The organism is Ralstonia sp. 25C (assembly GCF_051904805.1).
Lineage (GTDB): Bacteria > Pseudomonadota > Gammaproteobacteria > Burkholderiales > Burkholderiaceae > Ralstonia.
Genome location: NZ_CP196738.1, coordinates 1093383 through 1149248, shown reverse-complemented (window position 1 = coordinate 1149248; position 55866 = coordinate 1093383). Strand labels below are relative to the sequence as shown.

55 protein-coding genes (2 of these 55 running past the window's edge) are annotated in these 55866 nt (G+C 65.3%); 28 read left to right on the top strand and 27 right to left on the bottom strand.

Annotated elements, in window-relative coordinates; all coding sequences use genetic code 11:
• A protein-coding gene (gene treA, locus ACS7SF_RS23625; RefSeq protein ID WP_439892920.1) for an alpha,alpha-trehalase TreA crosses the window boundary here: on the bottom strand, positions 1-617 show its beginning. It extends 997 nt beyond the left edge of the window; the window shows 617 of its 1614 coding nt (coding positions 1-617); it begins with the start codon at positions 615-617; its stop codon lies beyond the left edge, outside the window.
• A gap of 217 nt (positions 618-834) precedes the next feature.
• Here treA and ACS7SF_RS23620 point away from each other — a divergent pair, with 217 nt between their 5' ends.
• Positions 835-1218: a VOC family protein gene (locus tag ACS7SF_RS23620; RefSeq protein WP_439892919.1), complete on the top strand. Its 384-nt coding sequence runs from the start codon at positions 835-837 to the stop codon at positions 1216-1218.
• A gap of 42 nt (positions 1219-1260) precedes the next feature.
• On the opposite strand, the gene ACS7SF_RS23615 is transcribed toward ACS7SF_RS23620, so the two are convergent.
• The gene (locus ACS7SF_RS23615; protein ID WP_439892918.1) at positions 1261-1746 is read right to left on the bottom strand and encodes a DUF2059 domain-containing protein; all 486 of its coding nucleotides are present in this window, start codon (positions 1744-1746) and stop codon (positions 1261-1263) included.
• An 87-nt stretch (positions 1747-1833) separates the two neighbouring features.
• A complete protein-coding gene (locus ACS7SF_RS23610; protein WP_439892917.1) occupies positions 1834-2391 on the bottom strand; it encodes a dihydrofolate reductase family protein in 558 nt (185 codons plus the stop codon).
• A 177-nt stretch (positions 2392-2568) separates the two neighbouring features.
• On the opposite strand from ACS7SF_RS23610, the gene ACS7SF_RS23605 reads away from it, so the two are divergent.
• Positions 2569-3186, top strand: coding sequence for an HAD-IA family hydrolase (locus ACS7SF_RS23605; protein ID WP_439892916.1), 618 nt, complete (start codon positions 2569-2571; stop codon positions 3184-3186).
• A 3-nt stretch (positions 3187-3189) separates the two neighbouring features.
• Here the strand turns inward: ACS7SF_RS23605 and ACS7SF_RS23600 are convergent, their stop codons facing one another.
• The 6 genes from ACS7SF_RS23600 to ACS7SF_RS23575 form a co-directional block, all read right to left on the bottom strand.
• A complete protein-coding gene (locus ACS7SF_RS23600; RefSeq protein ID WP_439892915.1) occupies positions 3190-4350 on the bottom strand; it encodes a GGDEF domain-containing protein in 1161 nt (386 codons plus the stop codon).
• Positions 4351-4442: 92 nt separating this feature from the next.
• Positions 4443-4934 (bottom strand): hypothetical protein, encoded by a 492-nt coding sequence (locus ACS7SF_RS23595; protein WP_439892914.1) that lies wholly within the window; start codon positions 4932-4934, stop codon positions 4443-4445.
• A 19-nt stretch (positions 4935-4953) separates the two neighbouring features.
• A complete protein-coding gene (locus tag ACS7SF_RS23590) occupies positions 4954-5736 on the bottom strand; it encodes an ABC transporter substrate-binding protein (RefSeq protein ID WP_439892913.1) in 783 nt (260 codons plus the stop codon).
• A 61-nt stretch (positions 5737-5797) separates the two neighbouring features.
• Positions 5798-6124, bottom strand: a complete 327-nt coding sequence (locus tag ACS7SF_RS23585; protein ID WP_439892912.1) for a hypothetical protein — start codon at positions 6122-6124, stop codon at positions 5798-5800.
• A gap of 62 nt (positions 6125-6186) precedes the next feature.
• Positions 6187-6627 carry a GFA family protein gene (locus ACS7SF_RS23580; protein ID WP_439892911.1) on the bottom strand — a complete coding sequence of 147 codons (441 nt, stop codon included), beginning with the start codon at positions 6625-6627 and terminating at the stop codon, positions 6187-6189.
• Between the two features lie 69 nt (positions 6628-6696).
• Complete coding sequence (locus ACS7SF_RS23575; RefSeq protein WP_439892910.1) at positions 6697-7047, bottom strand: hypothetical protein; 351 nt, start codon at positions 7045-7047, stop codon at positions 6697-6699.
• Between the two features lie 190 nt (positions 7048-7237).
• Between ACS7SF_RS23575 and ACS7SF_RS23570 the strand changes: the two genes are divergently transcribed.
• Positions 7238-7825 (top strand): chorismate mutase, encoded by a 588-nt coding sequence (locus ACS7SF_RS23570; protein ID WP_439892909.1) that lies wholly within the window; start codon positions 7238-7240, stop codon positions 7823-7825.
• Between the two features lie 31 nt (positions 7826-7856).
• Here the strand turns inward: ACS7SF_RS23570 and ACS7SF_RS23565 are convergent, their stop codons facing one another.
• A complete protein-coding gene (locus ACS7SF_RS23565) occupies positions 7857-8771 on the bottom strand; it encodes a LysR family transcriptional regulator (RefSeq protein WP_439892908.1) in 915 nt (304 codons plus the stop codon).
• 110 nt (positions 8772-8881) lie between these two features.
• Here ACS7SF_RS23565 and ACS7SF_RS23560 point away from each other — a divergent pair, with 110 nt between their 5' ends.
• Both ACS7SF_RS23560 and ACS7SF_RS23555 read left to right on the top strand, forming a co-directional pair.
• A complete protein-coding gene (locus ACS7SF_RS23560; protein WP_439892907.1) occupies positions 8882-9592 on the top strand; it encodes a type 1 glutamine amidotransferase domain-containing protein in 711 nt (236 codons plus the stop codon).
• Between the two features lie 87 nt (positions 9593-9679).
• Positions 9680-10912 carry an L-dopachrome tautomerase-related protein gene (locus ACS7SF_RS23555; RefSeq protein WP_439894465.1) on the top strand — a complete coding sequence of 411 codons (1233 nt, stop codon included), beginning with the start codon at positions 9680-9682 and terminating at the stop codon, positions 10910-10912.
• A gap of 17 nt (positions 10913-10929) precedes the next feature.
• Here the strand turns inward: ACS7SF_RS23555 and ACS7SF_RS23550 are convergent, their stop codons facing one another.
• The 4 genes from ACS7SF_RS23550 to ACS7SF_RS23535 all read right to left on the bottom strand — a co-directional run bounded on the left by ACS7SF_RS23550 (position 10930) and on the right by ACS7SF_RS23535 (position 16455).
• Positions 10930-12414 carry a DegQ family serine endoprotease gene (locus ACS7SF_RS23550; protein WP_439892906.1) on the bottom strand — a complete coding sequence of 495 codons (1485 nt, stop codon included), beginning with the start codon at positions 12412-12414 and terminating at the stop codon, positions 10930-10932.
• 155 nt (positions 12415-12569) lie between these two features.
• Positions 12570-13886, bottom strand: a complete 1317-nt coding sequence (locus ACS7SF_RS23545; protein ID WP_439892905.1) for an ATP-binding protein — start codon at positions 13884-13886, stop codon at positions 12570-12572.
• Between the two features lie 3 nt (positions 13887-13889).
• Entirely contained in the window at positions 13890-14636 is a 747-nt protein-coding gene (locus tag ACS7SF_RS23540) for a response regulator transcription factor (RefSeq protein WP_439892904.1), read from the bottom strand.
• A gap of 94 nt (positions 14637-14730) precedes the next feature.
• On the bottom strand, positions 14731-16455 hold the full coding sequence (locus tag ACS7SF_RS23535; RefSeq protein WP_439892903.1) for a S53 family peptidase: 1725 nt from the start codon (positions 16453-16455) through the stop codon (positions 14731-14733).
• A 216-nt stretch (positions 16456-16671) separates the two neighbouring features.
• Between ACS7SF_RS23535 and ACS7SF_RS23530 the strand changes: the two genes are divergently transcribed.
• On the top strand, positions 16672-17520 hold the full coding sequence (locus ACS7SF_RS23530; RefSeq protein ID WP_439892902.1) for an SIS domain-containing protein: 849 nt from the start codon (positions 16672-16674) through the stop codon (positions 17518-17520).
• Positions 17521-17545: 25 nt separating this feature from the next.
• Here the strand turns inward: ACS7SF_RS23530 and ACS7SF_RS23525 are convergent, their stop codons facing one another.
• The 3 genes from ACS7SF_RS23525 to zwf are packed head-to-tail and all read right to left on the bottom strand — an operon-like array spanning position 17546 to position 20767.
• Positions 17546-18613: a glucokinase gene (locus ACS7SF_RS23525; protein ID WP_439892901.1), complete on the bottom strand. Its 1068-nt coding sequence runs from the start codon at positions 18611-18613 to the stop codon at positions 17546-17548.
• On the bottom strand, positions 18594-19298 hold the full coding sequence (gene pgl, locus ACS7SF_RS23520; RefSeq protein ID WP_439892900.1) for a 6-phosphogluconolactonase: 705 nt from the start codon (positions 19296-19298) through the stop codon (positions 18594-18596). The genes ACS7SF_RS23525 and pgl overlap by 20 nt, the downstream gene beginning before the upstream one ends.
• Complete coding sequence (zwf, locus tag ACS7SF_RS23515; protein WP_439892899.1) at positions 19298-20767, bottom strand: glucose-6-phosphate dehydrogenase; 1470 nt, start codon at positions 20765-20767, stop codon at positions 19298-19300. Before zwf ends, pgl begins: the two co-directional genes overlap by 1 nt.
• 324 nt (positions 20768-21091) lie before the next feature.
• Here zwf and edd point away from each other — a divergent pair, with 324 nt between their 5' ends.
• The gene (edd, locus tag ACS7SF_RS23510) at positions 21092-22930 is read left to right on the top strand and encodes a phosphogluconate dehydratase (protein WP_439892898.1); all 1839 of its coding nucleotides are present in this window, start codon (positions 21092-21094) and stop codon (positions 22928-22930) included.
• A 49-nt stretch (positions 22931-22979) separates the two neighbouring features.
• Here edd and ACS7SF_RS23505 read toward each other — a convergent pair whose 3' ends face one another.
• Positions 22980-23687, bottom strand: a complete 708-nt coding sequence (locus ACS7SF_RS23505; RefSeq protein ID WP_439892897.1) for a YceH family protein — start codon at positions 23685-23687, stop codon at positions 22980-22982.
• Between the two features lie 127 nt (positions 23688-23814).
• Positions 23815-24270: a universal stress protein gene (locus ACS7SF_RS23500; protein WP_439892896.1), complete on the bottom strand. Its 456-nt coding sequence runs from the start codon at positions 24268-24270 to the stop codon at positions 23815-23817.
• A 130-nt stretch (positions 24271-24400) separates the two neighbouring features.
• Here ACS7SF_RS23500 and ACS7SF_RS23495 point away from each other — a divergent pair, with 130 nt between their 5' ends.
• From ACS7SF_RS23495 to ACS7SF_RS23465, 7 genes are all read left to right on the top strand, one after another.
• Positions 24401-24880: a DUF3293 domain-containing protein gene (locus ACS7SF_RS23495; RefSeq protein WP_439892895.1), complete on the top strand. Its 480-nt coding sequence runs from the start codon at positions 24401-24403 to the stop codon at positions 24878-24880.
• A gap of 81 nt (positions 24881-24961) precedes the next feature.
• Positions 24962-25471: a hypothetical protein gene (locus tag ACS7SF_RS23490; RefSeq protein WP_439892894.1), complete on the top strand. Its 510-nt coding sequence runs from the start codon at positions 24962-24964 to the stop codon at positions 25469-25471.
• A 242-nt stretch (positions 25472-25713) separates the two neighbouring features.
• Positions 25714-26871 (top strand): c-type cytochrome, encoded by a 1158-nt coding sequence (locus ACS7SF_RS23485; protein WP_439892893.1) that lies wholly within the window; start codon positions 25714-25716, stop codon positions 26869-26871.
• Between the two features lie 12 nt (positions 26872-26883).
• Entirely contained in the window at positions 26884-28644 is a 1761-nt protein-coding gene (ctaD, locus tag ACS7SF_RS23480; RefSeq protein WP_439892892.1) for a cytochrome c oxidase subunit I, read from the top strand.
• The gene (locus ACS7SF_RS23475) at positions 28641-29249 is read left to right on the top strand and encodes a cytochrome c oxidase subunit 3 (RefSeq protein WP_439892891.1); all 609 of its coding nucleotides are present in this window, start codon (positions 28641-28643) and stop codon (positions 29247-29249) included. Before ctaD ends, ACS7SF_RS23475 begins: the two co-directional genes overlap by 4 nt.
• Positions 29246-29938, top strand: coding sequence for a heme-copper oxidase subunit III family protein (locus ACS7SF_RS23470; protein WP_439892890.1), 693 nt, complete (start codon positions 29246-29248; stop codon positions 29936-29938). Before ACS7SF_RS23475 ends, ACS7SF_RS23470 begins: the two co-directional genes overlap by 4 nt.
• Before the next feature lie 8 nt (positions 29939-29946).
• Positions 29947-30294 carry a cytochrome C oxidase subunit IV family protein gene (locus ACS7SF_RS23465; RefSeq protein WP_439892889.1) on the top strand — a complete coding sequence of 116 codons (348 nt, stop codon included), beginning with the start codon at positions 29947-29949 and terminating at the stop codon, positions 30292-30294.
• A gap of 55 nt (positions 30295-30349) precedes the next feature.
• Here ACS7SF_RS23465 and ACS7SF_RS23460 read toward each other — a convergent pair whose 3' ends face one another.
• Both ACS7SF_RS23460 and ACS7SF_RS23455 read right to left on the bottom strand, forming a co-directional pair.
• Positions 30350-31894 (bottom strand): catalase, encoded by a 1545-nt coding sequence (locus ACS7SF_RS23460; protein WP_439892888.1) that lies wholly within the window; start codon positions 31892-31894, stop codon positions 30350-30352.
• Between the two features lie 124 nt (positions 31895-32018).
• Complete coding sequence (locus ACS7SF_RS23455; protein WP_439892887.1) at positions 32019-33305, bottom strand: cystathionine gamma-synthase family protein; 1287 nt, start codon at positions 33303-33305, stop codon at positions 32019-32021.
• 113 nt (positions 33306-33418) lie between these two features.
• Here ACS7SF_RS23455 and ACS7SF_RS23450 point away from each other — a divergent pair, with 113 nt between their 5' ends.
• The 11 genes from ACS7SF_RS23450 (at position 33419) to ACS7SF_RS23400 (ending at position 47357) form a co-directional block, all read left to right on the top strand.
• Positions 33419-36436, top strand: a complete 3018-nt coding sequence (locus ACS7SF_RS23450) for an ATP-binding cassette domain-containing protein (RefSeq protein WP_439892886.1) — start codon at positions 33419-33421, stop codon at positions 36434-36436.
• Entirely contained in the window at positions 36433-36981 is a 549-nt protein-coding gene (locus ACS7SF_RS23445; RefSeq protein ID WP_439892885.1) for a hypothetical protein, read from the top strand. Before ACS7SF_RS23450 ends, ACS7SF_RS23445 begins: the two co-directional genes overlap by 4 nt.
• Positions 36982-37348: 367 nt before the next feature.
• Positions 37349-38671, top strand: coding sequence for a glycosyltransferase (locus tag ACS7SF_RS23440; protein ID WP_439892884.1), 1323 nt, complete (start codon positions 37349-37351; stop codon positions 38669-38671).
• A gap of 46 nt (positions 38672-38717) precedes the next feature.
• Positions 38718-39479, top strand: coding sequence for an SDR family oxidoreductase (locus tag ACS7SF_RS23435; RefSeq protein WP_439892883.1), 762 nt, complete (start codon positions 38718-38720; stop codon positions 39477-39479).
• Positions 39470-40099, top strand: coding sequence for a D-glycero-alpha-D-manno-heptose-1,7-bisphosphate 7-phosphatase (locus tag ACS7SF_RS23430; protein ID WP_439892882.1), 630 nt, complete (start codon positions 39470-39472; stop codon positions 40097-40099). Before ACS7SF_RS23435 ends, ACS7SF_RS23430 begins: the two co-directional genes overlap by 10 nt.
• Complete coding sequence (gene waaF / locus ACS7SF_RS23425; protein ID WP_439892881.1) at positions 40096-41289, top strand: lipopolysaccharide heptosyltransferase II; 1194 nt, start codon at positions 40096-40098, stop codon at positions 41287-41289. The genes ACS7SF_RS23430 and waaF overlap by 4 nt, the downstream gene beginning before the upstream one ends.
• 43 nt (positions 41290-41332) lie before the next feature.
• Complete coding sequence (locus tag ACS7SF_RS23420; RefSeq protein ID WP_439892880.1) at positions 41333-43141, top strand: carbamoyltransferase family protein; 1809 nt, start codon at positions 41333-41335, stop codon at positions 43139-43141.
• Positions 43138-44175, top strand: a complete 1038-nt coding sequence (locus tag ACS7SF_RS23415; RefSeq protein ID WP_439892879.1) for a glycosyltransferase family 2 protein — start codon at positions 43138-43140, stop codon at positions 44173-44175. The genes ACS7SF_RS23420 and ACS7SF_RS23415 overlap by 4 nt, the downstream gene beginning before the upstream one ends.
• Entirely contained in the window at positions 44172-45302 is a 1131-nt protein-coding gene (locus ACS7SF_RS23410) for a glycosyltransferase family 9 protein (protein ID WP_439892878.1), read from the top strand. The genes ACS7SF_RS23415 and ACS7SF_RS23410 overlap by 4 nt, the downstream gene beginning before the upstream one ends.
• Positions 45299-46291, top strand: coding sequence for a glycosyltransferase (locus tag ACS7SF_RS23405; protein ID WP_439892877.1), 993 nt, complete (start codon positions 45299-45301; stop codon positions 46289-46291). Before ACS7SF_RS23410 ends, ACS7SF_RS23405 begins: the two co-directional genes overlap by 4 nt.
• A 43-nt stretch (positions 46292-46334) precedes the next feature.
• Entirely contained in the window at positions 46335-47357 is a 1023-nt protein-coding gene (locus ACS7SF_RS23400; RefSeq protein ID WP_439892876.1) for a UDP-glucuronic acid decarboxylase family protein, read from the top strand.
• Between the two features lie 6 nt (positions 47358-47363).
• On the opposite strand, the gene ACS7SF_RS23395 is transcribed toward ACS7SF_RS23400, so the two are convergent.
• The 6 genes from ACS7SF_RS23395 to ACS7SF_RS23370 all read right to left on the bottom strand — a co-directional run bounded on the left by ACS7SF_RS23395 (position 47364) and on the right by ACS7SF_RS23370 (position 52437).
• Positions 47364-48293 carry a glycosyltransferase family 2 protein gene (locus ACS7SF_RS23395; RefSeq protein ID WP_439892875.1) on the bottom strand — a complete coding sequence of 310 codons (930 nt, stop codon included), beginning with the start codon at positions 48291-48293 and terminating at the stop codon, positions 47364-47366.
• Positions 48274-48999, bottom strand: coding sequence for a PIG-L deacetylase family protein (locus ACS7SF_RS23390; RefSeq protein WP_439892874.1), 726 nt, complete (start codon positions 48997-48999; stop codon positions 48274-48276). The genes ACS7SF_RS23395 and ACS7SF_RS23390 overlap by 20 nt, the downstream gene beginning before the upstream one ends.
• On the bottom strand, positions 48996-50258 hold the full coding sequence (locus tag ACS7SF_RS23385; protein ID WP_439892873.1) for a zinc-dependent alcohol dehydrogenase: 1263 nt from the start codon (positions 50256-50258) through the stop codon (positions 48996-48998). The genes ACS7SF_RS23390 and ACS7SF_RS23385 overlap by 4 nt, the downstream gene beginning before the upstream one ends.
• 91 nt (positions 50259-50349) lie before the next feature.
• Positions 50350-51642 (bottom strand): Nramp family divalent metal transporter, encoded by a 1293-nt coding sequence (locus tag ACS7SF_RS23380; protein ID WP_439892872.1) that lies wholly within the window; start codon positions 51640-51642, stop codon positions 50350-50352.
• 8 nt (positions 51643-51650) lie between these two features.
• Positions 51651-51917, bottom strand: a complete 267-nt coding sequence (locus tag ACS7SF_RS23375) for a hypothetical protein (RefSeq protein WP_439892871.1) — start codon at positions 51915-51917, stop codon at positions 51651-51653.
• Positions 51918-51945: 28 nt separating this feature from the next.
• The gene (locus tag ACS7SF_RS23370; protein ID WP_439892870.1) at positions 51946-52437 is read right to left on the bottom strand and encodes a DUF421 domain-containing protein; all 492 of its coding nucleotides are present in this window, start codon (positions 52435-52437) and stop codon (positions 51946-51948) included.
• 136 nt (positions 52438-52573) lie between these two features.
• Between ACS7SF_RS23370 and ACS7SF_RS23365 the strand changes: the two genes are divergently transcribed.
• The 3 genes from ACS7SF_RS23365 to ACS7SF_RS23355 form a co-directional block, all read left to right on the top strand.
• Positions 52574-53434 carry an SDR family oxidoreductase gene (locus ACS7SF_RS23365; protein WP_439892869.1) on the top strand — a complete coding sequence of 287 codons (861 nt, stop codon included), beginning with the start codon at positions 52574-52576 and terminating at the stop codon, positions 53432-53434.
• A gap of 528 nt (positions 53435-53962) precedes the next feature.
• Positions 53963-55012 carry a PAAR domain-containing protein gene (locus ACS7SF_RS23360; RefSeq protein WP_439892868.1) on the top strand — a complete coding sequence of 350 codons (1050 nt, stop codon included), beginning with the start codon at positions 53963-53965 and terminating at the stop codon, positions 55010-55012.
• Positions 55013-55645: 633 nt separating this feature from the next.
• On the top strand, positions 55646-55866 hold the 5' portion of the coding sequence (locus tag ACS7SF_RS23355) for a hypothetical protein (protein WP_439892867.1). Its footprint extends 73 nt past the window's final position; 221 of the gene's 294 nt are visible here — the first part of the coding sequence; it begins with the start codon at positions 55646-55648; its stop codon lies off the right edge, out of view.

Here is a 55866-nt window from a genome sequence, read left to right as displayed (position 1 = left end):
CTCAGGTAGTACGTGCGATTGCCGTTGGGGATATGCCCAAACTGGTCGATGGCATAGGCGAAGTTGTCGAGCATGTTGTCGACCAGGTCTTCGCGGCCGGCCTCCTGCAGGCCGAGCATGGTGAAATAGGTGTCCCAGTAGTAGCCCTCGCGAAAGCGCCCGCCGGGCACCACGTACGGCTTCGGCAATGGAACGAGTGAGCTGTTGTTGGGTGCTGTCGTCGTGGTGCGCGTGAGCGCCGGCCACAGCCAGTCGATATGCGCACGCAACGTCTGCCCCGCAGGCGGCGTGACAGGCGTATCGACCGGCGGCGTGAAGTATTGGTCGACAAACGCCTTGAGCGAGAAGCCCGGCACGTTTTTCTGTGCCTGGTACGCCTGCACGATGACAGCGGGCGTGGCCTTGGGCACCGCATCGACAAAGGTCTTCTGATCCGGATACACCTGCGCGGTCTGCACGGCGACAAACAGGTCGCCGTAAAGCTTGTCGGGCGATGGCGGCAATGCAGCACCGACACCGACATCCGCCAGCGCGGAAGAAGCCGCGAACCCCAGTGTCAACCATGCCGCCAAGTGTGCCGCGCGGCGCCGAATGAAAAAGTGAGTCTGTCGATGCATCGTTGTCTCCTGCCTGGTGGACCGAAAGCCAGTCCAGAAAAGGAGACGCCGACAGCGTTGTCAAGCCGACAGGTTTTGCGCAAAACCACACCGTGCCGCCGCGCCAGAACCGGCGCCCTATCAGGCTTTGCAGGCAGGTAACTTGCTGGCGCGACGCACCTTGCGCGCGCCCGGGCGTGGTCTATCGTTGAAGCAACACCGCCGTGGAGGCACGCCCATGCCCATCGAGTTGAACCACACCATCGTCTGGTGCCGCGACAAGCAGAAGTCCACACGCTTCCTGCGCGACATCCTTGACCTGCCCGAGCCGATTCCATTCGGCCAGATGCTGGTTGTGCCGCTCTCGAACAGCGTGTCGCTCGATTTCTTTGACAGCGACAAACCGATCGCCAAGCAGCACTACGCCTTCCTCATCAGCGATGCTGAATTTGACCGTGCGTTCGCACGCATCCAGGCGAAAGGGCTGACCTACTGGGCCGACCCTGCAAAGAGACGCGAGGGAGAAACCTACGCGCACAACGGCGGGCGCGGGCTGTACTTCGATGATCCGGATGGGCATTTTCTGGAGATCATGACGCGGCCGTATGACCTCGGGGCGTGAGAGCCGCTGCGAAGAATCAGAGGCAGCGGCTCGCACCTGACGCTAGCGATCGCAGCGACATTCCTGCGCAATCAATTTCGCGCGGTCAATAAATTTCGAGATTGCCCGTTCCTGAATCGGCTTATAGCGATCTTGGAAAAGCCTAGAAAACACAGGCATGGCATCGCGCGACGCCGCCACCTCCTTCTGGCCGAGCGACGATGAATAGAACGCGATCAACTGATCCAGCTCCTCATCGGTGAACTTTGCACCAAACACCTGCCCCCACGTCTGGACGATTTCCTGCGCGTTCCAAGGCGGTTGCAGGTCGTTCATGAACAACTCCATCGCCTCTTGAAAGCGCTTGCGAAAAGTCTCATCCGGGTTCAGACCACTGAGCATCTGCGCCATCATTTCGTTGGCCTGCTTGCGGCCGTATTCACGACTGCTTGCCAACGCCTGATCGAACGTCTTGACCAGTCCTTGTGCCTCCATCAGCTTCTGCACTTTTTCTTCGCGGCTATCCGCCAGCGCAGACGTCGACAGCATGACGCCAACCACAATCGCGATCCCTTTACGTATCAATTCAACCCCCGGGTGTTGTTTTGGTGTGGCGATTTTACGTGGCGGCCGGCACTACCCGCGCACAACGTCGTACCGCATTTCGACGAACGTGTTCTTGTACGGCACCGCAGAAGTCAGCTTCAACGGCGGCGTGACGATCGTGCGCGGCAGCAGCGGCAGACCTGTGCCCAACACGACGGGCATCACCTGCACGATCAGTTCATCGAGCAAGCCACGATCGAGAAACTGACCGGCCAGCTCGCCACCACCGACGATCCATACGTTGCGGCCATCGGCTGCGGCAAGCATCTCCCGATGCACCGGCGCGACATCCCCCTGTACGAAGCGAATGTCTGCACCTTCCACCGTGGGCAACTCGCGTGAAGTAAACACCCACGCCGGCTGCGTATACGGCCACGGCTGCGGGTCCGCTCCGCTTGGGCGCACAAGCTCGCGCAACAACCACAGGTAGGTGGATGCGCCCATCGCCAGCGCTCCAACATCGCGGATGAAACCGTCGTAGCTCGTACCTTCGAGCGAGCCGAACTGCATCAACCAATCCAGCGAATGGTCGTGCGTGGCGATATAACCGTCGAGGCTGGTGGCAGCGTAGTACTGGGTCTTTGACATGGCGCGGGCACTCCTCTCGAAATTGGGGAAGAGGATGCTACGCCGAGCGCATTGTGCGTGCCTTACGTTTCCGACGTTTCAATTGGCTGACGGCAGACGCCCACCCCGTTTCGCCAGAGCAATGACCGTGGATAGAATCGGCGCCCCGGCCACCGCCGGATGCATACCAGATACACCATGCCCTATCGCCTCATCGCATTCGATTTCGACGGCACCCTTGCCGATTCGTTTGACCTCTTCATCGACGCGCTGAATGCCGCGTCGGCCAAGCACGGCTTCCGCACGCTCGCGGGCGCGGAGTTAGAGCAAGCGCGCGGCACTTCGGCACGCGGCGTGATGCGCATGTTGGGCGTTCCCCTATGGAAGGCGCCGGCCATCACGCTCGACATGCGGCAGCGGATGCGCGGCCGCATTGCCCAGACCACGCTGTTTGCCGACGTGGCGCAAACGCTGGAGACGCTCGCCGCTCGCGGCGTACGCCTAGCCATCGCCACGTCCAACGCAGAAGACACGGTGCGTGCGGTGCTGGGCCCAACCGCCCGACTCATCGACCCGTTCTATTGCGGCATTTCCGTGTTCGGCAAGGCGCGCAAGCTGTCATCGCTCGTGGCGGCGACTGGCATCTCCAAAGAAGAGGTCTTGTATGTGGGCGATGAGATGCGCGACGCCGATGCCGCTCGCGCGGCAGGTATCGCTTTTCGTGGCGTCGCTTGGGGCTATACCGCGCCGGATGCGTTGCAGCGGCACACCGGCACGCCGCTGCTCGAGCATCCGCGCGACCTGCTGACCGTGTAAGCGCTAAGCGCTCGCAGCAACGCTAACGCGATCACGCCCCAAATTCTTGGCGTCGTACAACGCGTGGTCGGCACGGGCGCTCAGGCGGTCATACGTTTCACCCGGCTGCCACGCGGCAACCCCGCCGCTGAAGCTGTAGCGGCAGGCCTCCGCGCCCGTCCCCACCGCCACCACTTGCGCGGCGGCGGCCTTGCGCAACCGCTCCGCAATGGGCACGGCGTCTTGCAGGCTGGTGTCGGGCAGCAGCAGTGCAAACTCTTCGCCGCCGATTCGGCCCAGGACGTCCGTCGGCCGCAGCTGCATATGCGCCATCTGCACAAACGCGCGCAGCACGGCGTCACCACCGGCATGGCCGAGCGTGTCGTTGATGCGTTTGAAATAGTCCAGATCCAGAAGCAGCAACGACAGCGGCCGAGCCTGTACCTGCATGCGCGCCACATGGCGTCGCGCCAGCGCCTCGAAACCCTGTCGTGATAGCGCACCGGTCAGGAAATCGCGGTTGGCGGCGTCGCGCGCATCGGCCAGCAGCGCGTCGTGCACCATCAACATCGCCGACATCGACAGGATGGGCATGATGGCCGCGGCCACCACCAGCAGCAGCACACTGATCGGCGTGGCGAACATGGTGGGATTGGACGCGGTGCCCAGGGTCAAGAAGTAGAGGCCGCGCGTGAGTTGGCAGGCGCCGAACGTCAACGCAATGCCGGCGGTCACGCGATACGGATAGGTCGGTCGGCCAGCGGGCGCGTGCCGCATCAACATCCAGGCGAGCGCCGTACAGAACGCGGCTGAAAACAGCGTGGTGGCAAACACGCGCATGGGAATACTGTCGACAACGTAGCGCCAGTAGATCACTGCCGCCCCAACCGCCGCCACACCTGTCAACAGGAGCGGCCAGTGCGACCGTCGCCCAAGAAAACGCGCGCAGCCCACGTAATAAGCCGCCCCACCCAATGCCAGCAACACGTTCGCAACAACGACAGACAGCGCATCGGGAATCGACCCGCGCAGCAGGATCATGGGCAGCGCCAGCACCACCGCCAGGTTGGCGCCAAACCACTCCGCAATGCCGGCCTTGCCGGAGCGCAGCAACGAACCGAGCAGCCCCAGGAGTACAAAGCTCATCAGCGCCGACGTAGCAATGGCGACGCCTGGATCCAGCATGGGGACTCCCGCAAAGTCTTCTGTGGCGGGGATTCTACGGAAAGCGGTGGGTGGGGGACATCACCGGGTGGTGGGGCACGGCGCCAACTTGGCTACTTTGCGTACTCAAGTTGGGCAAGCGCCTGTGCAAGATCGAACTGATTGCACCGATGCTCGGGAATCATGCCTTCCGCATCCAGCTGCGCAAGCTCGAAACCCTCCTCCACATCCTCGTAGTAGAGAACATCGGCGCCAAACACCGCGACCACGTAGACCTCATCGATCGCATTCAAGCGCCGGATCGGCACGGCATGAGGCGCCACGCTGTGGAGAGCAAAAAACTCGCGCTGCGCCCCAGTGCAGTGTTCGAGTTCATTCGCCAAGAGCGCTTCCAACTCCAGCCGTGATATGGGAGGACGATCCGGTGTCGACTCCGACAACAACTCGGACAGCTCTTCAGCAGGAAGCCGCTTCATCAGCAGTTCGACCTTGCGGTCATAGTGTCGGTCGTTTGGCTCAACACCCTTCTGGCTCTTGCGCCCGTACTCCTGAACAAAGCGGCCGAGCATGCCCGAAAGCATGGTCTTGTTGCGGCGAGAGGTCATGAACGAGGCGTGCTTGCGTTCAGGCGTGACCAGAAAGCTGCGAAACAATCGCGCCCGGATGCTTCGTTGCCGGTGCGACCGTGACTCCCGTTACCCCATGTCGTTGGAGCGCCTGCGCAACAAAGCCCGATGCCTTCATGTCTTCCACAAATCCGGCGACATACGCCGCGGCCTGCGCACCCCGGCTGGTCGGCACACCCATCGCCTGACGGATCACCATGAAGCGTTCATCCAGCAAGCGCAGGCCCGGTACGTTGGCGGCATCGGCTTCGAGCTGTTGCTTGACGCCGGCCGCCACCTCACTGTGCGTGTCGATGAAGGTCTGTACCACCGTGGGCGAGGTGGGCGCCCGCACGATCTCCGCATGTTGCAATTCGCGCGTGAGATACAGGTCGTACGCGCTGCCCTTGCCGACCACCACGCGATTGCCCGCGCGGTCTACATCGGCATTGGTGCGGATAGGCGAGTCATTGCGCACGAGGTAGTAGCCCTCAATCAGAACGTAGGGTTCGGTGAACGAGATGCTGGCCGCGCGGCGCGGGTCGATGGCGAAGAAGCCGATGTCGGCCTGCTCCTGCGACACCACGTCGACCGACTTGCCGGCCGCATCCACTACGACCAGTTTCAACGCCACGCCCAGGCGCTCGGCCAGCGCGTGGGCCAAGTCCACCGACACACCCACCGCCTGCCCCTGCGCATCCAGCTTCGCGAGGATCGGGTTGCCCGTGTTGATGGAAGCGCGCAGCGCACCCGTGGGCGCGAGGGCCGAACGCAATGTCGGCAGGGTCGAGTCGATGGACATGGTGCGTTTGTGCGCTGAGGCGATAGAGGCGGTGCCTGCATTCTAGAGCCGCCACACAGATTCAGGGCTTGGGGCCAAGATCATCGACAGCGTGTCCGCCGGTTGCCTGCAATGCCGCCTCGGCCGCGTCCACCTGCGCAGGCTCCGCGTCGATGGTCAGCAGGAAGCGGCCGCCGATCACGACATTCTGGAACTTGCGTTCGTAGGTTTCGGCGATCTCGCCGCCGGGTTCGTAGTCGCCGCAGAGGAAGTTGCCGCACACGGCGCCTGCTTCGTCGGCCTGATGCGACAGCGCCACACGCTCCAGCGTGAGGCCGGTGTTCAGCACTGCTTGGCGGGCCGCCTCGGCCGCGGCGTGGTCGGTAAAGATGCGAACGATGGTCGGCATGGGGTTCTCCTCTTCGTGGTGAACCCCAGGTTGACGCATCGGCCGTGCCCGAATCGCGGTGATCAGGTCGCTTCGTGTAGGGGTCCGTCCCACCCGTCGAGATACTTTGGCAACGCATCGGCCACGTCCACCACGCGGTGTCGGTAGAACAGGTGCATGGTCGGGGCCAACATGTCGGGCAGCGCGTTCTGTGCGGCGCGCGCAAACAGGCTGTTGGGGATCACCGCCATACCGAGCCGGTTGTTGCCGAAGAGTGTCTCGCCGCAGTGGCGGCAGAAATGGCGCTTGAGCTGGCGCGCAGGATGTTGAAACACTACGAGATCGTCCGCGCCACGTTCAACGGTGACTTGGGCCGGATCCCACGCGGTGGCGGAAAGCATCGGGGTGCCATAGAAATCGCGGCAGGCGTTGCAGTGGCAATTGGCGCGGGCGGCCGGCGCACCGGCAATGCGCAATTGCACGCGGCCACACAGGCACAACAGGGTATCGGGGATGGCTGTCAAAGCGGAACTCCTGGGCTGGAATGCTGGCGCGCATTCGACTGAGGTCTACCCTGGCGACGCCTGGCCGCGTCAGAACAACGCCATCTGCCGCATCCCAAACCCGATCGCCTCTTCCACCCGTATGCGCGCGTGCGAGAGCGAGCCTTCGATGCCCGACAGCGTGCCGGCCAGCCAGCGGTAGAGAAGCGGCGCCTCGCCGCGCGGGCTGAGGTGGATTTCGCCGAGCTTCTTGCCGCGCTTGTCGCGGTAATAGTGGGAGCGGTAGCCGCGTTCCCAGTGGGTGATGGGACCGCGCCATTGGCGCGGGCGGCGGGGTTTGGCGGGGGGTATTTCGGCTGGCGATGCCGACACCGAATCCTCCCAGCCGAATGCGGGTTTGGCGAACAGCGGCAAACCTTCCAGATCGGGGTTGAAATCCATTGTCGTACGCTCAAAGCTTGCGCCACGTCTGGCTTTGCAGACACGGTTGGCGCGTAGCCCGCATGATACCTGGGTTTAAGGCGAACGGCACGTGCAAACGCAATGCCGGCGCGCACTTGTAGCACCGCATCGCGGCCGGAGCGCGCCCCGCTTCGGTATCATGGCGACTCTTCGTGACAGGACATTCAGCATGACGCCCGTTCTCAAGCGCTCCATGGCCCGCCCGGCGGCCGCACTCCTCTGTGCCGGTTGGCTCATGGCCGGGTGTGCGACCCAGGCCGGTGCCCAGGAAGGCGCCTTTGCTCCCCTGCTTCGGCATCTGGCCGACCGCCTCGTCACCGCCGATCAGGTTGCGCTGAGCAAGTGGGACACCAGCCAATCGGTCTATGACCCGGAGCGCGAAGCCAAGGTCATTGCCAACGTCTCGGCCATGGCGCCCACTTACGGCTTGGTGGCGCCGGATGCGGCAGACGTGTTTGCCGATCAGATCGAAGCCAACAAGGAAGTGCAATACGCCCTGCTCAATGACTGGCGCCGCGCCGGTGCCGCGCCAACCGCGCCGCGCCAGAGCCTGCCGGACGTCATCCGGCCGCGCCTGGATACTTTGCAGAAGGCGATTCTGCAGACCTTGCATGACGCCGGCCCCGCCCGCAACGGCGCGGATTGCCCGACGCAGGTGGCGCGCGACATCGAAACCGTCGCACGCGAGAAGGCGCTCGACACGCTGCACCGCATCGCCCTGGACCGCGCTACCGCACGGCTCTGCGTCAAACGCTGAGCCCCCGCGTGGGCGCCGGCCGCGCATCGATTCACGCGCTGCGATGATGTTCGCTCGATGTCAGCACATCGATCAACGCTCGTGTCGCGGCGGATTGTCTGCGATGCGGTGCGTAGACAACCGAGAAGGGGCGTGTCCGGCCACGTAGTGCCGGCAACAGTTCAACGAGGCTGCCCTGCTCAAGCTGTCGGCGGACGATGAAGTCATAGCTTTGGCAGATGCCCACGCCCTGCGCGGCCAGGGATACCACGCCCAACACATCGCCTGAAACCTGAATGGTGGAAGGCGGCAGCCATTCGACATCCCGCTCTTCCTCCTTAAACACCCACGGCACCATCCGGCCGGTACTCGGCATCACGAACGGCAGACAGATGTGTTGGTGGAGGTCGTCCAATCTTTTGGGCCAACCTGAGCGCTGCAGGTAATCGGGCGAAGCCACCAAACACAACGCCGCATCTTCCAGCTTGCGCGCCACCAATCCGCTGTCGGGCAGATGCCCAAGCCGGATGGCCAGGTCAAACCCTTCGGCCACCAGATCGACGTTTCTGTTCGTGATGTTCAGCTCAACACGAACACTGGGGTGCGACTGCGCAAACCGGGCCAGCAACGGCGGCAGACGGTAGTGGCCGTACGTAGTGGGCACGCTCAGCCGCACACGCCCCTTGAGTTCGCCCTCTTCCCCCTGGGCCTCGCGCTCAGCCTCGTCGAGCAGCGTAAAGGCGGCGCGCGCCTGCTCTAGATACAGCCGGCCCGCATCGGTCAACCCGATCCGGCGCGTGGTCCGGCGCAGCAATTGGTTGTCCAGGCGCGCCTCCAGCCGGGTGACGGCACGGCTGAGCACCGAGGGCGTGGTCGACAGCGCCACCGCCCCCGCCGTAAACGAGCCGTGCTCGGCCACCGCCAGAAATGCTTCGACATCGCCCAGGTAATCAAACTTCCGGCTCATTTTGTCGCTTCAAGAACAAATGATTGTCTGGATCGGCAGTTTATCGCCACTTGAGCCATCAATACAGTGTCGTCACACCAATGCAACCCCCACCAGAAAGGACTGAAACCATGCACACCAACACCCACCCCGCCATCCAACCCGTTCTGTTCGTGCTGACCAGCCACGGAACCAAGGGAAGCACGGGCAAGCCGACCGGCTATTACCTGGGCGAGGTCACACACCCGCTGGCGGAGCTGGAGGCCGCCGGCATTGCAGTGGAGTTTGCTTCGATCCAAGGCGGGGAGCCGCCGGTGGATGGCCTGGACTTGAACGATGCCGTCAACGCCCGCTACTGGAACGACACGACCTTCCGCAACGCCGTCCGCCAGACGCAACGCCTGGGCGATATCGACCCGAGCCGGTATTCGGCCATCTTCTTTGCCGGCGGCCATGGCACGATGTGGGACTTCCCGGACAGCGCCGCCGTATCGCACGTCACGCGCGCGATCTACGAGGCGGGTGGTGTAGTGGGTGCCGTTTGCCACGGCCCCGCGGCACTGGTCAACGTCAAGCTCAGCGATGGTGCCTACCTCGTGGCGGGCAAAGACGTCAGCGCCTTTACGGACAGCGAAGAGCGCGCGGTTCAACTGGACCAGGTGGTGCCGTTCCTGCTCGCCAGCACGCTGGTGCAGCGCGGGGCAACGCATCACCCCGCGCCGGACTGGACCGCCAACGTTGTCGTGGACGGGCGCCTCGTCACCGGCCAGAACCCGCAGTCTGCGACGGGCGTGGGGGCAGCCATGCGTGACTTGCTGCTCGGCCACCCGGTCAGCGCGTAAGCCCTCTCCCGCAAGCCGGCCCTGGTGTCACACCACCTTCAAGGCGCTGCTTTTGCAGCGATCCCTCCCCATTTTTGGATCACGATGATGAATCGCCATCGCCTTACCCTGGCTGCCGCGCTGCTGGCAGCCGCATACAGCACGTCCGCCATGGCAGTGCAACCCACGCAACCGTCCGAGCGCGCATCGCTCGAGCACTGGCGCAGCTATACAGGCGTGACCTGGGCACCCGCCAACGAGGGCGGCAACGTCGCGGCCGATGCGAGTTCGGTCAACGCGCCGATTGTCGGCATCCACTTCGACCTGCAAGGCCGGGCGTTTGTCAGCACGCCCCGGGTGCTGTCTGCGGATGCGCCTGCCACGTTGAGCGTGCTGGACACACGCACGACCTCCGGGCCGGCGCGGCTGACGGCGTTTCCGTCAACGCAAGACAATGCCGTGGCCGGTGCGCCGGATCAGCACCTTCGCAACGTGCTCGGCTTCTACATCGACCGGCGCAACGGTTGGCTGTGGGCACTCGATCAAGGCTTTGTGGCGGGCGAGAGCGAGGCCCCCGAAGGCGCGCAGAAGATCATGGTGTATGCGCTCGATACCGGCCGGCTGGTCAAGCGTATCGGCCTGGATGCCGTGGCAGACCGCAAGGGCAGCTTCCTCAATGACATCGTGGTCGATGAAGCCCGCAAGGTGGCCTATGTGTCGGACAGCGGCCTGCGCAGCGCGCCAGCCAATCAGGCAGGGTTGATTGTTGTGGATTTCACATCGGGCCGCGCGCGCCGCTTGCTCGATCGGCATCCGAGCCTGTTGTCGGAACCGGGCGCCAAGGTCATGTCGCACGGTACAGAAGTCTGGCCGGGCAAGCCGCTCGTGCTGGGCATCAATGGCATTGCGCTGTCGCCAGACGCGCGCACGCTGTATTGGACTGTCACCACGGGCCAGCACGCGCATGCGATTGCCACGCACGTGCTGCGCAACCCGAAGGCCAATCGCGCGGAGGTCGCCGCCGCCGTGCACAGCATTGGCGACGTGGGCGGCAACACGGACGGCATTGTCACCGACGCCGACGGCCGGCTGTACATCACCGACGTGACGCGCAACGGCATCGTCCGGTACGACCCCGCCACAAAGGCGATGACGCTGGTAGCGGCGGATGACGGCATTTCCTGGCCGGACACGCCGACGATCGCTCCCGACGGCGCCCTGGTGGTGACCTCCAGCCGGCTGAACCTGCACTTTGCGGGCGCGGTCAAGGCAGGCGAAGAGCGGTACGACCTCTGGCGCCTGCCGTTGAACCCGTCGCCCCAGCAAGGCGCGTCGAAGTAGCCCGTCAGGGGCGGATGTCAGCCCAGGTCCACCGGCACGAAGATCTTCGTATCATCCCGCTGCACCAGCAGGGCGACATGCTTGCCGGCACGTTCGACCAGCGTGCGCAGCTCCTGTGCCGACGACACCGGTGTGCCGTTGAGCGACAGGATCACATCGCCCGGCTGGATGCCGACCTTGGCCGACGGGCCGCTCGCCTCCATCACCACCAGGCCACCCGGCAGGCCGCTCTGGCGCTTTTCTTCCGGTTGCAGCGGGCGCACGGCCAAACCCAGGCGACCCTGATCGGGCGCGGCCTTTTCATTGGCTGCCACCTTCGTATCCTTGGCCGCGCCGATGGTGACCGTCAACGTGGTCGGCTTGCCCTGGCGGATGATCTGCAGCGGCACCGTGCTGCCCGGTTTGATGTCGGCCACCTGTTCCGGCAGATCGCCCGAGCGGTCAATGCGCGCGCCGTTGATCTGCAGAATCACGTCACCGGGTTGCAGGCCGGCCTTGGCGGCGGGGCCGTCCGGCTCCACCGAGTTGACCAGCGCGCCCTCGGGTTTGGGCAGATTGAACGAATCTGCCAGCGACTGATTGACCTCCTGCACCGCAATGCCAAGGCGACCGCGCGTGACCTTGCCGGTGGTAACGAGCTGTTGCTCCACCTTCATCGCCACGTCGATCGGAATGGCAAACGACAGGCCTTGGTAGCCGCCAGTCTGGCTGTAGATCTGCGAGTTGATGCCGATGACTTCACCCCGCTGATTGAACAGCGGGCCGCCCGAGTTGCCGGGGTTCACGGCCACGTCGGTCTGGATGAACGGCACGTAGGTGTCGTCCGGCAGCGCGCGCGACTTGGCGCTCACGATGCCTGCCGTCACAGTGTTCTCGAAACCGTACGGCGAGCCAATCGCCACCACCGGCTCGCCCACCTTGGTGTTGGCGGGGCTCCCGATCTGCACCACGGGCAGGTTCTTGGCCGAGATGCGCAGCACGGCAATGTCCGATTGCTTGTCCACGCCGAGCACCTTGGCCTTGAACTCGCGGCGATCGGTCAGCTTGACGTTGACCTCCTGCGCCCCGTCGACCACGTGTGCGTTGGTGAGGATCAGCCCATCGGCCGAGACGATAAAGCCCGAGCCCAGCCCGCGCACGATCTGGTCGCCGCGCTGCTGCGGCATTTGCGGCATGAAGCGCTTGAAGAATTCGGCAAACGGATCATCCGGGCTCATGCCGGGCGGCAGCCCTTGCATGCTGGTGCGCTGCGCATGCGCGGTGGTGCTGATGTTGACCACCGCCGGGCCGTAGCGCTCGACAATGCCGGAGAAATCCATCGGGGCGGCGACGGCCACCGGCGGCGTGGCCGTGGCAGACGCCGCAGCAGACGCCATCACCGGCGCCACGGGGGCGGCCACCGCACGCGAAATCATGTCTTTCTGCAGATAGGCATAGCCGCCCGCAACCGCGATCACCGCAGCCAGGCCGGCCGCGCTGCGTGCCAGGGTTTGGCGTGTCATTGTCGTGTCCTCTCATGCTGAACCGAGGGCCACGGCTGGCGGGTTGCCTGTCGTGCCCATCGGTTGCAAGCATCGTAGGCACGCAGACTTAAACGAGACTTAAAGCCTCGGGCATCACACGAAACAAAGTGTTTCGGGTTGCCTGAGGTGTCACATCAGGTGCCCGCCCTGAACGGAAAGCGCAGCACCACACGCAGCCCACCACCTTCATGCGCCTCCAATGCCAGCGTGGCGTCGTGCGCCTGCGCAATCTCGCGCACGATGGCCAGGCCCAGGCCGCTGCCGCCGGTCGGCGCCTGGGTGGGGCGATAGAAGCGGTCGAGCACGCGCTCGCGCTCTTCCTCCGGGATGCCGGGGCCGTTGTCCTCCACCACCAGTTGCACACCACCGTCCGGCGTGTGGCCGGTCGAGACATCCACGCGCGCACCGCGCGGGCAATAGCACAGCGCGTTATCGACGAGGTTGACCAGCAGCACGCGCAACGCATCCGCATTGCCCAAAACAGACGCGGGCTGCGATGCCATGTCGACGCCAAGGTCGATGCCCTTGTGGACGGCCGCCGGGGACAACTCCGCCACCACCTCGGCCGCCACCGCATCCAGGGCAACCGGCGCGCGTTGCGTATCGGCGGCGCCGGGTTCCTGCCGCGCGAGCGTCAGCAACTGGCCAACTAGACGAATCATGCGCTCCACACCGCGATGCAGATCGGCATGCGCGGCGCGGCGTTCCTCTTCGTCTTGCGCGCGATCGGCCACCTGCAACTGCAGCTTGAGCGCAGCCAGCGGCGTGCGCAGCGCATGCGCGGCATCGGCGACAAATGCACGCTGATGCGCAAGCGCAGTACCGAGACGCGCCAGCAGATCATTCAACGCGTTGGTGAGCGGGCGGATTTCATCAGGCAGGCCTTGCGTGGGCAGTGGCGACAACGCGGCCGCATCGCGCGCCTGCACCTGGTTGGCTACCGAGCCCAGCGGTGCCAACCCGCGCCCGACCGCCAGCCACACGATCCAGCCGAGCAACGGCAGCAGAATCAACAGCGGCGCCACCGTGCGCAGTGCCATGCGCGCCGCGACCGCGTGCCGTGCGCTGTACGGCTGCGCGATCTGCACCACGGCAGGCCCAAAGGCGACGCTGTACACGCGCCACGGCCCTTCGGGCGTATTGGCATCGGAAAAGCCCAGTTCCACCTGCTCCGGCAAATTCGGCCGCGCGTGCGAAAGATAGAGGCTGCGGCCCGTGCCGTCCCAGATGCGGATCACGACATCGTCATCACGCGCGATACCCGCCAGCGCGGGCGGCGGCGGGTCGATCCACTGGCTGGGCAGCGCGGCGGCCACTTGCTGCATCTGATAGTCGAACAGCGCGTTGGCTTCCTGGCGCGCCTGCGCGTAGATCAGCCCCGTGGCGACGACGATGCCGGCCAGCAAACCGCCAGCCAGCCACCAGAGCAATGTTTTGCGAATGGATTGCATGGGCTATTGGTGGTCTTTGTGGTCGGCAGGTTCCGCAGGCGGCGTGGGCATCTCTCGCGGGATCACATACCCCACGCCGCGGATGTTCTGGATGAAGTGGCTGCCGAGCTTCTTGCGCAGCGCATGGATGTAGACCTCCACCGTATTGCTGCCGACCTCTTCGCCCCAGCCGTAGAGGTTGTCCTGCAACTGCGCGATCGACCACACCTTGCCCGGCCGCGCCAGCAGCGCATGCAACACCGCAAACTCGCGCCCCGACAGCTTGACCGGCACACCGGCGCGCAGCACCTCCCGCGTGACCGGGTTGAGCAGCACGTCGCCGTGGCGCAAGAGCGGGTCGGCCCGACCGCCCTGCCGGCGCAGCAGCGCATGCATGCGTGCGGCCAGTTCCTGCAGGTCGAACGGTTTGACGAGGTAGTCGTCCGCACCCGCATTCAAGCCGGCCACTCGGTCAGCGACCGCGTCGCGTGCGGTGAGGATCAGGATGGGAATGGCAATGCCGCGCTGGCGCAACTCACGCACCACATCGAGCCCATCGCGTTTGGGCAGGCCGAGGTCGAGCAACATCAGGTCGAACATGGAAGCGCCCACTTCCGGGCCAGAGGCACTCGAGGCGGCGCCGGGCGCCGTCACGGCATGCAGTGCGGCCTCGCCGTCGCGCACCCAATCGATGGCAAAGCCGTCGTGGCGCAAACCCTTGCGCACGCTGTCGCCGATCATGTCGTCGTCTTCTACGAGCAGTACGCGCATGACGAATCAAAATAAGCCGGGGAAGGCTCATTGTAGAACCGCCGCGCGGGCGGTTCGCGCTTTGTGCAAAACCGCCCGCAACATCATCGCCGCATCAGAATCCGCCGGATTTGATCAACTGGTTCAACGCGCCGATGTTCAGGCTACCCCAACCCGTCGGGTAATCCCAGCCCTGGGCCGCGTTGTAGCCGTAGCCCTGGTAGCCGTTGTTGCCCGAGACCACGTCATAGCGCAGCAGCGACGCGTTGGCCGGAATAGCGCTGTACAGGCGCGCCGCCGGAAAGCCCAGGTTGCCGTTGGCCGCCAGCAGCCGTGCCCAGAAGCCGACAAAGATGGGCGATGCCAGGCTCGTGCCGCCAATCTGCTGCAGTTGACCGTAGTTGTAGATGTAGGCACCGGTGCTCTGCGCCGCATCGAACGACACATCGGGCAACAGCCGCGCATTGCCGCCCTGCCAGCTCGGCGCCGGCAGGATCTGGCTGATGCCGCCGCCCGTGGCCCATAGCTTGCCGTTGCCATCGAGGCCTTCGTTCCACACGGTCTCGCTGGCGAAGCTCGATCCGCTGGTGTAGAGCGTGGTCCCGCCAATGGCCAGCACGTGCGGCGACGATGCCGGCCACGACACGCTGTAGTTGCCGCCGTCCGGATAGCCACGGTTGTTGCACTCGTAGACGCCCTCGTCGCCGGAAGACACGGAGAATGTCTGCCCCTGCGCGGCGGCAGTGGTGAAGATGGCTTCCTCCGCATCGAGCGTGCCGTCGGCGCTGGCGTCGTTCTCACACCAGCCGAGCGACACGTTGATGATCTTGGCGGTGTTGTCCGTCACAGCCCGGTTGAAGGCCTTGGTCAGCCCGGTGTTGCCCGGCGCGTTCAGGTCGGCCATGTAGAAGGCCAGCTTGCCGACCGCGCCGCCGGCCGCGCCCACGATGGATTGGCTGTCGAGGTTCCACTCGCCCTGGCCGTCCTGGTCGTCGGTGTAGTTGCCGCTGGTGCCGTTGGTCTTGATCGTGGTGGTGGACACCGTGGCGTAACCGTTGCTGCTCGTGAAGGTGCGCAGGTCACGCAGCGTCTGCGACACGCCGCCGATGGTGATGACGCCAACGGTGGTGCCCGCCGCCGTCGGTACGCCGGTCGCGCCGTACAGCGCAGGGAATTCCTTCGGATAGTGGCCGGTGGCAGTGCCGGCCGCGAGTGTGCGGGCTTCTGCCACATCACCCACGCGCAACAGCGGACGCGCACGCGCCACGTTCTGCAGGCCCAGCACCGAGCCGACGATACCGCCCAGCGCGCGCGGCACCTGCGCCTTGCCGCTGTTGGCAAACCCGCTGCGGCCGGCCAATTGGTAGTGCACCAGCGGCGTGTTGAAGGCTGCCTTGACCGTGCCGGCCGTACCGCGCGCCGACACCAGCAGCCGGTTGGGCGCCACATCGATATCGATAAAGCCGTTCTGCCGCAGATAGCTCACCACGGCATCCACCTGCGCCTGCGTGGGCGCGTGGTCAGCCAGGAACTGCTCGCTGGTCAGGTACTTGCGGTAGTGCGGGCTGCGCGGGTCGTTCACAGCGTGCGCGAGCGCCTTCAGCGTGGCCTCGTTGCGCAGTTTGAGGCTGATCAGCACATCGGTGGTCTGGCCGGGTGCGACCTCGTTGGCGGCGCCACGCGCCATGAGCTGCGGGCCGGTCACGAAAGCCTTGGTGTGGGTGTCGACCCAATCGGTGGCGGCATGCAGCGGCCCGGCTGCGAGCACCAGCGGCCATGCATATGCCAGATGACGGCACAGGGTGGAAAGGTGCTGCATGGGGAGAGCAGTACGGAGCATCGGATGTCCTCTTGAGGAGTACGACGTTGCAGAACCACGCCGCTTGTGACGACGTGGGCGCCGTTCACCGTAGCCGACGCGTTCGCCTCGCAACAGTGCAAAAACAGTCAGTTGCAGTTGGAGCGCGCTGCATCTAGCAACCCCTCGCGGGGCGGTTGCGCACGGCTGCGCTTGCCTTTATCGTGATGCGATCCACCACCTGAGTCCCACGCGCAGATGAGCGCCCCGCAAGACACGACTTCCCCCGCCGAACCTTCCGCCGACTTGCGCGAGCGCATTCGCGCAACGCGCCCATCGCTCACGCCGGCAGAACGCCAAGTAGCCGACTGGGTACTGCGTCAACCCGGCACCGTGCTCAGCCTGCCGGTGGCGGCCATCGCGCGTGAAGCCGGCGTCAGCCAGCCAACGGTGATCCGCTTCTGCCGCTCGATGGGCTGCCATGGCCTGTCGGATTTCAAGCTGCGACTGGCGCAAGGGAAATTCGGCAACCTCGGCAACGTCGCACGCGAGGCCGTACCGACCCGCAGCGCGCCGCCCTCCGGCACGCGCGTGCTGCAAGACACCATCGATGCACTCGCCGCGCTGCGCGACCGGTTCGATGCGCCTGCGCTGGATGCGGCCGTCGCGCTAGTCGATGCCGCTCATCGCATCGACCTGTACGGCTTCGGCAGCTCCGGCGTGGTGGCGCTCGATGCGCAGACGAAGTTCTTCCGCTACGGCATCCAAGCGCAGGCGTATAGCGATCCGTATCTCGTGTCGATGTCGTTGAACGTGCTGCAGGCGGGCGACGTGGTGATCGCCATTTCCAAGTCCGGCGCGTTGCCGGAACTGCAGACTGCGGTGGAACGCGTGCGCGAACTGGGCGTGCGCGTGATTGCCGTCACCGCGCCGGATAGCCCGCTGGCCATGCTGGCCGATGTGGTACTGCCCGCCGATGTGGATGACGCTGCGGCCGATCGGTCGATGGTCGCGCGGCTGCTTCACCTGGCCTTGCTCGACGCGCTGGTGCTGGAGGTGGCACTGCGCAAGGGCAGCACCGTCCAACACGCCGATCCGTCGGAATAAGCGCGGCTAAGCGCGCTTCAGCCCCTCAATGCCCCTGTGCCACCGCGTGGTCCATGGCGGCGCACAGACCGATCAACCCCGGATACGGCGAGTGGATGACATACACGGGCATCGCCGCCACATAGGCCGAGAAACGGCCCTTGTCTTCAAAACGTCGCCGGAATGGTGAGTTGGCGAACGCGGGCCCGAGCTTCGGCACGATGCCACCGCCGATATACACGCCGCCGCGCGCGCCCACGGTGACGGCCAGGTTGGCTGCAACGGTGCCGAGGAATGCACAGAACATATCAACGGCATAGCGGCAGCGGGCGTGGTCGCCGGCGCTGTCTTCCATCTCGCCGAGCGCGATGGCGGTGATATCGGCGGCGCGGCGCACGGCGGGGCCCTGCTGCCACAGGTCAAAGCAGGCGCCCAGCGCTTCGTAGATCAGCTCCAGGCCCATCCCCGAGATCAACCGCTCGGCCGACACGTGCCCGAAGCGCTCGCGCGCAAAGCGCCAGATGGCGACTTCCTCATCATTCATCGGCGCGAAGGCCACGTGGCCGCCCTCGCCCGCCACGGCGATGTAGCGCCCTTCCGGCGTAGGCAACAGCGATGCCACACCCAGGCCCGTTCCCGCACCCAGCAGCGCACGCGGCGCATCGGCAAGGCTGGCGCCGCCACCGACCTGCTCCAACTCGTCCGCAGGCAAATAGGGCAGCGCGTGCGCCAACGCCGCAAAGTCATTGAGCACGACGAAGGTATCGAAGCCCAGCGATTGCCGCATCGCTTCGATGGAGAAGGCCCAATCGCGATTCGTCATGCGGATCTGATCGCCCAGTACCGGATTGGCGATGCCGATGGCGGCATGGCGTACGCCGGCGTCGGCAATTTCCTGCGGCAGCGATGCCAGATACGCGCGCATGGCCGCCTCGAGCGAGGGGTAGTCATCGCCGGCCAACACGCCGATATGGGCCAGGCGCATGGGCGCCATCTCCAATGCAAAGCGCACGTTGGTGCCGCCCACGTCAGCCACCAAGCGCGGGTAGGCCTGCGTGTGGGCCAATCGATCGGCCCCAGTGCCCGCGCTCACTTCATGCAGTCCAATAGACATCGAGCGGTACCTCCCGCTGATGAATGATGTAGCTCACCGGCAGCGCACGCTGTGCCTCGCCCTGCGCGGCTTGCTCAAACACACCGCGCTTGAGCGGCCCAGTAATCGACAGAAACAACCGCTGCGCCGCACACAGCGCCGACAGATTCAAGCTGATACGCCGATGCGGTGCCACGCCGGGGCGCACCGGCAAGTACGCGGGCGCGTGCGTGCGATCGATGCCCTCATCCAGCTCCGCCGCATCGGGAAACAGCGACGCGGTGTGTCCGTCGTCCCCCATGCCGAGGATGACGACATCCGGCTGCTGGAACGGCTCGTTGGCGGTCGCCACGCACGCATCCACATCCACCGAGTCGCCATGCACATGTGGCGACAGCACCAGCGGAAAGAACCGCGCGGCGGCAGCTGCATCCTGCAACAGATGCTCGCGGACGAGGCGCGCGTTGCTATCCGCGTGTTCGGGCGGGACCGCACGTTCGTCGACCAGCGTGATCGACACGTCCGCCCAGCGCAGCGGCAACACACGCAGCGCGGCGAACAGCGCAATGGGCGAACGCCCGCCGGAGACAGCCAAGCACGCGCTGCCCTGCTGCTCGATCACGCGGGTGAGCGTGGCGGCGATGGCATCGGCCAGCGATGCCACCTGGGCCGTAGCGTCGGGAAGTGCATGCCAGCGCATCGCCATCACATCTCCTCGTGCCAGGCGGCGCTGTCGCGCGAAAGCAATGCACTCGACGCCGCCGGGCCCCAACTGCCCGCCGTGTAACCCTTGGGCGGCGTGCGCGCTTCGTTCCACGCTTCAATGATCGGCTCGACCCAGCGCCAGGCTTCGGCCTGTTCGTCGCGGCGCACGAACAAACCCAGCTTGCCGTTGACGGCGTCCATCAGCAGGCGTTCATACGCACCGGCGTGGCGTACGCCGCCGTGGTCGGTGAAATCCAGATCGAGCGTAGCCGGCTGCAAACCGAGTGCCGCGCCCGGCGTCTTCGTCAGGAACTGCAGGCGGATGCTTTCTTCCGGCTGCAGGCGGATGACGAGGCGGTTTTCCGGAAACTGGATCAGCGGCTTGGGGAACAGCGCGTGCGGCACATCGTGGAAGCGCACCACGATCTCCGCCAGCCGTTGCGGCATGCGCTTGCCGGTGCGCAGGTAGAACGGCACGCCGGCCCAGCGCCAGTTGGCGATCTCGGCCTTGATGGCGACGAAGGTTTCGGTGCGGCTGTCCGGCGGAATGCCCTGCTCATGCAGATAGCCCTGCACCGGCTGCCCGGCGATCGCGCCCTCTTGATACTGGCCGCGCACGGTCTTCTCGGGCACCTCTTGTAGCGGAATCGGCTTGAGCGCCTTGAGGATCTTCAGCTTTTCATCGCGGATGGCGTCTTGCGATAGGCTCGACGGCGGCTCCATGGCGACGATACAGAGCAATTGCAGCAGGTGGTTCTGCACCATGTCGCGCAGCGCGCCAACGCCGTCGTAGAAATCACCGCGCTTTTCCACGCCGAGCTGCTCGGCAATGGTGATCTGCACGTCCTTGATCCACTCGCGGCGCCACAGCGGCTCGAACAGCGCGTTGCCGAAGCGGATCGCCATCAGGTTCTGCACCGACTCTTTCCCGAGGTAGTGGTCGATGCGGTAGATCTGGTCTTCGGCAAAGTACTCGGCCACAGCGGAGTTGATGCGCTCGTTGGAGGCTAGGTCCGTGCCCAGCGGCTTTTCCAGCACGAGGCGCACGTTGGGGGTGTTCAGCCCGACGCGGGCGAGCTGCGCGCAGATGTCGATGAAGAAGCCCGGGGCGGTGGCGAGGTAGCACACCGTCACCGGGGCGCGGTCTTCGCCCAGTGCGGCGGCCAGCCCGTCGAATTGCTCGGGTTTGCGGGCGTCGACCTGTTGATAGACGATGCGCTCGGCAAACGAGGCCCAGGCGTCGTCGGAGACGGGCGCGCCGGAATACAGGCGCATGGTCGGGCGCGTTTCGCGCTCCAGCAGCGCCAGATAGCCCGACGTCTCCAGCGGCTGCGTACCGATGGCGAAGATCCGCCCGCGCGGGTGCAGTTCGCCACCCTGGTGCGCATCGAACAAGGCCGGAATCAGCTTGCGGCGGGCAAGATCGCCCGTACCGCCAAACAACACCATGTCGAATGCGGGCACCGACATCGTCATCTCCTGTGTGTGAGCCACTGATTAGGCTAGCCTAGACGACTAGCAAGACACCACGTGTTTTAAGCGCATTTTGTAGTATTACTACATCGCAAGCAAGGCATGCGTAACGCTGCCCGTGCAAGTGTTTGCGACATGTCATTTGAGAATCTGCTTGGCTGCTGGCGCGCTTTCTGGCACGCAATTCGCGTGCACGGTGGCATTGGCAGAGTGGCCGTCCACACGGTACCTGTGGAAAACCCTGTCCCACGATCGGCCCGTTTGTAGGAAAATTACAGGATTCGTCCCACCCGGACAGTCCCCACTTCCAGGAGAACCCGTATGGCCCAGCCCAGCCTGCATCGCGTCGTGGCCGACGTCACCCGCCGCATCATCGACCGCAGCCGCGGCCCCCGTCAGGCCTATCTGGACGTCACGCGCAAGAACGCCGGCCGCAAGGTCGAGCGCACGCTGCTCTCGTGTACGAACCTCGCGCACGGCTTTGCCGCCATGCCGGGCGAAGCCAAAATCCGCCTGAAAGCGCTGGAGCGGCCGAATATCGGCATCGTCTCGGCCTACAACGACATGCTTTCGGCCCACCAGCCGCTGGAGGCATTTCCGGCGTGGATCAAGGAAGCCGCGCTGGAAGCCGGCGGCACGGCCCAGTTTGCGGGCGGCGTGCCGGCCATGTGTGATGGCGTGACGCAGGGGCAGGACGGGATGGAGCTGTCGCTGTTCTCGCGCGACACGATTGCGCTGTCCACCGCCGTGGCGCTGTCGCACCAGATGTTCGACGCGGCGCTGTACCTGGGCGTGTGCGACAAGATCGTGCCAGGGCTGGTGATCGGCGCGCTGTCGTTCGGCCACCTGCCTGCCGTGTTCGTGCCGGCCGGCCCGATGACCACCGGCATCAGCAACGACGAGAAAGCCCGCACGCGCCAGCTCTACGCCGAGGGCAAGCTCTCGCGCGCCGACTTGCTGGAAGCCGAATCCAAGTCGTACCACGGCCCAGGCACCTGCACGTTCTACGGCACGGCCAACTCCAACCAGATGCTGATGGAGATCATGGGCCTGCACCTGCCGGGCACCGCCTTCATCAACCCGGGCACGCCCATGCGCGAGGCGCTCACGCGGCAAGCGGCGCACCAAGTGCTCAAGCTCGTCTACAGCGGTGATCAGTACACCCCGATTGCTGACGTACTGGATGAGCGTGCCTTCGTCAACGGCATCGTCGGCCTGCTGGCTACGGGCGGCTCGACCAACCACACGCTGCACCTGATCGCCATGGCGCGTGCGGCGGGCATTCTGCTCACTTGGGACGACTTCAACGATTTGTCGGGCGTGATTCCGCTGCTGGCGCGCGTGTATCCGAACGGCAAGGCCGACGTGAACGAATTCCAGGCGGCGGGCGGTTTGTCGATCGTGATTCGCGAACTGATCGACGCCGGCCTGCTGCACGACGACGTGACGACGATCATGGGCAAGGGCCTGCGCCGCCATGCGCAAGAGCCCTTCCTAGACGGCGACAAGCTGGTGTGGCGCGATGGGGCCGCCGCCTCGCTCGACACGAACATCGTGCGCGGCGTGGCCGAGCCGTTCTCGCCGGACGGCGGCCTGCGCGTGCTGGATGGCAACATTGGGCGCTCGGTGATCAAGGTGTCGGCGGTCAAGCCGGAGCATCGCTTTGTGGAAGCCCCGGCGCGCGTGTTCCTCGCGCAGGATGACCTGATCCACGCCTTCAAGGCCGGTGAACTGGAGCGCGACTTCATTGCCGTGCTGCCGTATCAAGGCCCGGCCGCCAACGGCATGCCCGAGCTGCACAAGCTCACGCCGACGCTGTCGGTGCTGCAGGAGCGCGGCTTCAAGGTGGCGCTGGTGACCGACGGCCGCATGTCAGGCGCGTCGGGCAAGGTGCCGGCGGCCATCCACATCACGCCGGAAGCGCTCAATGGCGGGCCGCTGGCGCGCGTGCGCGATGGCGATATCGTCGTGCTGGATGCGGAGGCGGGCACACTGCAAGTGCGCGTGCCGGAGGCGGAGTGGAACGCTCGCCAGATCAGCACGCCGGATCTGGCGCACTACCACGCGGGCGTTGGGCGGGATTTGTTCTCGGGCTTCCGCCGCAATGTGTCGGCGGCGGAAGAAGGCGCCTGCACGCTGTTTGTATCGGCAGGCGCCTAAGCGGACGGCAACACGGCAGGCCCTTCACCCTTCGTCGGGCCGGTCACCGTTACAGCATCGATGGGTCGATCGAGATGCCGAGCTCACCGGCCATCTGTTCGACCAGTGCCTGAAGCCGGGCCACCTTGTCGGCCAACTGCTTCTGCTCTGCTTTTAGCGCTTCGAACTCAGACGGCGCAATGGCTTCGTCGGCGGTGGCACCTTGCTGCACATCGGTCTGCACGACCTCACCACACAGCAGGTGCATCCAGCGGCTTTCGCGCTCGCCTGGGGCGCGCTGCAGCTTCACGACGTAAGGCGGCGCGTTCTCAGCCAGTTCTTCCAGAAACGCTTCGACGGACGAAATGTCGGCAAACGCGTGAAACCGCGCGGCGTTCAGGCGCAGCTCAGCGGCCGTTTGCGGCCCGCGCAGCAGCAGCGTGGTGAGCAACGCAATGGACTGGCTCGGCACGCCCAGCACGCGGTTCATGTTGTGCTCGAAACGCGGCACGCGGCTGCTGCTGCCTTCCATGACCAGGCTCAGCGATTTCAGCCCGTCGATGGCGGTCAGGATCTCGGCTTCGGTCACGCTCATCACCGGGGCGCGTGCGGTCTTCTGGTTACAGCCGGCAGCCAGCGCGTTGAGCGTGAGCGGGTAGGTGTCCGGCACCGTGTGCTGCTTCTCGACCAGGACGCCGAGCACGCGGCCTTCCAGGGCAGTGAGGGTGCGGATGGCGCGGGTGGCTGGGCGCGACGGCGCGTCCGGATTGATATTCATAGGAGATGGCGACGGATACGTTTGGGGCAAACCGAGCCGCGCGCCTGTCAGGCCGCGACCCGTGATCCCAACATGATATCCGTCACGCGCAGGCACGAGCGTCGGCCTGCGCGGCAACAACACAGGCTCAGTCCTTGGCCGGACCGCGCACCAACAGCACCGGTGTCGTGGCCTGGCGGATGAATTTTTCCGCCACGCTGCCCAGCATCGCGTGCGCCAATCCGCGGCGACCATGCGTGCCGATCACCACCACCTCGGCGCCCCACCGGGTGGCGTCGCGCTGCAGGGCGCCGGCCACGTCTTCGCCAATACCTTCGGTTTCCACCAGGGCGGTTTCTTGGGGCACGCCGTCCTTGGCCAGGTTGTCTTCAATCTCGCCCAGCAGGGTCGTGCCGGCCTGGATGAACGATTTGCGCAGCTCGGCCGGGTCGTAATAGCCGACATCGAACAGCATGGCCGGGCTATCGACGATATACACGGCGCGCACGGTGCTCTGGAATGCCTTGGCCAGGCGCACAGCTTCGGCCAGGGCCAGCTTGCTGGTTGCGCTACCGTCCACAGCGACCAGGATCTTCTTGTACATGTTCAGCCTCGCAGGAGAGGGGTTGTCGAAAGACTGCTGCGGCAAACGGGGCCGCATGCAACTATTCTGTGACATCCATTGCCCCTTTGCGTTGCGCCAAATCAGATGGCTGCGACCCTGCGACGCAACAATGCTCCGTCATCCGCCCGCCGTTCCGCCCACCCTCACCCCTGACCTGATTGCCGCTTACCGCAACGCGCGGTATCGCGTGGACACGCCCGAAGGTGACGTGCTCCTGCACCTGGATGCCATCAACCCGTGCGTGGCGGCGCTACTGGCGCAGGCCGATGCACCGTGGGCGGCATTCGTGACGGCGTATCAGCCGTTTTCGCAATCCGTGTCGGCTGAAGACAACGCCGCGCGCCAGGCGGAACTCCTCGCCTGGGCCATCGCGCGCGGCGTACCGTGGCTGCCCGGCGAGGGTGGCCCACCCGACGATGCCCCGGCCGGCACGGCCGATGCGTGGGCGCCCGAGCCCAGCCTGCTGCTGTTCATCGACGATGCGGCCATTGCCGATACGCTCATGCAGACCTTCGAGCAGAACGCCGTGGTGCTGTGCGATGCGCAGGGTTTTTGCACCTTGCGTTGGCACCCGTATCTGCCATTCTGAATTTCATACGGCATGCACTTGCGCGCAAAGTGGCGCGTGCGATCCATAAGTGCTGGCGTTGATACACCGCAGGAGGTTCGTATGGAACTGCATATGCAATCGCACCACTGGGAGCGCCGCATGCCCGACTGGCTGGCGGCCAGCGTCGCCGGCCTGGTGGGTGGCGCGCTGGTCATCGTGCTGGAGTTCTTCTGGTTGACCATGGTGCTCAATGAAAGCCCGTGGCGCCCGACGCACAAGATCGCGGCTATGGTGATGGGCCAGGGGGCGCTTGAGCAGATGTCGCTGTTCAGCTTCAGCATCGTGGGCACGGCACTGGTGCTGCACTTTGTGGTGGGCTCGCTCATGGGGATGATCCTGGGCGCGATCATCGCGCCATTCCACTTTGACTCGAGCGTCGGCATGCTCGCCGCCATCGGGGCGGCCTTCGGGATCGTGGCGTACGTGGTCAACTTCTACGGCATGACGGCGGTGTTCCCGTGGTTTGCTTCGGAGCGCGGCTCCGGGCCGCTACTGGCCAACCTGCTGTTTGGCGTGGTTGCGGCCATCGTCTACGGCATGTTGGAGCGGCGCACAGAGCCGATGCACTGACGCGCCGGTTTTTTCGTGCGGCGCCGCAACCTGATCGGCGCCGCTGCCACAGTCACAGAATGGCTGCCTCCGGCACCCCATGTCGGAGGCGGCCGTTTTCGCATTGCAGCGCAGCATGCAGACGGTGCATCGCCGCGATCCGCATACGGGGTGTGCCTCCTCCTTACGTTGCCTTGCACGATGCGAGTGCGCGACCTAGCCTAGCTTTAGCGTGTTGAGGAAGCATCCTCTGCGGAGGCGCCATGGCTCTTGCGATTGCGCTCGTCCTGATCGTCGTGCTGGCGGTAGGGTTTCACTTTGTCAGCCCATGGTGGATCACGCCAATCGCGTCCAACTGGGTGCGCATGGACGACACGCTGACGATCACCATCGTCATCACCGGCGTGCTGTTTGTCGCCATCAATCTCTTCGTCGTTGCCGCGCTGTTGCGCTATCGCCATCGCGATGGCACGCCCGGCCAGCGCGCTGCCTACGAGCCCCACAACAAGCGCCTGGAATGGTGGCTGATTGGCATCACCACCGTTGGCGTGGCCGCGCTGCTGGCACCTGGCCTGTTCGTCTATGCCGATTACGTGCGCCCGCCGGCGGGCGCGCTGCAGATGGAAGTGCTCGGCCAGCAGTGGCAATGGCGCTTCCGCTTTGCGGGCCCCGGCGGCAAGCTGGGCACGACCGACGTGCGCTACATGAGCAACGACAACCCGTTCGGCATGAACCCCGCCGATCCGAACGGACGCGACAACTACCTGATCGAAACGCCGGAGCTGCACCTGCCGCTCAACCGGCCCATCCAGGTGCTGGCGCGCTCGCGCGATGTGCTGCACGACTTTTATGTGCCGCCGTTCCGCGCCCGCATGAACATGGTGCCGGGCATGATCACCACATTCTGGTTCACGCCCACCAAGGTGGGGCGATACGACATCCTGTGCGCGCAGCTTTGCGGCGTCGGGCATTCGAACATGCGCGGCGTGGTGGTGGTGGAAGACGAGGCATCGTTCGCGCGTTGGCTCGCCCAGCAGAGCACCTTCGAGCAGCGCCAGAAGGCGAAGGTCCAGGCAACGCCTGTCGCCGCGGGAGGAAGCGCACAAGCCCTGTCGGATCAAGGCAAGACGCTGGCGCAAGCCAAAGGCTGCGTGGCCTGCCATAGCGTGGACGGCAACCCCGGCGTCGGCCCCACGTGGAAGGGCCTCTACGGCAAGACCGAAACCATGGCCGACGGCAGCACTGCGCACGTTGACGAGGCCTACCTACGTGCTTTCATCCGCGACCCGAAGGCGCGCGTGGTCAAGGGCTTCGCGCCGATCATGCCGAGCTTTGACCTGAGCGAGCAGGAGCTCTCGGCGCTGGTGGCGTACATCAAAGCGCAAGGCGGTGATGTTGCGGCAACCACTGCGAAACCGTAGCCAGGAGGAACGATGTCCTACGGTCAGAACGATCACGAACATGGTCCTCAGAGCTTCTGGACCCGCTACGTCTGGAGCCAGGACCACAAGGTCATCGCGGTGCAGTACTCGCTCACGGCCATCGCCATCGGGCTGGTGGGGCTCGTGCTGTCGAACCTGATGCGGCTGCAGCTGGGCTTTCCGGGCAAGTTCGCCTTTATCGACGCCAACCACTACTACCAGTTCGTCACCATGCACGGGATGATCATGGTGATCTACCTGCTCACGGCGCTGTTCCTGGGCGGCTTCGGCAATTACCTGATCCCGCTGATGCTGGGCGCGCGCGACATGGTGTTTCCGTTTCTGAACATGCTCAGCTACTGGGTCTACCTGGTGGCCGTGCTGGTGCTGGTGGCGAGCTTCTTTGTGCCGGGCGGGCCGACCGGCGCAGGGTGGACGCTGTATCCACCGCAGGCGATTCTGCCGGGCACGCCGGGCACCGACTGGGGCATTGTGCTGATGCTGGTGTCCCTGGCGATCTTCATCGTTGCGGCCACGATGGGCGGGCTCAACTACGTGACGACCACGCTGCAGGCCCGCACGCGCGGCATGACGCTCATGCGCATGCCACTCACGGTGTGGGGCATCTTCACGGCGACGGTGCTGGCGCTGCTGGCGTTTCCGGCGCTGTTCGTGTCGGCCATCATGATGCTGCTCGACAAGACGCTGGGCACGAGCTTCTTCATCCCGGCGGTAGTGTCGATGGGGCAGACGCTCAAGCATGCCGGCGGCAGCCCGCTGCTGTTCCAGCACCTGTTCTGGTTCTTCGGCCACCCGGAGGTGTACATCGTTGCGCTGCCCGCGTTCGGCATCGTGTCAGACCTCATCAGCACACACGCGCGCAAGAACATCTTCGGCTATCGGATGATGGTGTGGGCCATCGTCATCATCGGCGCGCTGAGTTTCGTCGTATGGGCGCACCACATGTTCGTGGCGGGCATGAACCCATACTTCGGCTTCTTCTTCGCCACCACCACGCTGATCATCGCCATCCCGACGGCGCTCAAGGTCTATAACTGGGTGCTCACGCTGTGGCGTGGCCATATCCACCTGACCGTGCCGATGCTGTTTGCCATCGGCTTCATCAGCACGTTCGTCATCGGCGGGTTGACGGGGCTCTTCCTCGGCAATGTGAGCGTGGACATTCCGCTCTCCAACACGTACTTCGTCGTCGCGCACTTCCACATGGTGATGGGCGTGTCGCCGATCCTGGTGGTGTTCGGCGGGCTCTACCACTGGTACCCGAAGGTGACGGGCCGCATGCTGAACGACACGCTGGGCCGCGCGCATTTCTGGATCACCTTCATCGGCACGTACCTGATCTACTTTCCGATGCACTACCTGGGCGTGCTGGGCATGCCGCGCCGGTACTACGCGTATGAGGGCTACAGCTTCATCCCGCCTTCTGCGCAGACGCTGAACACGTTCATCACGGTCATCGCCATCGTCGTGGGGGTGGCGCAGCTGCTGTTCCTCTTCAACCTGGCATGGAGCCTCGTGCGCGGCAAGCAGGCTGGCGGCAACCCGTGGCGCGCAACGACGCTCGAATGGCAGACCCCGCAGACGCCGCCCGTGCACGGCAACTGGGGGCCGACGCTGCCGGTGGTGTATCGCTGGGCTTATGAGTACAGCCCGCCCGGTCGTGCGGACGACTTCGTGCCGCAAAACGAGCCGCCCACCGGTGCTCCGGAAACCGAGGCTGACATCCTGCACGCTAGCGAGGTGCGCGCATGACGACTTTGCCCCGCCACTTCGTTCCTGATGCATCGCCCGTTCTGCCAAACGCCGGCCGCATTGGCCTACGCGTCTTCATGGCCGTGGTGACGGCGCTGTTTTCGCTGCTGATCCTTGCATATGCAATGCGCATGCGCGAACCTGACTGGATGCCGGTACCGCACCCCATGCTGCTGTGGTGGAACACCGGCGCGCTCGCGCTGGCCGGCGTGGCGATGGAGATCGCGCGGCGCACCGACGCACGCCGCGCGCTCTGGCTACTGGCAGGTGGCACGCTGGCCGTGCTGTTCGTGTTCGGCCAGTGGACGGTGTGGCAGCAACTCTCCGCCAACGGAGAAGGCGCGACGGTCAACCCGTCCAACAGCTTTCTCTATGTCTTCACTGGCCTGCATGCCGCGCACGTGATCGGCGGCGTCATCGTGTTGGCGGTGACCGCCACGCGCCTGCGCAGCCATGTCGAGCGTGCCCGCCAAGCCGTTGCCCTGTGTGCGACGTACTGGCACTTCCTGCTCGCTGTGTGGCTCGTGTTGCTGGCTGCGATGTGGTGGATCACGCCCGCGTTCGTCGCCGCCATCTGCGGGCCATTGTATGGAGCCACGCCATGAGCAATCCCACGCTCCCGACCGATTCCGCAGAGTCCCTACCGGAGGGCTGGCGCGGGATGGTCAACGACTGGTCGGCTGACCGCGAAGCCTTCAAGGTGCCGTGGGGCAAGGCCATGATGTGGATCTTCCTGCTGTCGGACACCTTCGTCTTCAGCAGTTTCCTGGTTGGTTACATGTCGGTGCGCATGTCGACCACGGTGCCGTGGCCCGACCCGTCCAAGGTGTTCGGCCTGTCGGTGGGCGGTGTGGAAGTGCCGCTCTTGCTGATCGCCATCATGACCTTCGTACTCATCAGCAGCAGCGGCACGATGGCCATGGCGGTGAACTTCGGCTACCGGCGCGATGCCAAGCGGGCAGCGCTGCTCATGCTGGCCACCGCCATCCTGGGTGCGGCATTCGTGTCGATGCAGGCGTTTGAATGGACCAAGCTGATCGTGCACGAAGGCATCCGGCCGTGGGGCAACCCGCTGGGCGCCGCGCAGTTTGGTGCGTGCTTCTTCATGATCACGGGCTTCCACGGCTTTCACGTGACGTGCGGCGTGATCTACCTGCTGGTGATCGCACGTAAGATCCTGCAGCCGGGCTTCGCCGAGCACGGCAACTTCCAGATCGTGGAGATCGCGGGCCTGTACTGGCACTTTGTTGATCTCGTCTGGGTGTTCATCTTTGCGCTGTTCTATTTGTGGTGAGGCATGCCATGGACCACACCGACCTATCGCCCGCGTCCGGCACACCCGGCGCTCATGGGCAAACACACCCCATCGGCATCTACTTGAAGATCTGGGGCCTGCTGTTCGTGCTGAGCACGATGTCGTATCTGGTCGATTATTTCCACGTGCAGGGGCTGATGCGCTGGACGCTGATCATCGTATTCATGATCGCCAAGGCTGGGCTGATCGTGTCCGTGTTCATGCACATGATGTGGGAGCGGCTGGCGCTGGTGTACGCCATTCTGATGCCGCCCCTGGCCTTGCTGGTGCTGATGGTGTTGATGGCGGCGGAGGCAAACCACACCTTCGGCATGCGAAGCCTGTTCTTTCACTAAGCTCCGCGCTCGCCGCGCTTGTGGCGCGGCGGGCACGAAGCAGTGATCCTATCGATCAGTCCTGCAGCTTGCCCGCCAGCGCCTCCACCCGCGCCGGGTCGGCCTTCACCGCCAACGCAATCGCGCGGCCGTAGTTGGCATCGGCCTTTTGGAAGTACGACAGCATCGTGTACTTCACGCCGTCATCCTTCACCTGCCCCAAGTCGCCCGCCAGGTTGCTCACCAGGTTGGCTTGCTCCTGCGCCGACAGCGACCGATAAAAGTCCCCCGCCTGTTTGAAGTTCTGCGTGCGGGCAATGCGCTGCTGTTGCGTGGTGCCCGACAGCGGCAGGCGGCTGTACTGGTTGGCTGCGGCATCGGCCACGTCGGCGTGCTGGCTGGGCTGGTAGTTCACGTCGCCCTTCTTGGCGCCGGCGTTCAGTTCGCCATCCTGGTTGTAGTTGACGGTGGCCGTGCGCGGTCGGTTGATGGGCAGTTGCAAGCCATTGGTGCCCACGCGATAGAGCTGCGTATCGGCATACGAAAAGATGCGCCCCTGCAGCAGGCGGTCTTCCGACGGCTCAATGCCCGGCACCAGGTTGGACGGCGCCAGCGCGGCCTGCTCGGTCTCCAGAAAGACGTTGGTCGGGTTCTTGTTCAGCGTCATGGTGCCGATCTTCGTCTCCGGGACGTTGGGCCAGATCTTGGTGGCGTCCAGCGGGTCGAAGTCGAACTTGGCGAGCTGCTCGGGCGTGAGCACCTGGATGTACAAGTCCCACTTCGGATAGTCGCCCTTGTCGATGGCCGTGATCAGGTCCTTCGTCATGTGGTTGAAGTCCTTGCCCTGCATGGCCTCGGCCTGGCTGGCGGTCAGCACCCTCTGGCCCTGCAGGCTCTTCCAGTGGAACTTCACGTAGTGGATCTCGCCTTTCGCATTGACGAACTTGTAGGCATGCACGCTGTTGCCGTCCATCTCGCGGTAGCTGGTGGGCGTGCCGTAGTCGCTGTACACACGCGTGAGCATGTGCGTGGCCTCGGGCTGGTGCGAGAAGAAATCAAAGAAGCGGTTCGGGTCCTGCACATTGGTGTCGGGCGACGGCTTGAGCGAGTGCACCATGTCCGGAAACTTGATCGCATCGCGGATGAAGAACACCGGCAGGTTGTTGCCGACCAAGTCCCAATTGCCTTCGCGCGTGTAGAACTTGGTGCCGAAGCCGCGCGGGTCGCGCAGTGTTTCCGGCGAGTGGTTGCCGTGGATGACGCTGGAGAAGCGCACGAACACCGGCGTCTCTTCACCCGGGGTGAAGACCTTGGCGCGGGTCAGGTCGGAGATGTCCTTGCTAGCGACGAACACGCCGTGGGCGCCGGTGCCGCGCGCATGCACCACGCGTTCAGGAATGCGTTCACGGTCAAAGCGCTGCAGTTTCTGGATGAGCTGCACGTCTTGCAGCAGCACGGGGCCATTCGGGCCGGCCGTTTGCGAGTTCTGGTTGTCGCCGACGGGCGCGCCGTTGTCGCGCGTGAGCGTGACGGCGCCCGCTTGGAGGGCCGTCAGCGTGGCCAACGCGATGAGGGAAAACCGGAAGGACCGGGAAAGCGAGGGGGACTGGGAGGGGGACATCACGGGGTCTCCTAAGGTGAATCGAGTCGCTACCTTAGTGACCCCGCTGCCCGCGGGGAATTTGATTCTTTAAATGCCCCTGATAGTTTTAAATGCAGGGCGCCGAATCTGAGTTAAAGCTTATTTAATTGAGGATTGTTGAGTCGAGCGCCTGCGAAAAATCTGCTAGCAGATCGGCTTCATCTTCAATCCCCACCGACACACGCACCAGCGAGTCCGCAATGCCCATCGATGCGCGACGCTCAGCGCCCATTTCCCAGTAGATCGTCGGGGCGACAGGAATCACCAGCGTGCGCGTGTCGCCCAGATGGGTGGCGCGCACGGCGTAGCGCAGGTGGTTGAGCATGTTGACATAGTCGGCGCCGTCCACCAGCTCAAAGCTCAGCAGGCCGCCGTAGTGGCGGAACAGCTCGGTCGCACGGGCGTGCTCGGGGTGCTCGGGCAAGCCGGGGTAATACACGCGCGCGACTTTCGGGTGCGCGGCTAGCGCGCGCGCGAGTGCCAATGCGTTGCTGCACGTGCGATCCACGCGCAAGGCCATCGTCTCGGCGCCCACGGCAATGCGGTGCGCGGCATCGGCAATCAAGGTCGCACCCTGGTCGCGCAGGCCCTTCTTGCGGATCTGCTGGATGCCCTGCATTTCTGGCTTGGCCTTGCGATACGCGGGGAAGATGTTCGGATACGCCGCCCAGTCGAACAGCCCCGTATCCACCACCGCGCCGCCCAGCGCGTTGCCGTGCCCACCGATGTATTTCGACAGCGAATGCACCACCAGGCTCGCCTGTGCATCGCGCCCGCGGAACAGCCACGGTGAGGTCATCGTGCTGTCGATCACGTAGAGCAGGCCGCGTGCCTTGCAGATGCTGCCGATGCCCTTCAAGTCCGCCACCTGCGTGCGCGGGTTGGCAATGGTTTCCACAAAGACGAGGCGCGTATTCGGCTGCACCGCGTCGGCCACGGCCTGTGCGGAAGTCGCATCCACAAAGGTCACTTCCACGCCCATGTTGCGCAGCGTTTCGAACACGCTGTTGGTGTTGCCGAACAGGAAGGCGCTGGACACCACATGGTCGCCCGCGCGCAGCAGCGTCGAGAACACCGACACGATGGCCGCCATGCCGGTGGCGAAACAAGCCGTGGCCAAGCCGTCTTCCATCATCGTGATCTTGGCTTCCAGTGCGGCCGTGGTCGGGTTGCCCTGGCGCGCGTAGGTGTAGCCAGGCTTGCCCTGGAACACTTCGATCAGCTCTTGCGTGTTGGCATAGCCGTACGTGGTGGACGTGTGCAGCGGCTTGTGGACGGCGTAGTGCTCGACGCCGGCTTCGCGATCGGCGTGCAGGAGGGCGGTGGTGAGTCCGGTCATGGCGGGGCAGCGGAAAACAGAGAAAGGAAAAACGGCGGGAAAGTTGCACATTATCGCGCGATTCCGGGGCCACCCGGCGGTTCGGGGAACCAGTTGCGGCGGTGGGGCGTGGAACGTGGCTTGCGTCGCACACCGCGTTGAAAGACTGCCAGGAACCTCGCCTAGTGACGAACGCATCGCCTCCTCCGCAACCGGGCGCCACCAGCCTGCAGCAGCGCATCTTTGGGGCGCTGTGGCGGGCGATCTGGCGCTACCGCCGCCGCGTATTGGCCGCCGTCGCGCTGCTGGTGCTGGCCAAGCTGTGCGCGGTGGGCGTACCGATCGTGCTGAAGTGGATCGTCGATGGCTTTGGCGATGCGGCCAGGGTGCGCGTATTTCCCGCCTTCCTGCTGCTGGCCTATGCGGTGCTGCGCTTTGGCGGCACGCTGTTCGGCGAGCTGCGCGACATGGTGTTCTCGCGCGTGTCGCAGCCGACGGTGGCCGCTTTCATGGCGCAGGCGTTCGAACACCTGCACCAGCTCGGGCCGCGCTTTCATGCCAGCCGGCAGACCGGCGGGCTGATCCGCGATGTGGAGCGCGGCACCACCGGCATCGAGTTCCTGCTTGGCGTGGCGCTCTTCACCATCCTGCCGACCATGGTGGAGATCGGCTCCGTGCTCGTCATCATGATGAGCCGCTACAGCGGGTGGTACCTCGTCACCATCGCGCTGACGTTTGCCGCCTATTGCACCGCCACCGTGCTGCTCACGCGCCGGCGCGTGCGCCTGCAGCGGCAGATGAACGAGTTCGACTCCATGGCCGGCAGCCGCCTGCTCGACAGCATGCTGAATCACGAAGCCGTGAAGGTGTACACCAGCGAGCGCTTTGAGGCCCGCCGCTATCGCGACATCCTGCGCAAGCGCATCGACACCGCCGTGGCCAACCAGCGCGCGTTGTCGTTGCTGCACGTGTCGCAAAGCGGGGTGATCGCGGGCGGCGTGGCCACCGTCATGCTGCTGGCCGGCCAGGACGTGACGCGCGGCGTGCTCACCGTGGGCGACCTGGTGCTGATCAACGCGTACATCATCCAGGTGTGCCTGCCGCTCAACGCACTGGGCTTCATGTTCCGCGAGGCCAAGGACGCGGCCATCAATGCCGAGCGCCTCTTCCACCTGCTCGAACAGCAGCCCGACGTGATGGACCTGGCCAACGGCGCGCCGCTGCGCGTGACCCAGGGCGAGGTGCAGTTCGACCATGTGGAATTCGGCTACGAGACCACGCGCCCCATCCTGCATGACCTGTCGCTGCACATTCCGGCCGGGCACACGGTGGCGGTGGTGGGCGGCAGCGGCTCCGGCAAGTCGACCCTGGCGCGGCTGCTGCTGCGCTTCTACGACCCATGGGCGGGGCGCGTGTCCATCGACGGTCAGGACCTGCGCGTGGTCACGCAAGACAGCGTGCGCCGCGCCATCGGCATCGTCCCGCAAGACACCATCCTCTTCAACGACACCATTGCCTACAACATCGCCTACGGGCGCGAAGGCGCGACGATGGCCGAGGTGATGGATGCCGCGCGCGCGGCCTATGTGCACGACTTCATTGCTGCGCTGCCCGAGGGCTACCAGACCATGGTGGGCGAGCGCGGGCTCAAGCTTTCCGGCGGCGAGAAGCAGCGCATTGCCATTGCGCGGGCGCTGCTCAAGAACCCATCGATCCTGATCTTTGACGAGGCTACATCCGCGCTGGATACGCGCTCGGAGCGCGCCATCCAGCGCGAACTGGATCGTCTTTCTGCGCACCGCACCACGCTGGTGATTGCGCATCGGCTCTCTACCGTGGTGGATGCACACGAAATCGTCGTGCTGGAGAAGGGCCGCATTGTCGAGCGCGGCCGTCACATCGATCTGCTGGCCGCCGACGGCGTGTATGCGCAGCTCTGGACACTGCAGCGTCAACAGTCCGATCTGGAACAGGCACAGCACCGGCTCGCGCAGCAGCCGATCAACCTGGTCGCGCTGGTGGTGAGTGTGCTCGACGGCCTGCGCGAGGCCATCGAGTCGCGGCGCATTACCGTGTACTCGGTCATCCGGTCAGAAACGCCCAGCATCACTGGAGACCCGAGCCGCCTGCAAGGCATCGTGGGCGATGTGCTCAGCCACGCCGTGCTGGGCAGCCACCCCGGCAGCCGCATCGAGATCGTGCTGGAGCGTGTGGAAGGCATGGCGCAACTGCGTGTGACGGACACGATCGCCACCCCCGCCCTGGGCGATGCCGCCATCCCAACCGCCTCGCGCGCGGTGGACGAGGCTGAAGCGGACACCGTGCTCTCCACCGTTGGCCCGGCCTCAGCGGCGCCCGCGCCCGTGCCGTTCGACATGCTGGACCCGGTGGAACCCGTGACCGCGTTGCGCCAGGAGCCCAGGCCGTTCGACACCACGGCTGCGGACGAGCGCGACGCGGCGCCCAGCCCGACGCCCACGCTCGACCCTCTGTGGGTCCGCTCCGTGGTGGAGCAGCACGGCGGGCGCTTTGCCGTCGTGCCCCTGGCGCATGGCGGCGGCACCACCTACGTGATGGATTTCCCCATCCGCGCCGTAGCCCCGTTGCCTGCGCCACTGACCGCGCCCACGGCTTCCCCTGCTTCCTCCGCGTCCAGCACTGCCGACGCCGCCACGCCTTCGCATGCACCCGAGCCGGCGCGCACGCCGCTGCCTTCCACCGATGCGCTGTCCGGCGTGCATGTGCTCATCGTCGATGACCAGGAAGACGCGCGCGACATCCTGCAATTGCTGCTGGAAGACTACGGCGCCACCGTCACTGCATACGGTGCGGCCAAGCCCGCCTTGGCCGCCTTGCGTGCAGCGCCCAGCAAGTCGTGGCCCGATGTGCTCCTCTCCGACATTGCGCTCGGCGACGACGAAGACGGCTACACCCTGCTGCGCGAGGTGCGCGAGCTTGAAACGCAGCGCGATACGCCCCTCGACGCACGCCTGCCCGCGATTGCGCTGTCCGGCTACGCGCGGCCCGAAGACCGCACGCGTGCGCTGCTGGCCGGGTTCCAGTTGCACCTGGCCAAGCCGACAGAGCGCGGCGAACTCGTCACCGCCATCCTGAGCGTCCTCCATGCACACCATGCCCGGCGGGCACCCGCGCATGTATCGCACGCCCCCGAATCCCCTCACTCTGCCCAGGAATCTCCATGAGCATGCTGGCCGATTTCGATCCGTCTTCCCCTGTCACTGCTAGCACCGCCGACACGCAGCGCACCACCTCTCACTTTGCCAGTGCCGACACCGCACGCCGTGCCGTGGAAATGGCGTTACCGCTCATCACCCAGGCCATGACGCGCCCGCAAGAGGTGGGCGACAGCGGCTTCCTGCACATCGTGGTGATGGACCCCGCACGCTCGCCGAGCGATAGCGCCTTCGACGACGCCGTGCTCTACGAACACTCGGTGGGCGACCGCGCGCGCTGGGATGCGGACTACGCCGCATACGCCCGCGCCAAGGCCCGCTTGGCCTGGCAGCACGGCATGAGCACGCACGCGCTGCAGGCGCTGCGCCCCCACGTACTGCGCGCCGGCGACACCAACCTGTGGGGCAGCGCCGTGCTCGACGGCATCGTGGTGGGGGTGAGCGGCGCGCTGCCGTTCTATGACGAAGCCTTCGCCCACGTGGTGGCGGCATGCCTGCGCGCCATCGCCAAACAAGCAGCCGCCGCCACAGCGGGCACGCTGCGGCTCGGCTGATGCCGGCCGATCCCTAGCAGTAGCTCGCAGCGGACGATAGGCGTGATGCCGTCGCCGCTGCGTTTCTCCTGATTCCCCACGTAAGAATTACGCGAGCCGCCGGCGCAACGGCCCTTGCCACACCGGCGCTCCGCGGCGGCACGGCAGCCATGGGCGCACACCGCACCCGCTCGCGCGCCGCCCATACATCTTGCCGCAAACGCTTGTCCGGACAAGCGAGAGCCGCTTCTGCCCGTGCCTCCCAACGCCTTCCGCAATGCCCCGCAACACAAGGTTGTGTGCGGTGGCACGCCGACTGCTGAGGACGCTCGCACGCGGCTTGGGGCGGTCCATATCGCCATCGGCCCCACAACAAGAGGAGGACAACATGCGCATCGCCATGGTCAGTGAACATGCGTCGCCACTCGCCGACCTGGGCGGCGTGGACTGCGGCGGACAGAACGTCTACGTGCGCCATGTCGCACGGCAGCTTGCGCGGCTGGGCCATCGGGTCGATGTGTTCACACGCCGGGAGCGCCCCACACAGCCCGAAGTTCAAGCGTTTGATGACGGATGCCGCGTCGTCCACGTGCCGGCCGGGCCGGCTGCCGTCTTGCCCAAGGAGGCGTTGCTGCCGCACATGCATGCCTTTGGCCGCAGCTTGCTGAACCACTGCGCGCAAGCCCACGCGGCCGGTAATGGCTACGACGTCATCCATGCCAACTTCTTCATGTCGGGCCTGGCGTCGCTGACAGCGGCAACGCGGTTGCACCTGCCGCTGGTGATGACGTTTCATGCGCTCGGCCGTGTGCGCCGATTGCACCAGGGCAGTGCGGATGGTTTTCCCGATGCGCGCTTCGCCATTGAAGACACACTGGTACAGCGCGCCGACCGCCTCATCGCCGAATGCCCGCAAGACCAGGCCGACCTGGAAACGCTGTACCACGCCCGCGCCGAGCAGATCGACGTGGTGCCGTGCGGCTTTGATGCGGCGGAATTCGCCCCCATCGACCGCGCCGAGGCGCGGCGCTGCCTGGGCGTGCCGGCGGATGCGGTTGTCGTGCTCCAACTCGGCCGCATGGTCGCGCGCAAAGGTGTGGACAACGTCATCGAGGCCATCGGCAAGCTGCCGCCCGATGCGCGCCAGCGTGTGCGCCTGTACGTCGTAGGCGGCAACACCGTCGCACCCGACCCGGCGGCCACACCCGAACTCGCACGGCTGCAAGCCGTGGCAGCCAACGCCGGCGTGGCGGCGCAAACCATCTTTGTCGGCAAGCGCGGCCGGGCCGATTTGCGCGCCTGGTACAGCGCCTGCGATGTGTTCGTCAGCACGCCCTGGTACGAGCCGTTCGGCATCACCCCGGTGGAAGCGATGGCCTGCGGGCGCGCGGTGATCGGCGCGGATGTGGGCGGCATCCGCTCCACCGTGCGCGATGGGCGCACCGGCTTTCTGGTGCCGCCCAAAGACCCCCAGGCGCTGGCCGCGCGCCTGCTGCAACTGATCCAGCAACCCGAGCTGTGCCGCGAGTTCGGCCAGGCGGGGCTGGTGCGCGCCCGCATGCTCTACACGTGGCTGGGCGTGGCGGGCCAGCTCGAAAAGGCCTACCTGAAAGCCATCGAATCCCATGCCCGTACCGAAGCCCGCCTGCACGGCACGGAGCCCAGCGCCAACACCGCCGCGTTGACTGCGCTGGCCGGCATGGCGGCTTGACGATCCCTGACCGCGCAATACCACTGACCACTTTGACCACTGCCCCATGACTCAGACCGATCTCAAATCCAACGCTTCCACCCCGCCCACGCTGCGCGAGCAGGTCATCGTCGTCACGGGTGCCGGCCGCGGGCTGGGCGCCGCCATCAGCCGCGCACTTTCCGCTGAAGGCGCCACCATCGTGGCCACCGACCTGGATGCCGACTCCGCGGATCGCACCGCCGCCGAGCTGATCGCCGACGGCGGCCAATCGCACGCGATTGCACTGGACGTGGGAGACGAAGCCGCCGTGCGTGGCGCGCTCGATGATGTGGTTGACCGCTTTGGCCGCGTCGACGCCGTCATCAACAACGCGGCCATCGACATCACCCTGCCCATTGACGAACTGAACGTGGACGACTGGGACCGCGTGGTGCGCACCAACCTGCGAGGCCCGTTCCTGCTGGCCAAGCACGCCAGCACGCTGATGCGCAAGCGCGCAAGCGGCGCCATCGTCAACATTGCATCCACCGCGTCGCGCCGAGCGTGGCCCAATGCATCGGTGTACCACGCCACCAAGTGGGGGTTGCTGGGGCTATCGCACGCGCTGCATGCCGAGCTGCGCCCCCACGGCATCAAGGTGTCTGCCGTGATTGCCGGCGGCATGCGCACGCCGTTTCTGCTCGACCGCTTTCCCGATATCGATACCGACAACCTGCAGGACCCCGCCAACGTGGCGGCGGCCGTGCGCTTCGTGCTGCTGCAGCCGCCGGAGACGGTGATCCCTGAAGTGATGGTGCTGCCGATGCGGGAAACGTCATGGCCCTGATGCTGACCACGCAGCCCGCCTCCTTGCACACCGACAGCGCCATCTTTCTCGACAAGGACGGCACGCTGCTGCAAGACGTGCCCTACAACGTGAACCCGGCGCGCATCGTGCTAGCGCCCGGCACGGGTGACGGCCTGCGGCTGCTGGCGCGCACCGGCCTACCGCTGATCGTGGTGAGCAACCAGCCCGGCGTGGCGCTGGGCTACTTTCAGGTAGAGGCGTTGGAAGCCGTGGCGCAGCGCCTGCGCGAGCTGTTTGCCGAGCACGGTGCCACGCTCTCCGGGTTCTTCTTCTGCCCACACGCACCGCAGCTCGATGGCACCTCGGTCTGCACCTGCCGCAAACCGCGCGATGGCCTGCTGCGCCAGGCTGCCAACGCGCACGGCATCGATCTCGATACCTCGTGGATGATCGGCGACATCCTCAACGACGTGGAAGCCGGCCGCCGCGCGGGCTGTCGCACTATCCTCATCGCCAATGGCAATGAAACGCGCTGGGAGCCCGGCCGATTGCGGGTGCCGGATTACATCGTCACGCGCTTTGATGAAGCGGCGGCCATCGTGATTGCTCACCATGCCCAGCACGCGCACCACACCGTGCATGCGGAGGCCATCGCATGAGCCCCGTCGGCATCCCGGAGCGTCGCGCGGTGTGGGCCCAGGCGAGCCGCATCCTGTGCGTGCGGCCCGATAACCTGGGCGACGTGGTGATGACCACGCCGGCCTTCCACGCACTCAAGACAAGCGGACCCGCCGGCCGGCATCTCACGCTGTTGACCTCGCACGCGGGGGCTATCGCACAACCGCACCTGAGCGACATCGACAGCATCATCGCGTGCGATGTGCCGTGGGCCAAGCATGCGAACACCGCGGATGCCGCGCAAACCCACGCGCTGGTCAACACGCTGCGCGAAGGGCATTTCGATGCGGCCGTCATCTTTACCGTGCATACGCAAAACCCGTTGCCGGCGGCCATGCTGGGCTTTCTGGCTGGCATTCCGCTGCGCCTGGCGCACTGCCGCGAGAACCCCTACGCGCTGCTGACGGATTGGATTGCCGACCCCGATGCGCGCATTGCCGCCACCGCGCCGGGTGACGTGCGCCACGAGGTGCGGCGCCAGCTGGATCTGATTCGCCACGTGGCCGATGTGCCTGCGCAGCTGTCGCAACGGCTGCGCTTCAAGGTGCTGCCGCACGATCGCGATGCCGTGCGCGCCAAGCTGGCCCAGCTCGGCGTCGGCACGGCCGCGCCGTGGATCGTGCTGCATCCGGGCGCCACGGCGGCATCGCGGCGCTATCCACCGGAGCGCTTTGCACACGTTGCCCGCACCCTCGCACAGCGCTACGGCTGCGCCGTTCTGGTGACCGGTGCGCCAGCAGAAGCCGACCTCGTGCAGCAGGTGTGTGCAGCGGGTCTCGCGGCCAGGCAGCGCGTGTTCAACCTCGCGGGTGCCTTCACGCTGGGCGAGCTCGCTGCGCTCATTGAAGGCGCTGCGCTGCTGGTGTCCAACAACAGCGGCCCGGTGCATCTGGCCGCGGCCACGCAAACCCCCGTGGTGGACCTGTATGCGCTCACCAACCCGCAACACACCCCTTGGGCCGTGCCGCATGTGGTGCTCTCGCACGATGTGCCGTGCCGCTACTGCTATCGCAGCGTCTGCCCGCTCGGCCATCAGGCCTGTCTGACTGGCGTGGCGGAAGACGATGTCATCGCGGCGGCGCACGCGCTGTGGCAGCCAGAGCGCGTGGCGCAGGCGCTATGGCCCGCGGCCCCATCGGCAACGCCCGCCGTGGCCGCGCCCGTTGCCTGAAGCCTGAACCGTCGACCAGAACTCTCGATTCCCGGAGCCTTGCATGCACGCTAAATCGGAAGCCAAACCGCGCTACACCCTCGGCATCAACGCGGCGTATCACGACTCGTCGGCCACGCTGGTGCGCGACGGCGTGGTCATTGCCGCCGCGGAAGACGAGCGCTTTACGCACGTCAAGCACGCCAAGCGGCCGGTGCCGTTTTCCACGTGGCAGTTGCCATATCACGCCATCGACTACTGTCTGGCCGAGGCCGGCATCGACCTGGCCCGCGTGGACCAGGTGGCCTATTCGCTGGACCCGGCCAAGCTGGCCAACCTGCCGGCGCACACGCACATTGCGCTGCCGCTGGAGCCTTCCGCGCAGTTGGACCTGCCGCCCGATGCCGCCCCGTGGGATCCGCTGTTCCTCTCCTACGTGATGAACGCCCCGCGCCAACTGGCCGGCGGCGCGCCACATCACCTGCGTGCGCGCTTTGCCAACGTGAACCACAAGGGCCCGTTCCGCTGGTCATACGTTGAACACCATCTGGCGCACGAGGCCAGCGCGTTCCTGGCCGCGCCGTTCGATGACTGCGCCGTACTCACCATGGACGGCCGCGGCGAACGCGCCACCACGTCATACGGCCTCTTCCGCAATGGCGAATACACGCGCCTGCAACAGGTCGATCTGCCGCACTCGCTTGGCTTGCTCTATGAAGAGGTGACGGACTACCTAGGCTTTCTGCGCTCGTCCGACGAATACAAGGTGATGGCGCTGGCGTCCTACGGGCAACCGCGCTATGTCGACGTGTTTCGCGAATGGGTGAACGTCAGCGCCGATGGCCGCTACACCGTCGCGCCGCTGCAGCTCGAAGCCCGCTTTGGCCCGCCTCGCCAACGTGGCGGCCCAATGGAGCAGCGCCACTTTGACATTGCACGCTCGCTACAGCAGGTGTTGGAAGAGACCGTGCTGACCATGAGCCAATGGCTGCACCAGGCCACGGGCGCGCGTTATCTGGCCATGGCGGGCGGCGTGGCGCTCAACTGTGTAATGAACGCGCGGGTGCGCGACCTGGGGCCCTTCGAACAGGTGTGGGTGCAGCCCGCCGCCGGCGATGCGGGCACCTCGCTCGGTGCTGCGCTGTGGGCGGACTATCAAGCGCGCGGCACCAAGCAACGCCTGTGGAAGATGGACCACGCCTACCTCGGCCCGGCCTACAGCGACGAAGAGATCGAGCAGTTCCTCACTTGGTCGAAATTGCCGTTCGAGCGCCTAGACAACATTGCCGAGCAAACCGCTGACCTGCTCGCGCAGGGTCAGGTGATCGGCTGGTTCCAGGGGCGCATGGAATTTGGCCCACGCGCGCTGGGGGCCCGCTCGATCCTCGCCTCACCGATCCCCGCCGACATGCAGGCGCGCCTGAACGAGATCAAAGACCGCGAAGACTTCCGCCCCGTCGCCCCGGTCGTCATGGAAGACCGCGCGGCCGACTGGTTTGTGGGCGCGCACCCGGCGCCGTTCATGCTCTTTGTGTTTGATGTGCGCGAAGACCGCGCCGTGCAGATTCCCGCCGTGCGCCACGTGGATGGCACCGCGCGCGTGCAGACGGTCAACCGCCGCCAGCATCCGCTGTATTACGACCTGCTGGCGGCGTTTGAGCGCCGCACCGGCGTGCCGATCCTGGTCAACACGTCATTCAACACGCGCGGTGAGCCCATGGTGTGCAGCCCGCGCGATGCGGTGGAATCGTTCTGGACGTCCCCGCTGGATGCGCTAGTGATCGGGCCGTTCCTGGTGCGCAAGACGCTGCAAACCGGTAGCGCGCAACACAGTGCAGGCGCCCATGCGAAAGGCCTGGCGGGGGTCGCATGAACCAGCCGATGCCGTTTGATGTGTTGACCGTGGCTGCAGCGCACGAGGCGCCCTCCATCTCGGTGGTGATTGCCACATGGAAACGCCCGCAGATGCTGCAACGCTGCCTCGACGGCCTGCGCGCCCAGACATTCGACGCGCACCGCCTGGAACTGGTCGTGGCTGACGATGGCCCGGACGACGCCACCCGCGCGGTGGTCAACGCGTTTGCCACCGCCGCGCCGGCCTGGCGCGTGCGGTATGTGCCGGTGCGCGACACGCAAGGCCCCGCCGCCGCACGCAACCGCGGCTGGCAAGCAGCCAGCGGCGACATCATCGCCTTCACCGACGACGACACCATCCCCGCGCCCACGTGGCTGGCCGAAGGCTGGCACGTCATGACCACGCCAGATGGCAGCAGCACGCCGCCCGATGCCGCCACGGGCGCCATCCGCATGCCGCTACCTACCCGCCCCACCGACTACGAGCGCGACGCCAGCGGCCTCACGCGCGCCGAGTTCGTGACCGCCAACTGCTTTGTGCGGCGCGCAATGCTGGAGCGGATCGGCGGTTTTGATGAGCGGTTCCGTCTGGCCTGGCGAGAAGATTCGGACTTGCAGTTCCGCATCCTCGATGCGGGCGGACGCATTGCCCAGGCACCTGGCGCGCTGATGCACCACCCCGTGCGGCCGGCGCGCTGGGGCGTCAGCGTGTCTCAACAGCGCAAGGTGTTTTACGACGCGCTGCTCTACAAGAAGCATCCGCAGCGCTATCGCAGCCGCATCCGGCCCGTGCCGCCATGGCATTACTACGGCATGGGCGTGGCGGTAGCCGTTGCGCTGATCGCGCTGCTGGTGCATCAGCTTTGGGTGGCGGCTGCCGCTGCAGTGGTCTGGCTGGCGCTTACGCTGCGCTTTGCGATGGTCCGCCTGCGCGGCACGGCCCACACCGTCGGGCATGTGGCGGAGATGCTGTGGACGTCCATCGTCATTCCACCGCTGGCGCTGTACTGGCGCATGCGCGGGGCGTGGCACTTTCGGGTGTGGTTCCTATGACAACCGCTGCTCTCTTGCGCGGTGCTCGCCGCATCGCCGTCTTTCGCGCCCTGCAACTCGGCGACATGCTATGCGCCGTGCCCGCGCTGCGGGCCTTGCGGACGGCAGCACCACGCGCGCACATTACCCTGGTCGGTCTGCCCTGGGCGCGGCAGTTTCAAGAGCGTTATGCCGATCTGCTGAATGACTTTGCGGTCTTTCCCGGCGGGGAGGCGTTTCCGGAAGCGGGGCCCGCCACCGCCACGGCCACGCATGCCTTCTACGCCGACATGCAAGCCCGCCGTTTTGACGTGGCCATCGCTCTGCATGGCAGCGGGCCGCAATCGACAGATGTCGTTCGGCACTTCGGCGCGCGTCATGTGTTTGGCTTCCAGCCGGAAGGGGCAACGACGCGTCAGGCGCAGACCGCCCTGCTGCCATGGCCTACGCAACTGCCTGAAGCGCAGCGGCTGCTGGCGCTGCTCACGCACCTCGGCGCGCCCGCGGTGGCGCCCATACCGGACTTTCCCCTGCAGCGGGATGACTATGCCGAAGCCGTGGCCCTGCTGCGCCGCCACGCACTGGACCGCGACCGTCTCGTCTGCCTGCACCCTGGCGCCCGCATGCCAACGCGGCGCTGGTGGCCGGAGCGCTTTGCGGCTGTGGCCGACACGCTGGTTCTGAGCGGCTTTCATGTGGTGCTCACAGGCGCGCCGTCAGAAGCAGAGTTGGTGGACGCAGTGCGTGGGCACATGCGTCAGCGTGCGGCATCGGTGGTTGGGCAGACCTCGCTTGGCGGGTTGGCTGCACTGCTGCGGCTGGCGCGTCTGCTGGTCTGCAATGACACGGGCGTCTCGCACGTGGCGGCGGCGGTGCGTGCGCCGAGCGTGGTCATCGCTTGCGGCAGCGACGTCGCCCGCTGGGCACCGGCAGACCAGACGCTGCATCGCGTACTCGCCAGCCACCCGGCGTGCCGGCCATGCATGCATTGGACATGCCCCACCGGCCACGAGTGCGCGGGCGACATCACCGTACAGCAGGTACTCGACGCCGCCTATGGCGCGCTCTTCAACCCCGACTTGCAGATACGACCCTCGCGCAGCACCCCGCAGCGCCACGCGCCCATCCTTGAGAACACCGCGCCATGACACGCACTCCATCGCGCCGCCTGCGCATCCTCACGTGGCACGTGCATGGCAACTACCTGTACTACCTGTCGCAGGTGCCGCACGATTTTTACCTGGTGACACGTCCGCCAGATGCCTCAGGGCGCGTCCCGCCCGGCTATGCCGGCAAGGTGGGCGCTCTGCCGTGGGGCAACAACGTGCACGAGGTCCCCTTCGATGCCGTGGCGGAGCACCACTTCGATGCCGTGCTGTATCAGCACCGCGCGCAGTGGGAGCATGACCGCTTGACGGTGCTCAGCGCCGCCCAGCGCGCCCTGCCCACGCTGTACCTCGAACACGACCCGCCGCAGGAGCACCCCACCAACACCGAGCACTGGGTGCAAGACCCGAACGTGCTGCTCGTGCATGTGACGCCCTTCAACGCGCTGATGTGGGACAGCGGCATCACGCCCACGCGTGTGATCGAGCACGGCGTGCATCTGCCCGTGCCGGCACGCTACAGCGGCGAGCTGGCGCGCGGCATCGTGGTCGTCAACCACCTGCGCAAACGCGGGCGTCGCCTGGGGGCCGATGTGTTTGACACGCTGCGCTCGCAAGTACCGCTCGATCTGGTCGGCATGGGCGCGGAAGACGCCGGCGGCATCGGCGAGGTGGGCAACCTCGAGCTACCCGGCTTCTGCGCGCGCTACCGCTTCTTCTTCAACCCCATCCGCTACACCAGCCTGGGGCTGGCGGTGGTGGAAGCCATGACCATCGGCATGCCCATCGTGGGCCTGGCCACCACGGAGATGAGCACCGTCATCCACAGTGGCCACAACGGTTACGTCGACACGCGCCCCGACGCGCTGGCCGATGCCATGCACACGCTGCTGCACGATCCCGCACTGGCCCGCCGCTGGGGCGACGCCGCGCGCGAGACGGCACGTGCGCGCTTTGGCATCGAGCGCTTTGTCGCCGACTGGCTTGATGCGTTCGATGCCGTCATGGCGACGCGAAAGGAGGCGGCGTGAGCAGCCAGCAGGGGATAACAGACACGATCCAGGAGGTGGCCGCATGAGACACCACGGCGAACCGCATCACCCCGGCCACCCGGAACCCCACCACCACTGGCGCGACCAGCGCCGTGTGCTGGTGACCGGCGGCGCCGGCTTTCTCGGCTCGCACCTGTGCGACCGGCTGCTGCGCGACGGGCACGACGTGCTCTGCGTCGACAATTTCTACACCGGCACCAAGCGCAACATCGCCCATCTGCTCGGGCACCCGCGCTTCGAGGTGCTGCGGCACGACATCACCTTCCCGCTCTATGTGGAGGTGGATGACATCTACAACCTCGCCTGCCCTGCCTCTCCCATCCACTACCAGCAAGACCCGGTACAAACGACGAAGACCAGCGTGCATGGCGCGATCAACATGCTGGGGCTGGCCAAGCGGGTGGGCGCGCGCATCCTGCAGGCTTCCACCAGCGAGGTGTATGGCGACCCGCACGAGCATCCCCAAACCGAGGCGTATTGGGGCAACGTCAACCCCATCGGCGTGCGCTCGTGCTACGACGAAGGCAAACGCTGCGCCGAAACGCTGTTCATGGACTACCGCCGCCAGCATGGGCTCGACGCCAAGGTGGCGCGCATCTTCAACACCTACGGCCCGCGCATGCACCCCAATGACGGACGCGTGGTCTCCAACTTCATCATGCAGGCCCTGGCCGGCGAGCCCATCACGCTGTACGGCGACGGGCGCCAGACGCGCGCCTTCTGCTATGTCGACGACCTGATCGATGCGCTGGTGCGGTTGATGAATACGCCGCCGGAATTCGCTGGGCCAGTCAACCTGGGCAACCCGGTGGAGATGAGCATGCTCGACATCGCCCGGCAAATCGTGGCGTGCACGCGCTCGAACTCTGAACTCGTCTTCCGCCCGCTGCCGCAAGATGACCCGACGCAGCGTTGCCCCGACATCGCGATCGCGCGCGAGGTGCTCGGCTGGGAGCCCCGCACCGCGCTCGAAGTGGGGCTGGCGCGCACGGTGGAATATTTCCGGCAGCAGTATTTCCTGGCGCCGATGCCCGCGCTTGCTTAACGCCGTCTAGCCTACCGAGAGGGTAGGAATCGCGCGCTGGCGCTGGCGGTCAGCATCCATCTGGCGCCACAGTGCGGCGGTGCCAGGCTGCACGGTGTGCCGATGCAGCAGCACGCGTGGCAGGCGGGCCAGCGCCGCGGGCAGCGCTTCGCCCAGCACGCCTTGTTCAGCCATGGAACGCAGCGCTCGGCCAGTGACGCGCCAGGCCAGATCCTGCGGCAGCCGTAGCCACGCACTCAGCAGTTCGTTGCGCGTCAGCAGTGCACGGCGCTGCATGACGTCGCGCACCGGCGACGGGTTGTGGTGCGTGACCACCTCGCGGCAATAGACGATGTGCCAGCCCGCGTCGACAAGGTCCAGCGCGAGCACGCTTTCCTCCCCGCCGATGAAGAGGTCGCGCCGGTAGCCGCCCGCCTCGGTAAAGGCGCGTGTGCGCATCACGCAAGCACCGGCCATGAAGCCAAGCAGTGCCGGGCCGGGCAGCCCTTCGGCGGGCAGCGTGCTGGCGGCCATCGGCTCGCACGCGGTGTCGTCGCGCCGCGTGGGGCCGACCAGGATATGCGCCGCCACCACCCCCACGGACGGATACCGCTGCAGCACGTCCACCGCCCGCGCGATCGACCCCGGCAGCCAAGCCGTGTCGTCATCGCAAAAGGCCACGTACGGTGTATCAACCGTGGCCACCCCCAGGTTGCGGCCAGCAGCGCCGTAGTTGCGCGGCGCACGCACCACCAGCACGCCAGGAAAGCGCGCAGTCACTTGATCCGCGGTGCCATCGGTGGAGCCGTTGTCGACCAGCACAATCGGCCATGGCTCCGCCAGCGCCGTCAACTTGGCCAGCGTGTCGAGCACCGTGGCGGCGCGGTTGTGCGTGAGGACGACGATGGAACACAGCGGGTGCGCGGCACGTGCGTCATCAAACGATTGCGTTTGCATGGTCTAAGCCTCCTTGCTGGGGTTCGAGCAGCCAAAAGCGTTCCGGCTGATGGACGTCTTCCACACCGCCGGGGCCGAAGGCGCGCAGCTGGCTGGCGTAGCAGGCCACCGCGCGGCGCTTCTGGCGGCCGTCCATGGCGCTGACCGGGGTGACGGGCGTGGCCACCACGCCCCGTTTCGCCAGCGCGACGATGCGCTGCTGCACCACACCGCGCCCGCGCCGGTAGAGCGCATCCTCATAGCCGATCCAAAGCCGGCCCGGCAACTTGGGCGGCAGCGTGAGCACGGCTTCGTGCACCAGCACGTGGTCGCTGTGAAACAGGCCGAGCGGTACGAACACCGCCTCGGCCGCATGCCGCGCGATCACCCGATGCAGGGCGCCGGCCAGATCCGCCACGGAGGGCGTTTGCGCGTACTGGCTGTCGCAAAAACCCAGGTGGTGCACGGTGGCGCTCACCTGTGCGTGCGCCTGTGTGTCTTCCAGCCGGCGCACGGCCACGGCGGCGTTGGAGTCTTCAAAGCCGGCGGCGTGGTCCCACTCCGTGCACATGGCCAGGGGCGGCGCGCCGCCGAACACCGTCACGGTGTGGCTGCCGTGATGCGCGGCGAGCATGTTGCCGCAAGAGAACACCGCGTCGTCAAAGTGCGGCGAAATCACCAGCACCGGCCCCAGGCCCGCGACACGGTCGTGCAGTGCGCGGCTCATGCGTGGGTGGCGTGAGCACCGTCGGCGGCCTGTGGGTCAAGCTTGACCTTCATCCAGCCCGGTTCACGCGTATCAAAGGCGCGGTAGGCATCAAGCGCAGCGGCCATCGGCTCGCGCACGGACAGCACCGCCGCCGGGTCGAGCGCACCCGTGCGCACCAGCTCCACCAGCTTGGGCAGATAGCGGCGGTGGTTGCAGTTGCCCATGCGCACCGTGAGGTTCTTGTTCATCGCCACGCCAATGGGGAACGTTGTGTCGTTGGGCGGATACACGCCGATGATCGACAGCGTGCCCGCCTTGGCGAGCCCCTCGACGGCCCAGCGCAGCGCCTGCGACGGGGCATCGCCGGCTTGCCACGGCGCGTTCTCGTTGGCGTCGGAAACCGCGCCCGTGCCGCGTGCCTGCGGAGCCGTGGTGTGGCGTTCGGCGGCAAAGGCCTGCGTGGTTTTCTCGTCAGGGCGTGCAGGGCCGTGATCGGCATGCTGCGCATCCACGCCCACAGCATCGATCGCGCAATCCACACCGATGCCGCCCGTCAACCGGCGCAGTGCCTGCACGGGGTCTTCGCGTTCGAAGTCGATGACCTCCGCGCCTTGCGCGCGTGCCATGTCGAGCCGATCGGCAACGTGGTCAATGGCAAAGATGCGCCCCGCCTGCATCAGCTTGGCCGACGCGATCGCAAATTGCCCCACCGGCCCCGCCCCGAACACAGCGACGGTGTGGCCTGGCTTGATGTTTGCCAGGTCCGCGCCAAAGTAGCCGGTCGGCACAATGTCGGACAGCAGGATGGCCTGGTCGTCCGTGACTTCGTCGGGCAGCTTGATCAGGTTGACGTGTGCAAACGGCACACGCGCTTTTTCCGCCTGCAAGCCATCGAAACCGCCGTTCTCTTCCGGGCCGCCGTAGAACGCCGTGCCGGCCAGATGCCCGTTCGGGTTGGCCACATCACATTGCGCCGTGTAGCCTGCGCGGCAATAGGCACAGGCTCCGCAGGCAATGGTCGAAGGAATCACCACGCGGTCGCCCACGGACAGGTTGCGCACGTCGCTGCCCAGCGCCTCGATCACGCCCACGCCCTCGTGACCGAGGATGCGCCCTTCCTTCACATCCGACAGCGTGCCGCGCACGAAATGCAGATCGGTGCCGCAGATGGCGCTGGCGGTCAAACGCACGATGGCGTCGGTGGGCTCGCGCAGTGTCGGCTCGGGCACGTCTTCCAGACGGATGTCGCCGATGCCGTGGAATACAACAGCTTTCATGGTGGACCCCTGGTTGGATGATTGGCACGCCACACCCCTTGCGTGGCCTCGCCCATGACACGCAACCACGGTGCCAGCCGCTTAGCGCGTGTTACGCCCCCTGCAGCGCCAGCGCAAAAAAGAGCAGCGTGCTCACGCACATGCACAAGGTCGCCGCCCACGCCGTGCCGTGCAGCAGCAGAGAACTGCGGAAGGGGCCCATCACCGCCTTGCGGCGCGACATCAGCTGCAGCATCACCATGACCGGCGTGGCGGCCACGCCGTTGAGCACCGCAGACCAGTAGAGCAAACGGAACGGTTCGATCGGGAGGAAGACCATGGCGGTGGCGGCCACCATCACCACGGCCAGAAACAGGTAGAACTTGGGCGCGCGCGCGGGGGCCGCTTCCAGGCTGCTATGCCAGCGAAAAGCTTCGGCGGCGGCATACGCGGCGGAGCCCGCGAGTACCGGCACGGCCAATAGCCCGGTGCCGATCACCCCGAGCGCAAACAGCGCCTGCGCGAACCGGCCCGCCACGGGCTTGAGCGCCTGTGCCGCCTCCGCGCAGGTGCGGATCTGCGTGATGCCGTGAGGGTGCAGCGCATACGCCGCCGTCAACATGATGCAGAACGCGATCACCGCCGACACCACCATGCCGACGGTGGTATCGAGCCGGATGCGCGCAAGCTGCTGTTCTGCCTGCCACGGCGCTTGCTTGAGCGGTGCTTCACCTTCGGCCAAGCGGGTCTCTTCCACTTCACCAGCGGCCTGCCAGACAAACAGATACGGGCTGATGGTGGTACCAAACACGGCAATCAGCGTCATCACGTAGTCCTGCGACCACTGCAGGCGTGGCACCACGGTGTCGTGCAAGGCGTGCACCCAATCCACCTTCACCACAAACGCGGTGGCCACATACGCCAGCAACGACAGCGCCATCCATTGCAGATAACGCGCGTAGCGCCGGTACGGAATCCACACCTGCAACGCCAGCGTCACCACTGCAAACACGCACGCATACCACGCCGTGGAGCCGCCCAGCAGCAAGCGCACGCTGTCGCCCATGGCGGCAATGTCGGCGCCCACGTTGATGATGTTGGCGAGCGTGACCAGCGCAACAAACGCATACGCCAGCCACGGTGAATGGTGGCGCCGGATATTGGCCACCACGCCCGCCCCCGACACCCGCCCCAGCCGCGCACTGACCAGCTGGATGGCAATCATCAGCGGCAGTGTCAGCAGCAGCGTCCACAACATGCTGGTGCCCGCCTGCGCACCTGCTTGTGCATAGGTGGCGATGCCACTGGGATCGTCGTCCGCCGCGCCCGTCGTCAAGCCGGGGCCGAGCCGGCGATACCACGGGGCCTTGTCTGCCTCAGTCGGTTCAGGGGGCGCGGTAGACACGGTGGCCGTCAGCTACGGTTGTCGGTGGGCGGTGCGGTGGGGGTGTTGCTGCCGGGGTCGTGCAGCTTGTCACGCGTGATGCCCGGGGGCACTTCACCCTGACGCATGCGACGGGCGGTGTCGTCCTTGCTCTGCGGCTTGGGCGCCGTGCTACCAGGCCGACCGACTTCGGCATCCGCCGGCCGGTCGCCCGGCTTGCGATGCGATTCCGCCTGCGCCCAATCGGCCTGACGTTGTTCGGCTTCGCGGCTTTCCTTCTGCTGTTTGTCTCGCATGATTTGGCTCCGGCAGTGCGATGAAACATCAACGGCGCTTGCGGATCAGGCTCACCTGTCCGTTGCGCTCCAGGATGGCGGCGTCTACGTCGTCCAGCGTGCGCGAGCCCAGGGTCTGCCGCACACTCTCGTGGATATCGGCCGGAGTCAGGAGTGCGGCATCCATCTGGTCTTGATGAAACCGGCCATCGTGATAGACCTCGCGCTCACGCCCGGCAATCAGGCGATCCAGCTTCGGCAGTCGCACACATGCCCAGCCCAGCAACCGGTGCACCGCCACCAGCGCGAGGGATGCCGACACCGTCGCCACAAATGGCGAAGCCCCGACGATGGCGCGACTCAGCGTCGCGCCCAGCAGCACGGCAACCACAAAGTCAAACGGCGCGCGCTGCCCAAAGGAGCGCCGGCCCGACAAGCGCACCAGCGCCAGCCCGATGGCAAACACCACCACGGCACGCAACGCGGTCTGCAAGGGGTTCAGATCCTTGCCTTCGCCAAACAGGAACAGCAGCGTATCCATGGCGCCTCCTGCCCGTGGTGTGAATGTCTGTGCCACTCCCAGCAAACCGCGTGCCGCGCAGTCGGCGCCACACCCGCCGCCATGGCATGCCGCGTGCTGCAACACAGGGCACCCATTCCATTCACCTGAACCTGCCATGTCAGACCAACCGCAAACCCAACCCGCGCAACACCAGGATCGACAACCCGGCAAAGAAGGCGAGATGACGCCAGTCCCACGTGCAGAAATGGAGGGCTACGTCGGCAGCGGCAAGCTCACCGACAAGGTGGCCATCGTCACTGGCGGCGACAGCGGCATCGGCCGCGCGGTGGCCATCGGCTTTGCCAAGGAAGGTGCCGACGTGCTGATCGCTTACCTGAACGAACACGACGACGCCAACCAGACCTGCCGCCTCGTACGCGCCACCGGCCGCCGCTGCGAAGCGATTGCCGGCGACCTGGGCGACGAAGCACATGCGCGCGCCGTGATCACACAGGCCGTGGCCACCTTCGGCAAGATCGATATCGTGGTGAGCAACGCGGCAGAACAGCACCCGCAACCGAGCCTGGCCGACATCGACCCCGCCCAACTGGAGCGCACCTTCCGCACCAACGTCTTTGCGATGTTTTATTTGCTGCGTGCCGCGCTACCGCACCTGCATGCAGGCGCACGCATCATCACCACGACTTCGGTGACGGCGTTTCGCGGCAGCGGGCACCTGGTGGATTACGCCGCCACCAAGGGCGCAATCGTGGCCTTCACGCGGTCACTCGCACAGCAATTGGCGGAGAAGGGCATCCTGGTGAATGCCGTCGCCCCGGGGCCGATCTGGACGCCGCTGATTCCGTCCACCTTCGATGCCGAACACGTTGCCAAATTTGGCAGCAACGAGCCGCTGGGCCGTGCCGGGCAGCCCGATGAGGTGGCGCCGTGCTACATCTTCCTGGCGTCTGCCGATGCGAGCTATATGACGGGGCAGACGCTGCATCCGAATGGGGGGGAGATTGTTAATGGGTGATGCCTCGCGCCGCTGAATAGCCGGCCGACGAAAACACGAGCGAGGACGGCCATCATGGAAGCCGCGCTCACTCTGCTCCTGCCGGTGGCGAACACGACCATCTAGCGCGCAGCTCTACGATGTGCCACGTCGGGTCGTTTGAACTTGATCTAGATCCGCTCAAGCACCTGACGTTTGCCGGCGGCGGGGATCTTCTTCGCCGCCGTGGCGCTAACCTTGCCGGTGATGCTTCCCACGCTGGTGGTACAGATCGATCTGAGCCTGCGGCAGTGACGCTACTACTGCTGGCGCTGCCCGATCACCACCGCCGCTTGATTGCACACGAGCTGGAGGCGTATGACCGTTTGGCCGTCCGCCGGCTGCGTCGGGCAAGCAGCGGTTGCCTATTCAGCCCACGCAGAACGAATGCCCTGCCCCCGCCCTTTAAGGTTCCGCACCCCCAGACATTCATCTGACTTAACTGATAAATATCGTCACCGCGGAAATAAATAAAGTACATCTCGCTTATTCTGCAAAGCATTTTTAAAAATGCTTCAGGAGATCGCTTTGCGAAGAGCGTTAATCAAGCTGGGAGACAAAACCACAGCGGGCGGCACAGTTATCGAGGGCGAACCCGCTTCCAAACATCACGGAACACCGCTTTCCTACCACGGCGCGAGCATCTATTGCCCTGCTTGCAAGCAAACAGGCAGGGCTTGCAACGTCCCACCGATGCGCCCCATGAGGTTCATGGGCAAACAAGCGTTGCTCGAAAACGATATTTGCCTTTGTGGCTGCCAGCCGCCTCCGCGCCTGATCGCCTCGCAGTCCACCATGCATGTCTCTTTCGATCATGAAGAGCTTGCGCGGATGGGCTTTGGGCCGGCGGGTCAGCCGTTGCCGAAGGCGGCGGCGCGGCAAGAACCCAGAGAGCCGTCATACACGGAATCCGAGCGCAAATCTTCCTTACCCGACGATCCTGTTCTGATCTGCCCGAACTACACCAACGAGCAGTTCGCGGAAAAAATCACCGAGTTGCTTCGCATCGTGGAACAGCGGATGAGGATTCGGTTGACGGAATTGCAACGCTGGACAGCGCGAGATCAGCGCAACGTCGTGACTTGGTTCGGTGTGGCCGATGTCACTACCAGACAGGCCTTGCTAGCCGGGATTTCAGAAATGCTTCGTGTCACGCAATCTTTGGGACCGGAGAATTTTGTACGCTGGTCCGAAACAGCACTGACTCACGTAGGCTGCGCTCCTGGACGACCTCGTGGCGAAACACGCAACGCTGTGGCCGCTGTATGCAAGCCGGACACCGAAACGCACACAATCGCAATTGCATTACCGTTTTGCGAAATGCGTGACGACTGGGATCGAGGTGACTCTCGCCTGCTGACACTCGCACATGAAATTTCTCATTTCTTGGACACGATGGATACAAACGATGACTACTACGGCGTATGGAACTCGATTGCACTTGCAAAAATCAAATCCCCGAAATGCCTTTCACTCGCTGACAATGTTGGTGGATATATCGTTATTCACTCAGATTTTCCGGATAATTTTGACAATTTTATTGACAACACTAAGCGGTAAATCTATCGCCTGCCAAGCAGGCGAGCACTTTAATATTCAATTTGAGGAGTCATCTGACCGTCCAACCGGAACCGAAGCCGGACGCTTCGGTGCTTGGATAGTGAGCATGCAGGAAAAATATCCGAATCGGCCGTTTTTTCTCTTGATTGCCAATCAAGATGAGATGCGACCGGACGAACCAATCGGTGCGCGCCGAGGCACATGGGCAAGAGATTTCCTGATTCAGATGGGTGAAAGCCCGCAAGCCGTTGTATATGGCGGCACTTCGATCTGGCGGGCAAAGGAAGTTGGGCCAGATAGCGAAGTTCGACCCACCTCCCTATCCATTGAATTTGGCCCCGGGTGTCCAAACCGGTGCTGCACGGAATCCAAAACATGAGAGGCACAGACTATGGAACGCAATTGCGCTTGCTCGAAAGAAATCTCCGATTTACATCAAGAATGCTGACAACGTTGCTGGGTACATCGTGGTCCACGGTCAAAACACTCCTGATAATTTCGGTACTTCTATCATTCAGTTCTAGTGCGTTCGCCTGCAAACCGGGGGGCACGCACTTCTATGCGCACTTCCCGGAGTGGGCCGATCGATTGGATGGCGACGAGGCCGCGAGACTTGCCTTGTGGGCGAGCGATATGAAGAAGACATATCCCAATCGCCAACTGTATGTTCTGGTGGGATTCAAAGACGTGGGGCAGCAAACGGAGGATTTAGCTCAACGCAGAGCTGAGTGGATGAAGCGCTTCTTGGTTGGCATGGGAGAAGACAGCAAAGGGATCGTTTTCGGTGGTGCAGAGAAATATCATTCCGATCCGTATTCGGGCGTCAAACCATCAACGCTCATGATTGAATTTAT

Bases quoted from the DNA above. Each gene is read 5' to 3' on its own strand.
- ACS7SF_RS23620 (WP_439892919.1), top strand. From the start codon at position 835: ATGCCCATCGAGTTGAACCACACCATCGTCTGGTGCCGCGACAAGCAG.
- ACS7SF_RS23615 (WP_439892918.1), bottom strand. From the start codon at position 1,746: ATGCTGTCGACGTCTGCGCTGGCGGATAGCCGCGAAGAAAAAGTGCAG.
- ACS7SF_RS23610 (WP_439892917.1), bottom strand. From the start codon at position 2,391: ATGTCAAAGACCCAGTACTACGCTGCCACCAGCCTCGACGGTTATATC.
- ACS7SF_RS23605 (WP_439892916.1), top strand. From the start codon at position 2,569: ATGCCCTATCGCCTCATCGCATTCGATTTCGACGGCACCCTTGCCGAT.
- ACS7SF_RS23600 (WP_439892915.1), bottom strand. From the start codon at position 4,350: ATGCTGGATCCAGGCGTCGCCATTGCTACGTCGGCGCTGATGAGCTTT.
- ACS7SF_RS23595 (WP_439892914.1), bottom strand. From the start codon at position 4,934: ATGACCTCTCGCCGCAACAAGACCATGCTTTCGGGCATGCTCGGCCGC.
- ACS7SF_RS23590 (WP_439892913.1), bottom strand. From the start codon at position 5,736: ATGTCCATCGACTCGACCCTGCCGACATTGCGTTCGGCCCTCGCGCCC.
- ACS7SF_RS23585 (WP_439892912.1), bottom strand. From the start codon at position 6,124: ATGCCGACCATCGTTCGCATCTTTACCGACCACGCCGCGGCCGAGGCG.
- ACS7SF_RS23575 (WP_439892910.1), bottom strand. From the start codon at position 7,047: ATGGATTTCAACCCCGATCTGGAAGGTTTGCCGCTGTTCGCCAAACCC.
- ACS7SF_RS23570 (WP_439892909.1), top strand. From the start codon at position 7,238: ATGACGCCCGTTCTCAAGCGCTCCATGGCCCGCCCGGCGGCCGCACTC.
- ACS7SF_RS23565 (WP_439892908.1), bottom strand. From the start codon at position 8,771: ATGAGCCGGAAGTTTGATTACCTGGGCGATGTCGAAGCATTTCTGGCG.
- ACS7SF_RS23560 (WP_439892907.1), top strand. From the start codon at position 8,882: ATGCACACCAACACCCACCCCGCCATCCAACCCGTTCTGTTCGTGCTG.
- ACS7SF_RS23555 (WP_439894465.1), top strand. From the start codon at position 9,680: ATGAATCGCCATCGCCTTACCCTGGCTGCCGCGCTGCTGGCAGCCGCA.
- ACS7SF_RS23550 (WP_439892906.1), bottom strand. From the start codon at position 12,414: ATGACACGCCAAACCCTGGCACGCAGCGCGGCCGGCCTGGCTGCGGTG.
- ACS7SF_RS23545 (WP_439892905.1), bottom strand. From the start codon at position 13,886: ATGCAATCCATTCGCAAAACATTGCTCTGGTGGCTGGCTGGCGGTTTG.
- ACS7SF_RS23540 (WP_439892904.1), bottom strand. From the start codon at position 14,636: ATGCGCGTACTGCTCGTAGAAGACGACGACATGATCGGCGACAGCGTG.
- ACS7SF_RS23535 (WP_439892903.1), bottom strand. From the start codon at position 16,455: ATGCTCCGTACTGCTCTCCCCATGCAGCACCTTTCCACCCTGTGCCGT.
- ACS7SF_RS23530 (WP_439892902.1), top strand. From the start codon at position 16,672: ATGAGCGCCCCGCAAGACACGACTTCCCCCGCCGAACCTTCCGCCGAC.
- ACS7SF_RS23525 (WP_439892901.1), bottom strand. From the start codon at position 18,613: ATGTCTATTGGACTGCATGAAGTGAGCGCGGGCACTGGGGCCGATCGA.
- pgl (WP_439892900.1), bottom strand. From the start codon at position 19,298: ATGGCGATGCGCTGGCATGCACTTCCCGACGCTACGGCCCAGGTGGCA.
- zwf (WP_439892899.1), bottom strand. From the start codon at position 20,767: ATGTCGGTGCCCGCATTCGACATGGTGTTGTTTGGCGGTACGGGCGAT.
- edd (WP_439892898.1), top strand. From the start codon at position 21,092: ATGGCCCAGCCCAGCCTGCATCGCGTCGTGGCCGACGTCACCCGCCGC.
- ACS7SF_RS23505 (WP_439892897.1), bottom strand. From the start codon at position 23,687: ATGAATATCAATCCGGACGCGCCGTCGCGCCCAGCCACCCGCGCCATC.
- ACS7SF_RS23500 (WP_439892896.1), bottom strand. From the start codon at position 24,270: ATGTACAAGAAGATCCTGGTCGCTGTGGACGGTAGCGCAACCAGCAAG.
- ACS7SF_RS23495 (WP_439892895.1), top strand. From the start codon at position 24,401: ATGCTCCGTCATCCGCCCGCCGTTCCGCCCACCCTCACCCCTGACCTG.
- ACS7SF_RS23490 (WP_439892894.1), top strand. From the start codon at position 24,962: ATGGAACTGCATATGCAATCGCACCACTGGGAGCGCCGCATGCCCGAC.
- ACS7SF_RS23485 (WP_439892893.1), top strand. From the start codon at position 25,714: ATGGCTCTTGCGATTGCGCTCGTCCTGATCGTCGTGCTGGCGGTAGGG.
- ctaD (WP_439892892.1), top strand. From the start codon at position 26,884: ATGTCCTACGGTCAGAACGATCACGAACATGGTCCTCAGAGCTTCTGG.
- ACS7SF_RS23475 (WP_439892891.1), top strand. From the start codon at position 28,641: ATGACGACTTTGCCCCGCCACTTCGTTCCTGATGCATCGCCCGTTCTG.
- ACS7SF_RS23470 (WP_439892890.1), top strand. From the start codon at position 29,246: ATGAGCAATCCCACGCTCCCGACCGATTCCGCAGAGTCCCTACCGGAG.
- ACS7SF_RS23465 (WP_439892889.1), top strand. From the start codon at position 29,947: ATGGACCACACCGACCTATCGCCCGCGTCCGGCACACCCGGCGCTCAT.
- ACS7SF_RS23460 (WP_439892888.1), bottom strand. From the start codon at position 31,894: ATGTCCCCCTCCCAGTCCCCCTCGCTTTCCCGGTCCTTCCGGTTTTCC.
- ACS7SF_RS23455 (WP_439892887.1), bottom strand. From the start codon at position 33,305: ATGTGCAACTTTCCCGCCGTTTTTCCTTTCTCTGTTTTCCGCTGCCCC.
- ACS7SF_RS23445 (WP_439892885.1), top strand. From the start codon at position 36,433: ATGAGCATGCTGGCCGATTTCGATCCGTCTTCCCCTGTCACTGCTAGC.
- ACS7SF_RS23440 (WP_439892884.1), top strand. From the start codon at position 37,349: ATGCGCATCGCCATGGTCAGTGAACATGCGTCGCCACTCGCCGACCTG.
- ACS7SF_RS23435 (WP_439892883.1), top strand. From the start codon at position 38,718: ATGACTCAGACCGATCTCAAATCCAACGCTTCCACCCCGCCCACGCTG.
- ACS7SF_RS23430 (WP_439892882.1), top strand. From the start codon at position 39,470: ATGGCCCTGATGCTGACCACGCAGCCCGCCTCCTTGCACACCGACAGC.
- waaF (WP_439892881.1), top strand. From the start codon at position 40,096: ATGAGCCCCGTCGGCATCCCGGAGCGTCGCGCGGTGTGGGCCCAGGCG.
- ACS7SF_RS23420 (WP_439892880.1), top strand. From the start codon at position 41,333: ATGCACGCTAAATCGGAAGCCAAACCGCGCTACACCCTCGGCATCAAC.
- ACS7SF_RS23415 (WP_439892879.1), top strand. From the start codon at position 43,138: ATGAACCAGCCGATGCCGTTTGATGTGTTGACCGTGGCTGCAGCGCAC.
- ACS7SF_RS23410 (WP_439892878.1), top strand. From the start codon at position 44,172: ATGACAACCGCTGCTCTCTTGCGCGGTGCTCGCCGCATCGCCGTCTTT.
- ACS7SF_RS23405 (WP_439892877.1), top strand. From the start codon at position 45,299: ATGACACGCACTCCATCGCGCCGCCTGCGCATCCTCACGTGGCACGTG.
- ACS7SF_RS23400 (WP_439892876.1), top strand. From the start codon at position 46,335: ATGAGACACCACGGCGAACCGCATCACCCCGGCCACCCGGAACCCCAC.
- ACS7SF_RS23395 (WP_439892875.1), bottom strand. From the start codon at position 48,293: ATGCAAACGCAATCGTTTGATGACGCACGTGCCGCGCACCCGCTGTGT.
- ACS7SF_RS23390 (WP_439892874.1), bottom strand. From the start codon at position 48,999: ATGAGCCGCGCACTGCACGACCGTGTCGCGGGCCTGGGGCCGGTGCTG.
- ACS7SF_RS23385 (WP_439892873.1), bottom strand. From the start codon at position 50,258: ATGAAAGCTGTTGTATTCCACGGCATCGGCGACATCCGTCTGGAAGAC.
- ACS7SF_RS23375 (WP_439892871.1), bottom strand. From the start codon at position 51,917: ATGCGAGACAAACAGCAGAAGGAAAGCCGCGAAGCCGAACAACGTCAG.
- ACS7SF_RS23370 (WP_439892870.1), bottom strand. From the start codon at position 52,437: ATGGATACGCTGCTGTTCCTGTTTGGCGAAGGCAAGGATCTGAACCCC.
- ACS7SF_RS23365 (WP_439892869.1), top strand. From the start codon at position 52,574: ATGTCAGACCAACCGCAAACCCAACCCGCGCAACACCAGGATCGACAA.
- ACS7SF_RS23360 (WP_439892868.1), top strand. From the start codon at position 53,963: ATGCTTCAGGAGATCGCTTTGCGAAGAGCGTTAATCAAGCTGGGAGAC.